Here is a 44265-nt window from a genome sequence, read left to right on the forward strand (position 1 = left end):
GCCGTCGCACCAGCCGACGGCCCCGGAGACCGGACAGGCAGCGCCGTGTCCGTACGCCGACGACCTCCCGTGCGTGTCGGAATTACGCCAGAGCCACGATCATGCCGACCAGCCCGACGACGACCAGCACGACAACAGCCATGATCAACAGGAGGGAGAGGGGCGCCCACGCCTTGGACGCCGCTGGCTCGTGCTGGGAGATTCCCTCCGTGGTGCTCCCCTCTGCCGGCGGCGTCGGGGTGGGAGTCACTTTTCGACTCCCGGGGGCAGTGCTCTGCTCTGACCAGATGTGGGGATGTGAGGTTGTCATGACGTACTCCGGTCGATCCGACACACAGGAGCGGTGGCCGGCCGTCCACCGCGTCGCGTCGAACGGCGTGCCGCCCGTATCGCAGAGCCCGCAAGCCGCGCCGTAGAGGTCCACCCCTCCTTGGAGTCCGGTGGCAGAAACGGCATGGGAAAGAACCCTGCGGACTAAGGGTTCCCTGCGCAGGTTGCCGCAATCGGCGAGACTCGGACAATTTGGACCAAAGGCCTACAGGGCGCCGTCGGTGCTCGGTGGGCGGCAACGTCAAGAGGCGGCCTGCGACCACCCGCGCAACCACATCGGGTCCGGGGCGAGACAGCCGCAGCGGGTCCGGAGCGACTCGCGACCGGGGAGCCCGGCCGGACACGCTGTGGCCGACCGGACCCCCGGCAGAGTGCGAGTCGGAGTCCCGGGCCCTTGACCGAGCGGCCGGCTCGTTTTGGGTGAAGCCGTCGGCCCGGGACACCGACACGCCATCCCTGCACTATCCGCCCTTCGCGGCCGCGGCCCCGCACGACACCCCGTACCAGCACCCTCACACCAGCCCGGAGACGGCTTCCGCATCAGGGGTGGGGTGCCATTCGACGAGCAGGATGGTCGCGTCGTCGCGTATCTGGTGTTCGTCGTGGTGGAGGAGATTCTGGATGATGCGGCGCAGTGCCTCGGGGGCGCTGTCGCCCTCGGTCATGGAGCGGATGACGGTGTCCGTGAGGCGCTGCTCGCCGAAGAGGTCGCCGTCAGGTGCGCGGGCTTCGGTGACGCCGTCGGTGTAGAGGAGGATCCGGTCCCCCGGCTGGAGGCGGACGCGATACTCCACGGGCGGGGTGTCGGTGTGGAACCCGAGCCCCAGAGGGAGCTGCGGGACGCCCTCCAGGACATGGGGCAGGACATGACCGTCGCGAATGAGCAGGGGCGGTGGATGGCCGCAGTTGATCCAGGTGAACCAGCCGCTGGTGGTGTCGAGGTGGGCCAGGACGGCGGTCATGAGGCGGCCCGGGATCCACTGGCCGAGAGTGCGGTCGACGGTGGTGGCGGCGTCCCGCAGGGTGCCACCGGTGCGGCGGATGAAGCGGCAGGCTGCGAGAGCGGCCGCGCTGGCCCCGCCTGAGGCCAGATCGTGGCCCATGGCATCCAGCAGCGTCAGATACAGGGTGTCGTCGACGAGATTGTGGTCGAAGGCGTCGCCGCCGATGTCGTAGGCGGGCTCCAGGACGGCGCTGGAGGTGACCTGACCGGTACCGATGGTGCGCGGCGGCAGGAACGCCCACAGAAGTTCCGCCTGGATGGTCATGGCGTTCGAGCGCTCCCGCATGATCACCAGGTCGCTGAAGACCGACTTGGACACGACCAGCAGGGTCGCCAGCCCCGCCAGCGCCTGGCTGTCCTCCAGGAGGCGGGGGGTGAGCGCGGTCGCGGCGACCTTCATGACGCCCACCCGCTCGACTCCGTCGATCATCGGCAGCCATGCCGTGCCACCGTCGCGCGACCGCTGGAGCTGCTGCGTACGGTAGGCGAGGCCGCCCAGGGAGTTGTCGATGTCCAGGGCTTCCTCGCCCGGGGCGGTGTCAGGATGCGGAGGGCGATCAGCTTGATCTGCTGCAGGTCGGGCACGTAAAGCCGTGCACTCGACAGCCCGAGGCGTCGGCCCGCCTCGTCGATCAGCAGCGGAACCTTTCTGGCGGAGGCGCGGTGGGACCGTGCCAGAAGGTCCGCCAGTACGACTTCACCCAGAGTCACAGCCCCTCCCGTACGTCGGTGCGGCGCGTCGCGCGCCCGATCGCGGGCCGCCCGCGGTCCTGACCCTCATCCTGGTCAACATCGCCGTGATCGGCAGCCTGACACGAGGCCCCTGCACGTGCGGGCCCGGCATGGCAGGCACCGCACCTGCACCGCGCACGCCGGTCACTCCCCTGCCGTGCACCCACCTCTCCGGCAGCGGAGATTCGGCAGGCACCCGGCAGACCGCGTGTCGGGAACCCGAGGATGTACGCCGGTACGGACACCCGCGACAGCCGGACGGCCCCTCGCACGCGAGCCGGCCACGACGCCCGCAGAGCGTCCTTACGACTCCGGAGTCGTCCATCCGCGCAGCGTGGCGTGGATCGTCGAGTCGAACGCGGACTCGGCCGTGGCCGTGTCGAGTGCCCCGGCCAGTTCGAGCGTCACGAGTCCGTGCAGGGTGGCCCAGATCGACAGGGCGATGGATGTGGCCCCGCCGGCGAGGACGGACGCCGTCAAGGCGCGGTCGATCGCCGCGAGCAGCGGGCCGATCGGGTCACGGGCACCGACTTCTCCCGACGGGTCGAAGGACTGCACACCGCCGAACAGCACCGCGTACAGGTGGCTGTGACCGCGGCCCCAACGACGGTAGGCGACGGCGAGCGCGCAGAGGTCGGCGAGGGGGTCCTCGGAGGTCTGCACCGCCGACAGGTCCTGGAACAGGCCGGCGACGGCTCTGTCGCGCACCGCGCCGATCAGGTGGTCCTTGCCGCCGAACAGGGAGTACACCGCCGTCGTCGACGTCTCGGCAGCGGCGGCCACGGCACGGACCGTCACCGACTCTCGCGGACGAGTGGCGAGCATCTCGGTCGCGCACTCCACCAGCCGCTCTTTGACGGCCTCGTCGTTCGTTCTCGGCCTACCCACGATCAGCAGCCTACCCTCTCTGATAACGTCGTTTTGAAACAGCGTTCTGAAACTGCTGGAGGTATGCCTTGTCCACACCCGCGATACGCCTCGTCCGCTGCACCGGACGCTTACTGTCGGCACTGGTTGCCGTCGCGACACTGGTCGTCGTCTTTCTCGCGCTGCTCACCCTCACGGACGGAGCGGGCTCGGGGCTGGTCGCGTGGCTGACGACCCTCGGGGCCGGAGCCGTCCTCGCGCTGTGGCGGGGCCGGCACCGCACCTGGCCGGCGCGGCTCGTGCCGTTCCTGCCGGTGATCGTCGCCGCGACGCTGACGGCGGCGGTGTGCGTCCCGACCGTGCCGACAGCCCGGCGGTATCCACCCGCCCTGCCCTTCGTGGTCACACAGCACTGGAGCCTGGCCACAGGCAGCCGGGTGGCGGTGTACCACTACCCGCCCGCGAACCCCGACACCCGGCACCCCATCCCGCTCGTGTACCTCAACGGCGGCCCGGTCCGCGCCATCTCTCTGCTCGACCACCGGTTCCTGCAACTCCTGGCACGCCGGGGCTACGACGTCTACGCCTACGAACAGGCGGGCGGCGGGCGGAGCGACCTGCTCCCCATGAGCCAGTACACGATCTCCAGGTCGGTCCGCGACCTCGCCGCCTTCATCGACCGCCTGCACCAGGGCAAGGTCGACATCCTCGGATTCTCCTCGGGCGGGGTCGTGGTCACCCGAGCCCTGGCCACCCCGCGCGTCGCCGCACGCCTGCACCGGGCGATCATCGCCGAGCCCGGCCCGATGGACGGCCCCACCGCACACATCACCGGGCACAGGGGCCGAGAATCCGCACGCGGCCTCGCGCCGGCCATGACCGGGCCGCGATCGACACACGTCCCCCGGTACGCCGTGGCCTTCGGCCTCATGCGGCTCGGACTCCTCACCCCCGACACGGGACTGATCGGACAGGCAGAGGGCGACAACGCCTTCACCGCCTCCGACCTCGGCAGCGACACCGCATCCGCCTACTGCGCCCGCGACGCGCACCGCATCCCCACCGAGGACACCGCACGGAACTTCTCCTTCAGCCCCGCCGCCGGCCTCCGCATCCAGCAGACGGTCAAGGACTCACCCTCCATCGCCGCGCAACTGAGGCGTTCCCGGACCCCCGCGATGCTGATGACCGCCGAGTGCTCCTCCCAGGTCCGCCAATGGGCGACCGAGGTACTCGCCCATGACCCCGCCATTCAGCGCACGCAGTACATGCCCGGAGTCGGACACCACATGTGGAACGGCCTCGACGACAACGACGACCGGGCCGTCGCCGTCATCACCGCTTTCCTCCAGGGCAAGCCGGCACCTTTGCCGAACTACCCGACCCGCGACGGCATCCCCGCCTTCCTGCGCAACCACGAATGACACCTGCGGCGCAGCAAACTCCTTCTGAACAGCGCACCTTCGGCGGTTCCGCAGAGAGTCCCCCTTCGACGTGGCCGTCGGGGCGATAGTGGGCTTGTTTCGCCAAAGTCGACATAAGGGACCGGGCTGACGCGGCCGGGTACGCCTGCCGGATCCGGTGTGGGACTTCTTCGCGGGCGGAAGCGGTACCGAGTCGATGTTGTCGGAGGGGGGCGCGGCCCTGGACCGCATCCGGCTCAGGCCGCGCTGTCTCGTGGACGTCTCCCGCTGCGACCCGCGCACCGAGCTGCTCGGCGTGGGCCTCGCGGCCCCCTTGGGCATCGCACCCATGGCGTACCACCAACTCGCCCACCCCGACGGCGAGGTGGCGACAGCACGGGCGGCGGGCGAGGCCGGGACCCTGGGCTCGTCGTCTCCAACCACGGAGGCAGGCAGCTGGACTTCTCCCGTGGCGCGCCCGATGTCCTGGCCGAGGTCGTGGACGCGGCCGCGGGGCGGTGCTCGGTCGTCCTCGACGGCGGGGTCCGGCACGGCGCCGACATCGCCAAGGCACTGTGCCTCGGCGCGGACGCGGTGATGGTCGGCCGCCCGGCGCTGTGGGGGCTCGCCCCCTCGGGCGCGGCAGGGGTCGCGGACGTACTGCGTCTGCTCATGGGCAAGTTCGAGGAGGTCATGGCGCTGATGGGGGCACCCACGGTGGCGCACTTCGAGCGGTCGGGGGTGTTCGTCCCCGGGTGTGCCCACGTACCCGGCTAGCGGGTGCGGCGGCCTGGGGCGTACGAGCGTGGGCGAGCGGGTGGGGGCGCCGTACGCGTCAGCCGGTCTGGCCGGTCGGCCGCAGGGTGATGTGGTTGATGTCCACGCCCGCGGGCTGGTTGACGGTGAAGACGATGATGTCGGCGATCTGCTCCGGGGTCATCGAGGGCGCTGCCTCGGGGGTGCCGCCCCGCTTGTCCCAGAACGGCGTGTCCACGACGCCGGGCGCGACGACGGTCACGCCGACGCCGTCCTTGCCGACGAGCAGCCGGGTGTTCTCGGCGAGCGCGTGGGCGGCCCACTTGGTGACGGAGTACAGATTGCCGGGGGTGTTCCGGACCCCCGCGACCGAACCGATGATCACGATCCGTCCCTTGGACGTCCGCAGGTGCGCCAGGGTCTCGCGAACCAGCAACGCCGGGCCGAGAACGTTGGTGAGCACCATGGCACGCATGTTCTCGGGCGTGTGGCTCTCAAGGTTGCCCGGCAGCGAGAAACCGGCGTTGGCGACGACGTTGTCCAGTCGGCCCCAGGTGCTGGTCACCTGGCGCACCGCGGCGGCGACGTCGTGCTCGTCACTGGCGTCACCGGTGATCGTCAGCAGCCGCTCGCCCGCCGAGGCGGAGTCGGCGAAGGCGGCCAGCTTGTCCGCGTCACGTCCGGTGACGGCCACCCGGTGGCCCTGCTTGAGCAGGGCGAGGGCGGTGGCGGCGCCGATTCCGGTCGAGCCACCGGTGATCAGCGTGACGGGTTCCACGGGACGGCCTCCTCGGCGACGGTAACGACTCGGGCGGCGCTCGCGCGGTGAGCGCGGACACCGCCCGTAGCTGTCGACGGCGAGGAAAGCGAAAGAACTTGATTCATAAGGTAGTTGAGCAGGAAACACGTTCACGGCCTCGCCGTCGGCAACGCTAGCACTCGGCCCGGAATCGAGTCACGAAGGCCTTCGAGGGCGATGACCTGGGCACGACCGAGGCCGACCGGTGTATCACTTCCCGCCCCCGCCGGGCGATCGCGCCCATCCCACGGTCGGTCGTTGCTCGATCGCCCTGCGCGGGCAGGCGGGCACGCCTTGCCCCACCCCGTGCGGACGTATTCCCTGCGTCGGGTTGGGCAGCGCCGTCCGTGGGCATTGCGTCATGCCCGTTCCCTCTTGGGAAAGACGTACTCGTCGAGGACCAGGCCTACGGCAGCGGCCGCCGGGATGGCGACAAGGGCGCCGATGATGCCCAGGAGCGCGCCGCCGATCAGCACGGCGAGGATGGTGACAAGCGGGTGGATGTCGACGGCGAACTGCATGGCCCTCGGCACGATGAGATAGTCCTCGGCGACCCGGAAGACGATGTAGAAGACGGCTGTCGCGATCGCTATGGGAAGGGACACGGACAGCGCGACAAGGCTGACGACGATGCCGGCGAGAGTGGAGCCGACGATCGGAATCAGGTCCATCAGGGCGGTGAAGATGCCCAGGGCGGCGGGATACGGGACACCGAGGGCCGCGCACCAGCCGAAGGTCGCCACTCCGGCGATGCCCGAGGTCACGAGGTTGCCGAGCATGAACTTGCCTGTCCGGTTCATGATCTCTTCGGTCACGCCCTCGACACGCTCGCGGCGGCTGGCCGCCACGAAGCGGAAGCAGAACTGCTTGACGGCCGGCAGGGCCGCCATGCAGTAGACGGTCACCGTGATCACGATCGCCCCCGAAGTGAGAGCGCTGAGGACGATATGGCCTGCGCCCAGGACTCCGCCGGCCAGGCCGGTCGCTCCGCTGTCCGAGTCGATCTCGTGCTTGGCCCTCTCGACCAGGTGATAACGGTCCTCCAGGCGCCCGATCGTCGACTGGTGGTCGTGCACCTGTTGCAGCCAGCCCGGTACGGCGTCGACCAGTGCAGAGATCTCTCTCGTCACCGGCGGGATGACCAGAGCCAGGAAACCGCCGAGCACCACGATGAACCCCGTCAGCACGATCGCGACGGCCCAGCCACGCCGCAGACCCCGGCGCGTGAACCATACGACGAGCGGTTCCAGGCTGATCGCGATGAACACGGCCAGCAGCAGCAAGGTCAGCACCGAACTCACCCGCAGGACCGTCTGGACCGCCAACCACGCCAAGCTCGCTCCCAGGCCCAGAGCGAAGCCCGCGGTCACCCACGACCGCCGACGCCGCCCGCGGGAATCCCGGCGCGACGACTGAGGGAACTGGGACCAGAACGCCGGTACACCACCCGCGGAGCCTGTCTCCGGGGGGTGCCCGCCCGTCCCCTCCACGGCGCCGTGTTCCTCACGAGCGGCCCCGGGCCCGGACTGCGCAGACATCGCGACGTCCCTCCTCGGCTGACTCGGACGGGCGTCGGTGTCACCGGGCATCGTCCGAGACGGGTTGGTGACAGTGCTCGCCGAGTACCCAGACACACCGCCGGAACCACCGTCGGCGGCTGAGTGCCCACGCCGCCCGGGCCGGGCCTGCGCTCGGTCGGCCGGGCGGGCGCCTCAGGTGTTCGGCCGCGCCGCGCTGATGCCGCCCAGAGCCGACGTCCCATCACGGGGGCGCCGCAGGACGCGGTTGCCCGCGCTTCGACGGGACGGGCCGCAGGCCGGGCTCCTGCGGACGGGGACTCCTATCGGCCGAGGGCCTTTTCCAGCTCCTCCTTGTTCATCTTCGAACGGCCGTGGACATTGCGCTGCTTGGCCTCGTTGTACAACTGCTCCTTCGTCGGGCCTTCGGAGCCGCTGTGCGAGCGCTGCCCGCCGCGCCGGGAGGAGGACATGTCCTCGATCGAGCTGCGGCTGGCCGTCTCCGACTCTCCGTGCCGGGCCCGTTCCTTGTTCACCGTGCGGGCGGCGATCTCCTCGGCACGCTGCTCGCTCTCACCGCGATCCAGTGCGCTGTCCTTGATGTGCTCGTACTGCCGCTCCCGCTTCGGGCTGGATCCACGGGGCATGGTCATACCTTTCTGTGCCGGACGAACATGGTGGCCGAGGTCTGCACGGCATGCCCGGGGCGAGCCCGTCCGCGCCATGCACGGCTTCTCGGAGATCGTGCACGACCTTGTTCCGGATCACCCGCCGGTCCTCCGAGCCGAAGCTCACGGAGGTGACGGCGCCGGATCCGCACGGACGTGCCGATCTGCAGCGTCCGGGTTCCCCGCTGCCGCCTTTTGACCCGTCCCCCGAATTCGGCCTTCGGCCTGCGAGCGCTGCCCGTCTCCCCCGCATCCGGCAGGACGAGGTGCGGCACCGCCGGCAGTCCGCCGACGGAGCCCACCAGGCGCAAGCGCGCGATCACCGTTCATGCCTGGACCACCGAGCTGCGCCTCACAGGCGCTCTTCCATGCCGACGGCCGCCTTCAGGTCCTCGTGCGCCTGCCCACGCCGGCCTTCCTGCTGCTCCAGCATCGCCCGGGCGATGGCGTCGAGCTTGCGCTGGACGGCGTGCTCGGCCCGCCGCTCGGCGTTCTTCAGCATCGCCAGCAGCAACAGCGTCACCGCCCCCATCGAGTCCCCGACCAACAGCTGCCACTCCGTCGGCAGCCCGGCCACGTGCACCGCGACGAACGCGACCACCAGGCACAGGCAGAGAACCGCGAACAGCGGCGAGCTGGTGAAGTTCGACGCCAGCTCGGCGAGTTCCTCGAACCGCCCACGTCGGCCACCGTCACGCTTGCGCGCCGGATGTTCGAACGTCATGACCTCACACCTCTCCGTCCAGGGCCGCACCGACGGCACACCTCCACTGTCCGGCAGAACCGCTGCCGAGTCCGTAGCCGGCTCTCGGCATGCCGGGCATTTCTGTCCGGAGAATCCGGAAGCACACCTCCACAACCTCGCCGCGCGCCGGGAAGCGGCCGCATGCGTGTCCCGGCCGTACCTGGGTTCGGGCGCAGCTCCTGCTGAGTGAGCGACTCCGACCGGCCTGACCGTCCAACGGCGCCTCCTCCATCCCCCTCCCCTCCCCTCCCCAACAGGCGTGTTTCTGTGCCGTGTTGTTCCGTGCGATGCTCGACCGCATGGAGCTGCCGAAGTCCTGGACGCGCTGGGCTCGGACGGGCGGGGAACGGGCGGGGCGGCACGTCCTCGATCCCGCACTCGACCGGGAGATCGCCGACCTGGTGGGCGAACTCGCGGCGGACGACGTCGAGGCCCGGACCAGGGCGGGTTGGTTCTACTGGGACCGGTACGAGGCAGCGCCTCAGGACGCCGGCGGCGCCGACCTCGAGGCCGCCGCCGCAGTGCTGCGGCCGCTGTTCCATGAGAACCCGCGGCGGCTCCCCGGCCCCGTACGCCGCTTCTTCGAGCAAGTGCCGGCAGCGGCGTCCGACACCCCCGGCACCACACACGACAACGCCATGGCACTCCTGACGATCGCGGAGCGCACACACAGCCGGCTCCTGCTCGACCGTTGCGTACGCATGCTGGAGGAGGCGGCCGAGCGAACCTCCCCCGACGACGCCGATCTGCCGATGCTGCTGTCCAACCTGGGCAAGGCCCTGTACGGCCGGTACGGCGAGCAGGACCTCCTGGGCGACCTCCTGCGCTCCGTCCAACTGGCCCGGCAGGCGCTCGATCTGACCCCTGTGGACGCGCCGCAGCTGTCGGCCAGATGGTCCGTCCTGGGTGTCGCACTGGCCGAGAGCTACCGGCGCAGCGGCGACAATGCCGTCCTGAAGGAGGCCGTCGGCGCGGGACGTACGGCGGTGGACCTGTCGCGTGGCCATCCCCAGCGGGTCACGATCCTGATGAATGCGACCTCGGCCCTGATCGCCTCGTACGAGGCGACCGGACGACCGGGCGAGCTGGACCGGGCGGTGCAGGTGGCGGAGGAGGCGGTGGAGCTCGATTCCGCTGCCGGCCGCGAGGACCCCCGGCGGCTGACCAACCTGGCCCTGGCGCTGCGCCACCGCTTCGAGCTCTCCGACGAGCCGGCGGACATCGACCGGGCGGTCGAACTGGCGCGGCGTGCCGCGGATTTCGGGCAGAGCCCGGACCGGCTCGGCAATCTCGGCAGCATCCTTTCGAGCCGGTACGCGCGCGGCGGGCGGCGGCAGGACCTCGCGGATGCGGTGGAAGCCGGGCGGGCCGCGGTGGCCCTGAGCGACCACGGGCATCCCGGCAGCAGTCTGCGGCTGGCGCAGCTCAGCCTCTCGCTGCGGCAGCTCGCGGAACTCGACGCCTGCACCGGCCTGCTCGACGAGGCCGTGCGCCACGCCGAGCAGGCCGTCGCCGTAGTGCCCGACGGACACCAGGAGCAGCCGTTGCGCCAGGTGGCCCTCGGTACCGCCCTGCAAGCACGGCACGCCCGGCTGGGTGGCCTCGCGGACCTCGAGCGGGCCGTCGTCCTGCTCCGCGACGCCTACGCACGGATGCCGGACACCGCCGTGCACCGGGCCACCTGCGCCACGAATCTCAGTGGGGCCCTGCTGAGGCGGTTCGAGGCCACCGGGCACCCCCTCGACCTCGATGACGCCGTCGCTCTCGGCCGAGCCGCCGTGGACGCCACCCCGGCCGGCAGTCCGGAGCGTTCCGGAAGGCTGTCCAACCTCGGGATCGCGCTCACGGAGCTCTTCGACCAGGCGGGCCGCCGCGAGGACCTGACGGCGGCAGCCACGGCGATCAGGGCCGCGGTGGCCGGGATCGGCGACGACCACCCGGAACGCGCGATCTATCTGGCCAATCTCGCGGGCGCGCTCAGCGGTGTGGCCCGGCGGAGCCGGCGGCGGGCGGACGTCGAGGAGGCGCTCGCCGTCGCGCGTTCCGCGGTCGCCGTAGCAGGTTCGGCCGATTCCACTGCCATGGCCAATCTCGGTGCCGTCCTGCTGACGCGCTACACCTTCACCGCCGGCCCGACCGACCTGGACGATGCCGTCGTCGCCGCGCGCCACGCGGTGCGGGCCGAGCCCGAGAGCTCTCCCTCTCACACGTTGTTCCTGGCCAACCTTGCCGGACTCCTGCTGCACCGCTGGACCGCGGCCCCGACCCCGTCGCGTGCGGCGGATCTCGAGGAGGCGCTCGACGCGGCCCGCCGTTCGCTGGCCGACAGCGACGAGGGCCTCCCCGATCGGACCCGGCGCCTGATCCATGTCGGCATCGCGCTGCACCGCTCGGGCAGGCGGCCCGGGGCGCCGCCGGACGACAACCGGCTCGGCGAGGCCCTCGACGTCCTGCAGCAGGCGGCCATGACGCCGACTGCGACGCCCCGCATCCGTATCCGGGCCGCCGCCGAGTGGGCCGATGCCGCGGTCACCGCGCAGCGGATGGACGTGGCGCACGAGGCGCTGTCCCTCGCGGTGGGACTGCTGGGCCGCCTGACCACGCGCCGCCTGGACCGCGCCGACCAGGAACACGAGCTGGCGGACCTGTACGGGCTGGCGGCGGACGCGGCCGCCTGCGCGTTGCAGGCCGCCGGCCCGGAAGCAGCCCTCGTCCTGCTGGAGCAGGGGCGCGGGGTGCTCCTGCAACAGCTGTTGGACACCCGGGTGGATCTCACGGATCTCCAGGCGCGGGAACCCGAACTGGCTGCGCGTTTCGAGCAGTTGTGCGCCGCGCTGGACGCCGGACCGGATGTGCCGGGGACGGTGGCGCCGACGCTCGGCCCGGACCGGCTGCCGGCCCGTCCCACGGGACGGCAGGCACTGGCGGCGGAACTGGAGGAGCTGATCGAACGGATCCGCACCGTCCCGGAGTTCGCGCGTTTCCTGCTCCCCCCGGACATCTCCCGACTCTCCGCAGCCGCCTCCGGCGGTCCGGTCGTGGTCGTCAACGTCAGCCGATACGGCTCCGACGCTCTGATCCTCACAGGCACGGGCGTCGAGCAGGTGGCGCTGCCGGCGGTCGACGTGGACACGGTGTACGAGCACACCGTGGAGTTCGTCAGAGCGCTGGAGGACATCAGGGACCCCGGCCGGGCCCGTGCCCGAGGTGAGTGCGAGGCGGTCCTCCACGACACGCTGGCCTGGCTGTGGAACACCGTCGCCGAACCCGTCCTCGATCACCTGGCCATCGGGCCGGCAGCATCCCCGCCCCGCCTGTGGTGGTGCCCGACCGGGGTGCTGTCGCTGCTTCCGCTGCACGCGGCAGGCCGCCACCGCGACGCCGGCGCGGCGGCCGCCCGGACAGTGCCGGCCCTGGTCGTCTCGTCGTACACCACGACCGTCAGAGCCCTGCTGCACACCAGGCAGCGGCGTCGGCGCACGGACCGGCCGCGCACCTCCCGCACGGCGCCGCGGGGGCTCGCCGTCGTCATGCCTCGCACTCCCGGCGAGCGGGACCTGCCCGGGGCGGTCGAGGAGGCGGCGCTCTTCAGTCGCGCGCTGGGCGGCCGCGTGACCACACTCGTGGGGCAGCAGGCCGTGCGCAGCGAGGTGCTGGGCGCGGTGCCGCAGCACGCGTGGGCGCACTTCGCCTGCCACGCCTACAGCGATCTGGACGATCCGGCACGGAGCAGGCTGCTGGTGCACGACCATCGCGGGACGCCCCTGACCGTGGCGGACCTGTACCGCATGCGGCTGGTGGACGCCGAACTGGCATTCCTGTCGGCATGTTCGACCGCGCGGGTCGCACCCGGACTCGCTGACGAGGCGGCCCACTTGCTGTCCGGCTTCCAGCTCGCGGGTTACGACCATGTGATCGGCACGCTGTGGCCGGTTCCCGACCGGTCCTCGCTGCGCGTCGCCGACCGTCTCTACCAGGCGCTCGGGGAAGGCGGGTTCGAGGCGGACGGCTGCGCTGCGGCGCTGCACGAAGCCGTGGCACGGTTGGCGCGGGGCTGGCCCGACCATCCGTCGATGTGGGCGGCGTACGTCCATACCGGCCCCTGACGCACGGGCCGCGCCGCCCGTGCGTCACAACGGGCGGCCGGACTCCGGGATCCGTGCGGCTGCCTCAGCTCACGGACGAGATGGCGGACTGGATCACCTTGGTCACGGCCGCGGGGTTCGACACCAGTGTCAGGTGTGAACCGCCTTTGTAGAGCGTCACCTTGGAGCCCGCCCGGTGTGCCATCTCCTGTTCCGAGGCAGGAGTGATGATCTGGTCGCCGCTGCTGATGAAGTACCAGGAGGGGATCGACTTCCACGCCGCGTACTTGGACGGGGTGTTGAAGGCCACCGTCGTCGCGGCACGCTGCGTGGCCCACAGGCCGACCGCCTGGTCACGAGGCAGATTGCTCGCGAACTTGGAGACGAACACGTTCTCCTTCAGGTACAGCGCGGATGCGTTGGGCGGTGCGTTCGGGTACGGCACGGCCTCGTACAGATCGGCCGGCGACCCCTTGGTCAGAACCGACGTCGGGCCGCTGAGCTGCGCCGTGGTCTCGCCGACCGCCGGTGCAGCGGCGTCGACGTAGACGAGCGCCTTCACATTGCCGACTCCCTGGGCGGCATTGGTGATCACCGAACCACCGTAGGAGTGGCCCACGAGAACGATGGGCCCCTTGATGGTCTGAAGGAATTTGTTGACCGTCTGCGCGTCGGTCGTCAGGTCCTGGAGCGGGTTGCCGATGGCACGCACCGAGTAGCCCGCGTGACGCAGCAGGCTCACCTCGCCGGCCCAGCTCGATGTGTCCGCCCATGCCCCGTGCACGAGGACGACCGTGGGTTTCGCCTGTCCGGCGGCCGCTCGATCGACGTGCGCGACACCGCTCGACGGGGCCGCGCCGACCATGGTGGTCGCGGCGATCGAGACCGCCGCCAGAGCCATCGGGAGATCCCGTCGCCGTGGAAAGCGGGCCATCGCAGGCCTCCTTGTTCCAGGATCACCGCAAGGGCGCTCCTGACGGATGAGGACGGCCAGGCAGGGCGGCTCGCGCGGGAAAGCCCGCCGCGGCCACCGACACGTCCCTGGCCACCAATCGACGGTAGCCTCACACCGCCCCGTCAGCATCCGGGAGGCGCACGGCCAGGCACGCAGCGCTGGATCACGTCGCTGCGCCCCATGGCTGTGAGCCGATCACCTGCCTGGCTGCGGCATCCCGGACGTGCACCGCACCGTCGGTGCTGTTCAGCTGCGGGCGAATTCGAGGAGGTCCTTGTTGAAGATCTCGGCGAACTTGGGGACCATCGCGAGCCCGTGCGGGGCGCCGGGGTAGACCTTGTAGATGCAGTCCTTGACGAGCTTGGAGGACTTGTCGCCCGCGGCGATCTTGGGGACGATCTGGTCGTCGTCGCCGTGCACGATCAGGGTGGGCACGTCGATCTTCTTGAGGTCCTCGGTGGTGTCCGTCTCGGAGAACGCCTTGACGCAGTCGTAGGCGCCCTTGATCCCGACGGTCATGCTCCAGAGCCAGAACTCGTCGCGGGTGCCCTGGGTGACGGTCGAGCCGTCGCGGTTGGCGCCGTAGAAGGGCGCGCTCAGCTCCTGGTAGAACTGGGAGCGGTCGTTCGCCACGCCCTCACGGATCTGGTCGAAGACCTCGATCGGCAGGCCCTCGGGGTTGGCGTCCGTCTTGAGCATCAGCGGGGGGATCGCGCCGACCAGGACGGCCTTGGCGACGCGACCGGTGCCGTGCCGTCCCATGTAGCGGGTGACCTCGCCGCCGCCGGTCGAGTGACCGACCAGGATGACGTCGTGGAGGTCCTCGGCCTCGATGACCGCGGCCAGGTCGTCGGCGTAGGTGTCGAGGTCGTTGCCGCCCCAGGGCTGGTCGGAGCGGCCGCCGCCGCGCCGGTCGTGGGCGATGGCGCGGAACCCGTTGTCGGCCATCAGCTTCATCTGCGCGTCCCAGGCGTCGGCCGTGAGCGGCCAGCCGTGGGAGAACACGACGGGCTGCCCCGACCCCCAGTCCTTGTAGAAGATCCGGGTGCCGTCCTTGGCGGTGGCGAAGGGCATGACTGTGTTCCTTTCGAAACTGGTCCAGAGCTCCACGGGTCTCGCGGGTTCATCGCCCGAGACGGATTGCTCAGCGCCGCGAGACGGCTTCGGACCTGCGGACAGGAAGTCGACGGAACGGTCAGCGACGAAGGGTGACCGGGTGAACACGTTGTCGCCCACACTCTAGTCGCGGGGGCACCTCTTCAGCGCGTCGAGGAATGCCGGCCGACAAGCGAAGCGATCGGAACGGTCCCTGGAGGTCGCGGCCGCCGGGGACGGCCGCGGATGTTCCCGCCGGGCCCACGGCATGAGGCAATTTGCCGGGTCTGAGCGCCGATCGTAGGGTCGGAGAGTCGGAGAATCGACCCGGTCACGCTTCACGAAGGGCTCGCTTTGGCCACTGTCAGTGACGCCTTCTACGGAATTCTCCGCCACCACGGGGTGAAGGCGGTGTTCGGGAATCCGGGGTCGAACGAACTCTCCTTCCTCACCGGGCTTCCGGACGACATCCCTTACTACTTGGTGCTGCAGGAAGGCGCCGCGATCGCCATCGCCGACGGCTTCGCCCAGGCGTCGGACAGCATCGGATTCCTCAACCTGCACGCCGCCTCCGGTACGGGCAACGCCATGGGCTGCCTGACCAACACGGCGGACTGCCATACGCCGTTGGTCGTCATGGCCGGCCAGCAGGCACGGCGTTACGTCCCGGTCGGCGCCATGCTGACCAACGTCGACCCGGTCAAGCTCGCCGAGCCGCTGGTGAAGTGGTCGGGAGAGCCGCTGCGTCCGCAGGACGGGCCCGCCCTGGTGTCCAAGGGCCTGATGCTCGCCGGCTCCGCACCCCGCGGGGTGGTCTACCTCTCCGTCCCGCTGGACGACTGGACGGAGCCCGCCGAGGAGAGCGCGCTGACGATGCTGCTCGAACGCAGCGTGGACGGCGCCCCGGTGGTCCCGCCCAAGGCACTCGACGCCCTGGTCCAGGCCCTGGACCGCGCATCAGCGCCCGCCCTGGTGCTCGGGCCGGGCGCGGACACCGATGAGGGGTTCCAGGCCGCGATCACGCTGGCCGAACGCGCCCGCCTGCCCGTCTGGATCGCGCCGAGCCCGCCCCGCTCGCCCTTCCCGACACGGCACCGCTGTTACCAGGGCCAACTCCCGTCCGCCGCGGGCGCCGTCGCGGACGTACTGGCACCGTACGACGTGGTGATCTGCATCGGGGCGCCCGTGTTCCGTTACCACGCGCCGAGCACGGACGACTTCCTGCGCCCGGGTGTCAGCGTGTACGCGGTCACCGACGACCCGGACGAGGCGGCACGCGCGCCCTTCGGGCACATCTCGGTCGGCGACCCGACCGACGCCCTGGCGCGGATCGCCGCGGCGGCGGCCCCGAGCAGCCGCCCCTGGCCCGCGGAGCGCACGATCGCCCGGGCAGACACCAGCGGACCGCACTTCACCACCGAGGCCATCCTCGACGCGGTCGAGGCGGGCAAGACCGACGACACCGTCATCGCCCTGGAGTGGACATCGTCGGACCTGGTACGCGACCGGCTGACCATCACCCGCGCCAAGTCGCTGTTCTACTGCGCCGCGGGCGGTCTCGGCTGGGGCCTGCCGGCTGCGATCGGACTGCGGCTGGGCAACCCGGACCGTCCCGTCGTCGCGCTGATCGGGGACGGCGCGATGCAGTACACGCCCGCTGCCCTGTGGACCGCGGCACGCCATCACGTGGCCGTGACGTTCGTCGTGTGCGTCAACACCAAGTACCGTGCGCTTCAGGAGTTCTCGGAGATCCTGCACGTCCCCGAGGGCGACTACCTCGACATCTCCGGCCTCAACGTGCTGGACATCGCCCGCGGTTACGGCGTGGAGACGCACCGGGCCGAATCCCTGGACGACCTCACCGAGTACATCCGCAAGGGCGCATCGGCCACCAGCCCCCGCCTGGTGGAGATCCGCCAGCGCTGACGGACACCAGACCCGGCCCCACGCGCAGCCCGCCCCCTCCTCGCATCGGAGTCAGCATGGCCACCACGCCCCCACTGCCCCCCTTCACCCATGAGAGTGCCGTGGAGAAGGTTCGCGGCGCCGAGAACGGCTGGAACTCCCGCGACCCGCAGAGGGTGTCGCTCGTCTACACGCCGGACAGCGTGTGGCGCAACCGTGCCGAGTTCCTCCAGGGCCGCGAGGAGATCGTCGCGTTCCTCACCCGCAAGTGGCAGCGCGAGCTGGACTATCGCCTGATCAAGGAGCTGTGGGCGTTCGAGGGCAACCGCATCGCCGTACGGTTCGCCTACGAGTGCCACGACGACTCCGGGAACTGGTACAGGTCCTACGGGAACGAGAACTGGGAGTTCGACGAGGACGGCCTGATGCGGCGACGCATCGCCAGCATCAACGACCTGCGCATCGACGAGTCCGAACGCAAGTTCCACTGGCCACTGGGCCCACGCCCCGACGACCACCCGGGCCTGTCCGACCTCGGCCTCTGAGCATTCCGTCACGCCGACACCGTCCGCCGACTTCCGGCGGGCCCCTACGATGGACCGGGTGGTCCATTCCCAGGAGGTGCGGGGCGTGCGTGGTGAGCTGACGGCCAAGGGGAAGGCGACGCGGGGCCGGATCGTCGAGGGGGCGGCGGCGGTCCTGCGGGAGAAGGGCGTCGCGTCGGCCACCCTGGACGACATCATGGTGCGCACCCGCAGCAGCAAGAGCCAGCTCTTCCACTATTTCCCGGCGGGCAAGGACGAACTCCTCGTCGCGGTGGCCCGGTTCGAGGCGGACCAGGTCCTGGAGGACCAGCAGCCCTACCTGGGCCGCCTCGATTCGTGGCAGGCCTGGAGCGAGTGGCGGGACGTGGTCGTCAAGCGCTACGAGGACCAGGGCGACCAGTGTCCGCTCGGGTCGCTGTTCCTCCAGATCGGCCGCTCGACCCCCGGGACGCGGGCGATCGTGGTCGAGCTGATGCGACGCTGGCAGGAGAGCCTCGCCGCGGGCATCAGAGCGCTCCAGACGGCCGGCAGCCTGCCCGCCGACCTCGATGTCGACCGGCGGGCCGCGTCACTGCTGGCCGCGATCCAGGGAGGCGTGTCGATCCTGTTGTCGACAGGGTCGTCCACCCACCTGCGCGCCGCTCTCGATCAGGGGATCGACGACCTGAAGCAGGCAGCCCGCACCACACCGTGACCTGCACGCCCTGCGCCTCCCGGAGTTCTTCGCGCGACTGCCGCGCCGGGAGGCGCACCGGGGGTCAGGCGGCGACGACCGCGACCGTGGTGCGGCCGCCGTCGACGTCGAGCACGATGCCGTGCACGAAGGCGGACTCGTCGGACGCCAGGTACACGGCGGCGTTCGCGATCTCCTCGGGGCTGCCCATCCGATGGGCCGGGGTGCCCTTCATCATGACCTCGGCGGGGTGCTCCACTCCGGGGGCCGCCGTCAGCACCACCCCCGGGGAGATGGCGTTGACGCGGACGCCCTGAGGCCCGAACTCCGCGGCCCATGCCCGGGTCAGCGTCTCCATGGCTCCCTTCGTGGAGCTGTAGAGCGCTCCGACCGGGATGCCGAGACGCGCGATCCAGGAACCCAGGTTGATGATCGACCCGCGGCCGGCCTCCACCATGGCGGGGGCGACGGCCGCCGTCAGGAAGAACGGGGCCTTGACGTTCACCGCGTAGACCTGGTCGAAGGTCTTCTCGTCGGTCGTCGTCGTGGAGTCGGCGGGATAGATGCCGGCGTTGTTCACCAGGATGTCGATCCGGCCCCCGAGGACGCCGGTCGCCGCCTCGGCCAGAGCCTGCGAGGCCGCGGAGCCGCCGTCCAGGTCGGCCTGCACGAAGTCGGCCCGTCCGCCGCGCGCCCGAATCCCGTCGACGACCTCCCTGCCCCGTTCGGCGCTCCGGCCGGAGACGGCCACGTGCGCCCCCTGGGCGGCGAAGGCTTCGGCGATCGCCCGCCCGATGTTGCTGGTCGCTCCGGTCACCAGGGCGGTCCTGCCCTCAAGACGCATTGACATGATCCACTCCGTTGCATTCGTTCTTCACCGTGGACCCGGGCGGCCGGAAGGCGGCAGCACCTCCGGCCGGACGGGACCCTGACACACAGGGCATGTGCGTCAACGTACGAGCGAAAAAATGGACCGGCAAGTCCAGAACATGGGGCGGGCCGGCCCGGGGATCTCAGGCGCCGGTCGTTCCGCCAGGCTCCTGGTCCCGCGCGGCCTCGGCGAACACCTGCGAGGCGACCTGATACCCCTCGAAGGCGCGCGCGGCTCCCGCGTACGCGGCGATCTGGATGAACACCTCGGCGATCTCCTCGGGCGTGGCGCCGCTGTTCAGCGCGATGCGGAGCTGTCCGCGCAGGGGTTCCAGGGTGCCGAGGACAGCGGCGATCGTGACCGAGACCAGGGCGCGCGTGCGGGTGTCGAGCACCTCGCTCCGGGGCCAGGCGGCGCCGAAGGTCTGCACGGTGGCGAGCCGCTTGAAGTCCGCGCCGTTGGCGGGCTCACCGGCAGCGGGTTCGAGGAACGCCTCCAGCGGAATGCCGAGCAGTCGTTGCGCGTGGCCGAGCGCCTCGGCGTAGCGGTCTTCTTCCTGGGCGGCGGTGGCCATGGCTGCTTCCTTCCAAGGGGACATCGGTCGTCGACGGGGACCGGTCGTTCACTGATGAGCGACGGAGCGCCCATCCCCCCGTCCGGGTCCCGCGACAGGAGAACAACTCGAATGTAGCTGTTATTTCAAAAAGTGCCACACCAGTGTGGCACTTACATGATGTACCGCATCTCTCATGTGGCTCTCAATGAAACAAGTGCCACAGTCGGATAGGATTCCGCTCTCATGAGAGCCGATGCCGCCCGCAACCTGAGCACCCTCCTGCGTACCGGGGCCCATCTCCTCGCGGAGGACCCGAGTACGTCCATGGCGGCCATCGCCGCGGCAGCAGGGGTGGACCGGACCACCGTCCATCGCCGCTTCGCGAGCCGAGAGGCACTGCTGCGCGCGGTCTTCCACGCCAAGCTCGACGCGTCCGAACGCGTCCTGGACGAGGCCCGCCTCACCGAAGCCCCGGTTCCCGTGGCCCTGCACCGGTACCTGGAGGGGATCATTCCCGTCAGCCGGGAGTGGCCGGTCGACACGCGGCGGATGATGCAGCAGGACCCCGAGGCGCGCGAGCGCCGCGACGCGCTGAGCGAGCGGCTGAACACGTTCCTGCGGCGCGCCGCCGCCGAGGGCCATCTGCGCGCCGACGTCGACGCGGACTGGACCCGCGCGGCCCTCGGCCGGCTCGTCGACACCGTCGCCCACGACTTCCCCTCCATGGACGCCCCGCGGGCGGCGGACCTGGTCGCGGACACCTTCCTGCACGGGCTCGGCGCTCGATGACGTGAACGGCGTCAAAGACGCGTCATGAACCGGTCCTTCGATGTCAGGCGTACGCCAACAGGGCAGTCCGCCGGCCTCTCCCGGCGCTTCGATGAAACCCGAATGTCCGGGACGGCGTGGACCGAGGAGTGAAGGACGATGGGCGACAGCGGGCGGCGGCGCGTGGTGGTCGGGGTGAGCGGTTCGCTCGGGAGCCTGACAGCCCTGCACCGGGCGGTGGGCGAGGCCCGCCGGACCGGTGGGGAGTTGCTGGCCGTGCTGGCCTGGGAACCGCCGGGCGGCGAGGTCGCACACGGGCGGTCCATGTTTTCGCCCCCGCTGGCCGACCTGCGGCGGGATGCGGCCGAACGACTGCTCGCCGCTCTCGGCACGGCCTTCGGCGAGACGGGACCCGCCGTACCGTTCCAGGGCCTGGTCGTACGGGGCACGCCAGGGCGTGCGCTGGTCGAGACCGCCGACCGGGCCGACGACCTCTTGGTGATAGGCGCGGGGTCCCGGGGCGCGATGCGCGTCCTGTTCCCGTCGGCCGCCCGATACTGCCTCGCCCACGCCACCTGCCCGGTGCTGGCGGTACCGCCCTCCCCCCTGCAGAGCGAACTCGTCTCCCTGCGCCGCCGCATCAGCCTGCGACTGTCGCTCGATGCCCGGGAAGCGGCGGACGACAGATCCTGACCGGCCGGGGCGCGTCGGCGACCGGGGGCGCCGACCAGGTGTCCCCCGCAGCCGCGCCGACCGGTGTCCCCGCAGCCGTGAGCAGCGCCTTCCCCGCAGCGTCAGCAGCGCGTTATAGGTACCGGCCCGCGCGTCAAGCATCCGTCAGCGAGGGGGCCCGGCCCTGGTGGGGCGGGCATAGCTTCGTCGCAGCGCCCGGCCGATCCGGCCGGGCGGCGCACGTCGCCTTCTTCGAGGAGCAGCACCATGTCTGCAGTCGAGTATGCCGAGGACCCCGAACCTTCCGAACGGTTCCCGACCGGACCTCTCTTCGTCCCTGTCCGGTCGGGGCCAGCGGGCTGTACGGCCCGGTTCTTCCGCACTCCCCTGGGCGGCCGTACCGCCGTCGGCTTCACCTCGGCGGCGAAGCTCATCGCCACACTGGGCGCCGAGCAGGCCTCCATCAGGCTCTCCGAACCCGCGCTGCGCGCGCTCGCCGCGCCCCTGGGCGTCACGGTCCTCGCCGTCGACCCGCAGTTCTCCGCCCCCGCGGCCGGCCGCACCACGGCCACCGTCCGTGAGCGGCAGAACTCCTGGCGCCGCCGGCATCCCGAGAGCGCCGGCGCCCTGCGGGTGACCGACACCTCCGTCGCCGCGTCCCCGAACCCCCGCTGAACGGTGCCTCGCCGAGGCCGCCGACCGCCTCGGCACCCCCGTGTACGTCCTCGACGAGCAGGAGGGGCCCGCCTTGTACGGAGTGCGCTACGCACCCCGGCTGATCGGCCGTACCTCCAGCGCCGCGCCCGCCTCGTCACGGTCGTTGGCCGGCACTGCGAGGCCGGTGACGTCCTCGCGGACGAGGTGGCGCTCCCCGGGCTCTAGTCCTCCGCCTCCCTGCGCCTCCCTGCGGCTCCCGCCGTTTCCAGGCCTCCGTCGGGGCGCCCGCCCCGGCGGAGGCCGCCCGGCGCGCACACCCGAAAGCTCACGCACATCCCCACTCCAGCCACTCATTCAAGAGGACGAGGTCTCGATGACCGTCGAAAACAGCATCGGCCTGATCGTGGCCGTCGCCCTGCTCGCCTACCTGATCGTCGCCCTGATCAAGCCGGAGAAGTTCTGATGACCGCCCCCGTCCGGACCCTGCCCGCGCCCGTGCCGGACTCCCCTCCCCCCGTGACCCGGCGGCCGCCGCGCCGGGTCGGCGCCGGGATGCTCGACCCGGCGCAGCTGTGGCGCGCGCTCCCGCAGGCGTTCACGAAACTGAATCCGGTGACCCTGTTCCGTAACCCGGTCATGTTCGTGACCGAGGTCGGTGCCGCGCTGACCACGGGCATCGCGGTGTGCCACCCCAGCCTCTTCGGCTGGCTGATCACCGGTTGGCTGTGGCTCACCGTGGTCTTCGCCAACCTCGCCGAGGCCGTGGCGGAGAGCCGCGGCAAGGCGCAGGCCGACTCACTGCGCAGAACACGGCAGCAGACCACCGCGTGGCGGCTCGCCCAGTGGGCGCCCGGCGTCGCGGACGACGCGTACGTCGACGAACCCGTCGCCGCCGGCGAGCTCCGGCGTGGCGACATCGTGTCCGTGACGGCCGGGGAACTCATCCCCGGTGACGGCGACGTCATCGAAGGCGCCGCGAGTGTGGACGAGTCGGCGATCACCGGTGAGTCGGCGCCGGTCATCCGCGAGTCGGGCGGCGACCGCAGCGCGGTCACCGGTGGCACCCGGGTGCTCTCCGACCGGCTCATCGTGCGCATCACGCAGGAGCCCGGGGAGAGCTTCCTGGACCGGATGATCGCCCTGGTGGAGGGGGCCAACCGGCAGAAGACCCCCAACGAGCTGGCCCTCAACCTGCTTCTGGTCATGCTGACCTTCGTCTTCCTGGTCGCGGTCGTCACCCTCCAGCCGATGGCGGTCTTCTCCAAGGACGTGATGGCCGCCGCGCACGACACCGCGGCGCTCGACGCGAACGGCGTGACGGCCATCGTGCTGGTCTCGCTCCTGGTCTGCCTGATCCCGACGACGATCGGCGCGCTGCTCTCGGCGATCGGCATCGCGGGCATGGACCGGCTGGTGCAGAGGAACGTTCTTGCCATGTCCGGACGGGCCGTCGAGGCCGCCGGCGACGTCAACACCCTGCTGCTCGACAAGACGGGCACGATCACCTTCGGCAACCGGAGGGCGAGCGCGTTCCTGCCGGTCGGGGCCGTCTCGGTGGATCGGCTGGCCCGGGCGGCGCTGCTGTCGAGTCTGGCCGACGAAACACCTGAGGGCCGTTCCGTCGTCGAATTCGCCTACGACAAGCACGAGTTGACCGAGCGGGTCGCCGACGGCGCCGAGTGGGTGCCGTTCACCGCCGCCACCCGCATGTCCGGCGTCGACCTGCCCCGCGGTCAGCGACTGCGCAAGGGCGCTGCGGCATCCGTGGCGGCCTGGGTGTACGAGCAGGGCGGCAAGGTCGCGCCCGCACTGGAGGCGATCGTCCGGCAGGTCTCCGCGTCCGGCGGTACGCCGCTGGTCGTGGCGGAGTCCACTAGCGACGGCGGAGCCGAGGTCCTCGGCGTCATCCACCTCAAGGACGTGGTCAAGCCCGGCCTGCGCGAGCGCTTCGACGAGCTGCGCCGGATGGGCATCCGCACCGTGATGGTCACCGGCGACAACCCGGTGACCGCCGGGGCGATCGCCCAGGAGGCCGGTGTCGACGACTTCCTGGCCGAGGCCACCCCCGAGGACAAGCTGGAGCTGATCAAGCGGGAGCAGGCCGGCGGTCACCTCATCGCGATGACCGGCGACGGGACGAACGACGCCCCGGCCCTCGCCCAGGCGGACGTCGGCGTCGCGATGAACACGGGTACGTCGGCCGCCAAGGAGGCCGGCAACATGGTCGACCTCGACTCCGACCCGACGAAGATCATCGAAATCGTCGAGATCGGCAAACAACTCCTCATCACCCGCGGGGCGTTGACGACCTTCTCGATCGCCAACGACATCGCCAAGTACTTCGCGATCCTGCCCGCCGTGTTCGCCGCCGTGTATCCGGGGCTCGACCGCCTCAACGTCATGGACCTGCACTCGCCGCTGTCCGCGATCCTCTCCGCCGTCGTCTTCAACGCGGTGGTCATCGTGGCACTGATCCCGCTCGCCCTGCGCGGTGTGCGCTACCGGCCGTCCTCCGCCTCCGCCCTGCTGACCCGCAACCTGTGGATCTACGGGCTCGGCGGCGTCGTCGCGCCCTTCCTCGCCATCAAGTTCATCGACTTCGCACTCGTGCAGTTCATCCCGGGAATCTGACCATGACACGCATCCCGCACTGGCTCGCCCAGCGCCTCGCGGCACTACGGGTGGTCCTCGTGCTGACCCTGGTGACCGGCCTCGTCTATCCGCTGGCCATGACGGCCTTCGCCCAGATCCCCGGGCTCGACGGAACATCCCGGGTGACCGGCGCCGACGGCAGTGCCGCCGGCTCCGCCCTGATCGGCCAGTCCTTCACCGACGCCAAGGGCAACCCGCTCAAGCGGTACTTCCAGTCCCGGCCCTCCAACGCCGGCACGGGCTACGACGCCACCGCGTCCGGAGCCGGGAACCAGGGCCCCGAGTCGGTTGTCGACATGAAGGACAAGCCGAGTCTGCTCACCCAGGTGTGCGGACGCAGCAAGGCCGTCGGCGAGCTCGAAGGCGTCGACGGCTCCCGCCCGTTCTGCACCCCGGACGGCGTGGGCGCGGTTCTCGGCGTCTTCTACGACGGCGGCACGAGCGGCAGGGTGGACCGGGTCGTCAGCCTCAACCAGGAGTGCCCGGCGAGACCGTTCCTCGCCACGTACAAGGGAGTTCGTGTCACCTGTGCCGAGCCCGGCGCCGACTACAGCCGCGCCGTGACCGTCCCCGTACGCGGTGACGCGCCCGCAGACCCGGTCGTGCCCGCCGATGCCGTGACCGCGAGCGGCAGCGGACTCGACCCCGACATCAGCCTGGCGTACGCGAGGCTCCAGGCACCCCGGGTCGCGCGTGAGCGCGGCACGAGCACAGCCGACGTACGCGAACTCATCGCGCGGTACACCACCGGCCGCACGCTCGGCGTTCTCGGCGAGCCCGGTGTCGACGTCGTCGAGCTGAACATCGCACTCGACCGCGCCTATCCTCAGCAGGGAGCCTGATCATGGCGGCCTGGATCCAGGCATCACTCGTCCTCGCCGTGGTGGTGGGACTCCATGTCCCGCTCGGTGACTACATGGCCCGAGCCCTCGACGGCGGGACGCACCGGCGTGGGGAGAAGACCCTCTACCGCGTGTGCGGGATAGACCCGGACAAGGAACAGACCTGGCGGCACTACCTCACCGCCCTGCTCGCCTTCTCCGTCATGAGCATCGCGGCACTGTTCGCCGTCTTCACCCTCCAGGGAGAACTGCCGTGGTCGACGGGCCACCAGGGCATGCCGTGGCGGCTCGCACTGCACACCGCCGTCTCCTTCACCACCAACACGAGCTGGCAGAACTACGCCGGTGAGTCGGCCACCGGGCACCTCGCGGTCATGGCGGGTCTGGGCGTCCAGGCGTTCGCCTCGGCGGCGGTCGGCATCTGCGTGGCCCTGGCCCTCGTACGGGGTCTGGTCAGGCGCAGCACCGACGACCTCGGCAACTTCTGGGTCGACCTCCTGCGTACGACCGTCCGCGTACTGCTGCCGATGGCGGTCGTCGGCGGTCTGATCCTGATGGCGGGCGGGGTGATCCAGAGCCTCGGCGCCGGCCACACCGTCACCACGGTCGCGGGCGCCCGGCAGACGATCCTCGACGGACCGGCCGGATCCTGGGAGCCGGTCAAGCTGCTCTCGGGTGACGGCGGCGGCGTCTTCAACGCCAACAGCGCCCATCCCTTCGAGAACCCGAGCGCCTGGACCAACGCCTTCGAGATCGTGCTGATGCTGCTGATCCCGACGGCCTGCATCCGCATGTTCGGCAGGCTGATCGGCAGCCTGAAGCAGAGCTGGACCCTCCTGACGGTCGTCGGCATCCTCTTCGGCCTGCTCCTGGCGGCCGCGACGCTGGCCCAGTCCGCGCACACCGGTACGGTCACCCAGGCGGTCGGGGGCCAGTACGAGGGCACGGAGACCCGATTCGGCATCCCCGGCTCGACGCTGTTCGGCGTGGCGGCCACGGGCTCGGCCGACGGCGCGGCCAACGCCTCGTACGACAGCTTCTCCAGCCTCGGCGGCGGGGTGCTGCTCTCCGCCATGATGCTCGGCGAGATCGCGCCCGGCGGCACCGGCAGCGGACTGTACGGCCTGATCGTGGTGGTCCTGGTGGCCGTCTTCATCGGGGGTCTGATGGTCGGCCGCACGCCCGAGTACCTGCGCAAGCGGATCGGGTACGGGGAGATGCGCTGGGTCGTGGTGTACGCCCTCATCCCGCCCACCGTCATCCTGGCGTGCACGGGCATCGCGCTCGCCGCGGGCGACGGGCAGACCTCGATGGGCAACCCGGGGGCGCACGGCCTGACGGAGCTGATCTACGCCTACACCAGCAACACCAACAGCAACGGCAGCGCGATGGCGGGCTTCAACGGAGCCACCGATTTCCACAACCTCCTGATGGTGGTCGCGATGCTGGCCGGGCGTTATCTCCCGATGGTCGCCGTGCTGGCCCTGGCCGGGCGGCTGGCCAAGCAGCAGCCGGGCGTCGTCACGGTCGGCACACTGCGCGCCCAGGGCGTCAACTTCGTCGTGCTGGCCACGGCCGCGGCCATCATCCTGGCGCTGCTCAACTTCCTGCCGGCCCTGTCCCTCGGCACCATCGCCGACGGACTCCTCTAACCCCGTACCGGCTGAGCCCTCCCAGGCCGCTCACAGGCTCAGCCGGTACGGCACCACACACCCGACGATGCGGGTGAAGGTCCTCGGACCCCGTGCTGCGGGCGTCGGTTCCTCTGGTGCCGCATCAGGCAACGTACGTCCTGTTGGCGGGGCGAAAATCGGTGGGCCGACTCAGCCGACTCCGCCACGATTGGCGGATGGGCGCATTGGACGCAGTCGCAGCCAGGGTTGCCGGTGGGGACACTGTCGAGTTCCGGCCGAGCGGCTCTTCGATGGTCCCGTTGATACGCAGCCGGCAGCTGGTGGCCGTGGCTCCGGTCGACCCGTCGAAGCTGGCGGTCGGGGACGTCGTCCTTGCTCGTGTCGCGGGCACCGTGTACCTGCATCTGGTGTCGTCTCTCGATCCGGCGAGGAAGCGCGTGCAGATCAGCAACAATCGGGGCCACGTCAACGGCTGGACCAGCCACGACCGCGTCTTCGGAATCTGTGTGGCGGTCGCCGGGGTCTCCCGGGCCGGCGCCGCGGACAAGGTTCTGACAGCCGAGCCCAACGACCGGCCCTGAACAGCAAGAAGCTGGGAGATCCGCGCCGACATCCACGAAGTCTTCCGCACCCTGGGATGCACGCTCATCTGCCGGCGACACCTGTCACAGGCGGCCCGGGCCCTCGGCCTCCCGCAGCAGCCATTCCCTGACCGAAGGAGCTCGGTCAAGGAGCCGCCTGACCTGCATCCCCTCTTCGCGTGAGGTCACCCTCGGCAGCGGGGTGAAGTCGTGGGGAAGCACATCCAGCAGGCTCAGCACGCGGTCTCCCGCACGCACAGTGATCAACAGCTCGCAGCGCAGCTGGCGTGGAACCTCGGGTCGGTGGGACAGGCTGTGCCACAGGGTCGGCCACAGGTAGTGGGTGCCGTCGGACGCTGCATTCGCCCGCACCCACGCCGGGTCCAACCTCTGGCTCATGCCGAGGTCACCCGCCTGCTCCTCCAGCCTGAACAGCGAGGCCGAATCGATGACCTTCACCTCGCGAGGCAGCGGCTGTTCGGAGTCCATCGCCCCATGCTGACCGACAGCACCCCACGCCGGGCAGCCGACCCCGAAGAGTCATTCCGTCGGGAGCTCTACGAAGTGACGGTCGCCGGAAGGTCCGGGCGGACCGGGTCGGAGCCCGTTGCGATGGGCAGTCTGAGGACCATGGTCAGGCCGCCGCCGGGGGTGTCCTCGGCGTCGAGGGTGCCGCCCATCGCCTCGGCGAAGCCCCGCGCCACCGCGAGGCCCAGGCCGACCCCGGTGCCGTGCGGAGCGTCGCCGTGTCGCTGGAACGGCTCGAAGACCCGGTCCTTGGCCTCGTCGGGAACGCCCGGTCCGCGGTCCACCACCCGGACCTCCACCCGGTCGGCGATGGCACTGGCGGCCACCAGGACCCGTTCGCCCGAGGGACTGTACTTGACCGCGTTCTCGACGAGGTTGGCGACGGCACGCTCCAGCAGCCCGGCGTCGACGGCCACCATCGGCAGGCTCTCCGGGATGTCCAGGACCGTGCTGTCCTCGGGGACACCGCCGAGCGCCATCGGGACCACCTCGTCGAGGTCGATCTCGCGGATCAGCGGGCTGACGGTCCCGGTGTGCAGCCGGGACATGTCGAGCAGGTTGCCCACCAGGTGGTCGAGCCGGTCCGCGCCCTCCTCGATGCCTTCCAGCAGCTCCGCCTGGTCCTCCTCCGACCAGGCCACGTCGTCCGAACGCAGCGAGGAGACCGCCGCCTTGATCCCGGCGAGCGGGGTGCGCAGGTCGTGGCTGACGGCCGCCAGCAGGGCGGTACGGATGCGGTTGCCCTCGGCGAGGGTGCGGGACTGGTCGGCCTGGTGCTGGAGGCGACCGCGTTCCAGCACCACGGCGGCCTGCGCGGCGAACGCCGACAGCAGCCGCCGGTCCTCGGCCGGCAGCACCCGCCCGGACAGCGCCAGTGCCATGCGGTCGCCGATCGGTATGTCCACGTCCGCGTCCTCGGGTCGTGCGACCGCGGCACGCGAGCCCACGCTGCCCGCGCAGGTCCACGGATCGACTTCGCCGGTCCTCTCCAGCAGGGCCACCGACTCCATCGCGAAGGTCTCCCGCACCCGCTCCAGGAGCGCTTCCAGACTGGTCTCCCCGCGCAGCACGCTGCCCGCGAGGAAGGAGAGGATCTCCGATTCGGCGCGCAGCCGGGCCGCCTGGTGGGTCCGCCGGGCCGCGAGGTCGACCACCGAGGCGACCGACACGGCGACACCGAGGAAGATCGCGATGGCGACGATGTTCTTGGGATCGGCGATCGTCAGCGTGTGGACGGGTGGTGTGAAGAACCAGTTCAGCAGCAGCGAGCCCACCACCGCGGAGGCCAGCGCGGGCAGCAGCCCGCCCAGCAGGGCCGCGGCCACCGTCAGCGCCAGGAACAGCAGCATGTCGTTGGCCAGGCCGACTTCAGGGGCGACGGTGGTGAGGAGCAGCGTGAGCAGAGCCGGGCCGGCCACACCGGTCAGCCAGCCCCAGACGACCCGCAGCCGGCCGAGCCGCGCGCTCCGGGCGGCCGGCAGGCCTCGCCCCTTGCCCGCCTCGTCGTGCGTGATGAGGTGGACGTCGAGGTCGGGTCCCGACTCGCGGGCGACCGTGGCGCCTACGCCGGGTCCGAAGACGTACTGCCATCCCTGACGGCGGGACACGCCCAGGACGATCTGCGTGGCGTTCACACCCCGCGCGAAGTCGAGGAGCGCCGCCGGAATGTCGTCGCCCATGACGTGGTGGAAAGTGCCGCCGAGGTCCTCCACCAAGGAGCGCTGGACTGCCAGTTCCTTGGGTGAGGCGTTGGTGAGGCCGTCGCTGCGGGAGACGTAGACGGCTAGCACCTCGCCGCCGGCTCCCTTCTCCGCGAGCCGTACCGCACGGCGGATCAGCGTGCGGCCCTCGGGTCCGCCGGTGAGCCCGACGACGATGCGTTCCCGCGATCCCCAGATCCTGGAGACCTCGTGCTCGCTGCGGTACTCGTTCAGATACTCGTCGACGCGGTCGGCGACCCAGAGCAGGGCCAGCTCGCGCAGGGCGGTGAGGTTTCCGGGGCGGAAGTAGTTGGACAGGGCCGCGTCGACCTTGTCGGGCTTGTAGATGTTGCCGTGCGCCATGCGGCGGCGCAGTGCCGTCGGTGACATGTCGACCAGTTCGATCTGGTCGGCCCGCCGGACGACTTCGTCCGGCACGGTCTCCTGCTGCCGTACGCCGGTGATCGACTCGACGACATCGCCCAGGGACTCCAGGTGCTGGATGTTGACGGTCGAGATCACGTCGATCCCGGCGGCCAGCAGTTCCTCCACGTCCTGGAAGCGCTTGGCGTTGCGTGAGCCGGGGATGTTCGTGTGCGGCAGCTCGTCGACCAGGGCCACCTGAGGGCGGCGGGCCAGCACCGCGTCCACGTCCATCTCGGTGAAGACGCCACCGCGGTATTCCAGCTCCCTGCGCGGGATCTGCTCCAGGCCGTGCAGCATCACCTCGGTACGCGGCCGGTGGTGGTGCTCCACGAACGCGACCACGCAGTCGGTCCCCCGCTCGACCCGGCGGTGGGCTTCCGACAGCATCGAGTACGTCTTGCCCACGCCCGGTGCTGCGCCGAGATAGATCCGAAGTCTGCCGCGTGCCATCGTGTCGTCTCTTCGTCTCTTCGTGTCTTCGTGATTGAGGGTGGGGTTCGGGGGCCGGGTCGGCCGGGAAGAGGAGTCAGTTCTCGAAGCGGTAGCCCATGCCCGGCTCGGTGATCAGGTATCGGGGGTGGGCGGGATCGGCTTCGAGTTTGCGGCGCAGCTGGGCCATGTAGACCCGCAGGTAGTTCGTCTTGTTGCTGCGTGAGTCCCCCCACACCACCTGCAGCAGGTGCTTCTGCGTGATGAGCCGCCCTGGGTTGGTGATCAGGATCTCGAGCAGATGCCATTCGGTCGGAGTCAGGCGTACGTCGCGTCCGCCCCGTGTCGCCTTCTTGGCGAGCAGGTCGATCGTGAACCCGTCCGTCGTGACGAGTGTCGTGTCGGGGACGAGCGGAACATCCGCGGTGCGGCGGACGGCGGCGCGCAGCCGGGCCAGCAGTTCGTCCATGCTGAAGGGCTTGGTGATGTAGTCGTCGGCACCGGCGTCGAGTGCCGCCACCTTCTCCTCGGAGGACCGACGCGCGGACAGCACCAGGATCGGTACGCGGCTCCAACCGCGCAGGGCCCGGATGACGTCCGTGCCGTCCATGTCGGGCAGCCCCAGGTCCAGTACGACGACGTCGGGCTGTCGGGCTGCGGCCAGGCGCAGGGCGGTGGTGCCGTCGGGCGCCGGGTCGACGCCGTAGCGGCGCGCCTGCAGGCTGATGACGAGGGCCCGTACGAGCTGTGGGTCGTCCTCCACCACGAGCACTCGGGTCATCGGAGTACGCCTTTCCTGAGGTGCGAAGGACTGGAGCTTCACCGGCTGCGCGGACGCGGGAGCCGACGGACGGGGCTGTGCCGCCCCGGTCCGCCGACTCCCGCGGAACACGGGTAAGGCCATCAGCTCTTCGCCACGAGTTCCTTGAGCTCGATGTTGAGCTGGAGCACGTTGACACGGGGTTCGCCGATGAAGCCGAGGGTGCGGCCCTGGGTGTGCTCGTCGACCAGCTTCTGCACCTGCGCGACGGACAGGCCGTTCCTCTCGGCGATGCGGTGCACCTGGATGTCGGCGTACGCCGGGGAGATGTCCGGGTCGAGGCCGGAGCCGGAGGAGGTGATCGCGTCGGCGGGCACGTTCGAAGGCTTCACCGTGTAGCCGTCGACCGAATTGTCCTTGACGACTGCGGCCTTGGCGTCCTTGACCCACTGGATCAGGTCGGCGTTGTCACCGGAACGGTTGGTGGCACCGGAGAGGATCAGCTTGTACTGCGTGTTGACCGAGTTCGTGCCCAGACCGTTGGCGGGGCGGCCCTGGAACCACTTGAGGTCGGGCTCCGGGGTCTCCTGCCCCTTCTTCAGGGGCAGGTTGTAGGCCTGGCCGATGAGGGAGGAGCCGACGACCTTGCCGTCCGCCTTGATCTCCGAGCCGTTCGCCTTGTCGCTGAACAGACCCTGGGCGACGCCGGTGACGGCGAGCGGGTAGACGACGCCCGTCACGACGGTGAGCACGAGCAGCGCGCGCAGGGATGCCCAGAGCAACCGGGCTGTGTTCTTAACCGAGTTGTTCATAGCCGATCAGCCGATTCCGGGGATGAGGGAGATGAGCAGGTCGATGATCTTGATGCCGATGAACGGGGCGATCAGGCCGCCGAGGCCGTAGATCCCCAGGTTGCGCCGGAGCATCTTGTCGGCGCTGACCGGCCGGTAGCGCACGCCCTTCAGCGAGAGCGGGACCAGCGCGATGATGATCAGCGCGTTGAAGATGACCGCGGACAGGATCGCGGAGTCGGGCGAGGACAGGTGCATGATGTTGAGCTTGTCCAGGCCCGGGTAGACCGCCGCGAACAGCGCCGGGATGATCGCGAAGTACTTCGCGACGTCGTTGGCGATGGAGAACGTGGTCAGCGCGCCGCGCGTGATCAGCAGCTGCTTGCCGATCTCGACGATCTCGATCAGCTTGGTCGGGTTGGAGTCGAGGTCGACCATGTTGCCGGCCTCCTTGGCGGCCGACGTACCGGTGTTCATCGCCACCCCGACGTCGGCCTGCGCGAGCGCGGGCGCGTCGTTGGTGCCGTCGCCGGTCATCGCGACGAGCTTGCCGCCCGCCTGCTCCCGCTTGATGAGGGCCATCTTGTCCTCGGGAGTGGCCTCCGCGAGGAAGTCGTCGACGCCCGCCTCCTCGGCGATCGCCTTCGCCGTCAGCGGGTTGTCACCCGTGATCATGACGGTCCTGATGCCCATGCGGCGCAGCTCCTCGAACCGCTCCCGCATACCCTCCTTGACGACGTCCTTGAGGTGGATGACACCCAGGACCCGGGCACCGTCGGCGTCCTCGGCCGCGACCAGCAGCGGCGTACCGCCGGCGCCCGCGATCCGGTCGGCCAGCTCGGTGGCGTCCTCGGCCACCTCGCCGCCGCGTTCGGCGACCCAGGCGATGACCGAACCGGCCGCGCCCTTGCGGATCTTCCGGCCGTCGACGTCAACGCCGGACATGCGGGTCTGGGCGGTGAAGGCGATCCATTCGGCGCCCGCCAGTTCGCCCTGGTGGCGTTCGCGCAGCCCGTACTTCTCCTTGGCCAGGACGACGATCGAGCGGCCCTCGGGCGTCTCGTCCGCGAGGGAGGAGAGCTGGGCGGCGTCGGCGACCTCGGCCTCGGTGGTGCCGGCCACCGGCAGGAACTCGGCGGCCTGCCGGTTGCCGAGCGTGATGGTGCCGGTCTTGTCCAGCAGCAGCGTGGAGACGTCGCCGGCCGCTTCGACCGCACGGCCGGACATGGCCAGGACGTTGCGCTGGACCAGCCGGTCCATGCCGGCGATACCGATCGCGGAGAGCAGGGCGCCGATGGTGGTCGGGATCAGACAGACCAGCAGGGCCACCAGGACGACCATCGTCAGATGCGTGCCTGCGTAGTCCGCGAACGGCGGCAGCGTGGCGCACGCCAGCAGGAAGACGATCGTCAGCGAGGCCAGCAGGATGTTCAGCGCGATCTCGTTCGGGGTCTTCTGCCGGGCCGCGCCCTCGACGAGCGCGATCATCCGGTCGATGAACGTCTCGCCGGGCTTCGTCGTGATCCTGACGACGATCCGGTCGGACAGCACCTTCGTGCCGCCCGTGACCGCGCTGCGGTCGCCGCCGGACTCGCGGATGACCGGCGCGGACTCGCCGGTGATGGCCGACTCGTCCACCGAGGCGACACCCTCGACGACGTCACCGTCGCCGGGGATGATGTCGCCCGCCTCGCAGACCACCAGGTCACCGATCTTCAGCTCGGTACCGGGCACCCGCTCCTCGGTACGGCCGTCCACGGAGAGCCGGCGCGCGACCGAGTCGGTCTTGGCCTTGCGCAGGGTGTCGGCCTGCGCCTTGCCGCGGCCCTCGGCCACGGCCTCCGCCAGGTTGGCGAAGACGACGGTCAGCCACAGCCAGGCGCTGATCGCCCAGCCGAACCAGTCCCCCGGGTGCTGGAAGGAGAACACGGTGGTCAGGACGGAGCCGATCCACACCACGAACATCACGGGCGACTTGACCATCACCCGCGGATCGAGCTTGCGGAAGGCGTCCGGCAGCGACTTCAGCAGTTGCTTCGGGTCGAAGAGACCCGCGCCGACCTTTCCTTCGTCCTTGTGACCGGTCGGCACATCGCTGTGCGGCGCCCGAGTGGGAGTAGTCGTGGACACGGCGTCCTCTTGGTTGTCTGTGCGGGTGGTCATGACGCCAGCCCCTCGGCGAGCGGGCCCAGAGCGAGGGCCGGGAAGTAGGTCAGACCGGTGATGATCAGGATCGCGCCCACCAGCAGACCGGTGAACAGCGGCTTCTCGGTGCGCAGCGTGCCCGCCGTGGCGGGCACCGGCCGCTGCTCGGCGAGCGAGCCGGCCAGCGCGAGGACGAACACGATCGGCAGGAACCGGCCGAGCAGCATCGCGAGACCGATGGTGGTGTTGAACCACTGCGTGTCGGCGTTCAGACCGGCGAAGGCGGAGCCGTTGTTGTTGGCGCCCGAGGTGTAGGCGTAGAGGATCTCGGAGAATCCGTGCGCGCCGCTGTTGGTCATCGAGTTGCCCGGGGTGGGCAGGGCCATCGCGGCCGCGGTGAAGACCAGCACGAGCGCCGGGGTGATGAGGATGTAGATGGCGGCGAGCTTCATCTCGCGGGTGCCGATCTTCTTGCCCAGGTACTCGGGGGTGCGGCCGACCATCAGACCGGCGATGAACACCGCGATGACCGCCATGATCAGCATGCCGTAGAGGCCGGAGCCGGTGCCGCCGGGCGCGATCTCGCCCAGCTGCATGCCCAGCATGGTGATACCGCCGCCGAGACCGGTGAACGACGAGTGGAAGGAGTCCACCGCGCCCGTCGAGGTCAGTGTCGTCGCCACCGCGAAGATCGACGAGCCGCCGACGCCGAAGCGGGTCTCCTTGCCCTCCATCGCCCCGCCCGCGAGGTCGAAGGCCGGACCGTGGTGGTGGAACTCGGTCGCCATCATCAGCGCGGTGAAGCCGATCCAGATGGTGGCCATCGTCGCGAGGATCGCGTAACCCTGCTTCACCGAGCCGACCATCACACCGAAGGTGCGGGTCAGCGCGAACGGGATCACCAGGATCAGGAAGATCTCGAACAGGTTGGTGAACGGGGTCGGGTTCTCGAAGGGGTGGGCGCTGTTGGCGTTGAAGTAACCGCCGCCGTTGGTGCCCAGCTCCTTGATGGCCTCCTGCGAGGCGACCGCGCCGCCGTTCCACTGCTGGGAACCGCCGAAGAACTGCCCGACCTCGTGGATGCCGGAGAAGTTCTGGATCGCCCCGCAGGCGACCAGGATCACCGCGGAGACGGCGGCGATCGGCACCAGGATGCGGATCGTGCCGCGTACCAGGTCGGACCAGAAGTTGCCCAGCTCACCCGTGCGGGACCGGGCGAAGCCCCGGACGAGGGCCACGGCGACGGCGATGCCGACGGCCGCCGAGACGAAGTTCTGCACGGCCAGACCGGCGGTCTGCACGACGTGGCCCATGGCCTGCTCGCCGTAGTACGACTGCCAGTTGGTGTTCGACACGAACGACGCGGCCGTGTTGAAGGCCTGGTCCGGGTCGATGGACCGGAATCCGAGCGAGCCGGGCAGATGGCCCTGGATTCGCTGCAGCAGATAGAGGAAGAAGACGCTGACCGCGGAGAAGGCGAGGACCCCGCGAAGGTAGGCGGGCCAGCGCATCTCCGTGTTCGGATCGGCGCCGATGCCCTTGTAGATCCACTTCTCGACGCGCAGGTGCTTGTCGGAGGAGTAGACCCGGGCCATGTAGTCGCCGAGGGGACGGTAGGCGAGTGCCAGTGCCGCTATGAGGGCGAGCATCTGGAGGACGCCGGCGAGGACGGGGCTCATATCGGTGCTCAGAACCTCTCCGGGAAGACAAGGGCGAGGACGAGATAGCCCAGCAGGGCGACGGCCACGACCAGGCCGACGATGTTCTCGGTGGTCACAGCTTCGTCACCCCCTTGGCGACGAGGGCCACCAGCGCGAACACCGCGATCGTGGTGACTACGAAGGCCACGTCGGCCATCGTGAACTCCTAGGAGAGGTTCGGATCGAACTGACGGTTAGAGGTAAGCGGCTCTCCGGGCGGATTCGGCCACCGTTGACGGCCCCCTTACGGCGACGGGAGCCGCTTTGACGGAACCCTGACGGCCGCGTACTCCGTCCGCGCAGACCGGCACCCGTCCGCACGAGGGCCGCGACGGCCTCGGGGCGGCGAGGCTCCGCCGTGCTCACCCGTCAGAGGCAAGGCTCCGCCGCGCTCACCCATCAGAGTCGCGTCAAGGTACGAGCGCCCTGGCCTGCGGGTCTCTACCGTCAGCCCTATGAAACGCCGCTACGACACGCGACACGACGTGCTCCCCACGCAACCGGTTTCTCCCGCGGTCGTGCTGCACGACCGTCGCTGGGCCAAGGATCTGCGCAGTGCCGTTCAGTGCGCGGCCATGATCCTCGTACTCCTCCTGCTGGTCGACTGGGGGACCGACGGCCTCACCGTCGCGCGCACGGCGCTGTGGGCCGGTCTCGGCGTCCTGTTGTTCCTTGTCCTGTTCCCGCCCAGGGTCACCGCGGGTGAGGGCTGGCTGGCCTCGCGCGGACCGCTGCGCAGGCGGCGCGTGCGCACCGACCTCCTGGTGTCGGTGCGTTGCCTGCACGGAGTCTCGCAGCGGCTCGTCCTGCGTGACGTGCTCGGCGGCCGGGTCGAGATCGACCCCCAGGTCCTGGTGAGCAACCCCGACCTGTGGCACCGCCTCGACGAGGACGCGCACAGGGCGGCGACCAGGGGATCGCTGACCTGCGGGCAGACCGCCCTGCGCCGGCTCTCCGAGCGGATCGACCGGGAGAACGCCCGCACCGTGTTCAAGCTCTCGGGCCTGGACTGAGTTCAAGGTCTCGGGCCTGGACTGAGTTCAAGGTCTCGGACCTGGACTGACGCCCTGAGGACTGAACTGGTCGAACGTCAGCTAAGCAGGATCGGCATACCAAGAGCCCGGAGAAGAATGTCGGCGGCGGGCGGACGGTAGGGGTACCCCAAGAGCGAGGAACGCGCCACCCAGCAGTTCCGTGAGGTGATCGAGCGCGGCATCGCGCTGGGCATCTTCCTGACGCCGTACCCGGACGACGCCCGCCGCGCGGTCATCGCCATGTGCAACGCCATCGCCGACTGGTATCAGCCCGGTGGCCCGATCGATGCCGACGAGCTGGTCGAACGCCATGTGTCACTCGCCCTCACCATCGTCGAGTACCGGCCCAGGGCGGCGCGGCGCCCCGGGCGTGCCTGAACTTCCCGGCGCGCCGGTACCTCCCGGCCGCACGGCCGTCACGGTCCGTCAGGGCGCTCCGGCCGGCCCCCGTGCGTACGGCTCCTGGGGCACTGCCCCGGACTCCTCCCCGCCGGGCAGCCCGACCGGGCGCCGGCCCCGCGGCTGCTGCGGCTCGGGGCGGGCGGGCACGGGCGGCACCGGGCGGTCCACGGGCACTCCGACGGTCAGGGACATCGGCTCACCATGGTGCAGCACTTCCAGTGGCTCGCCTTCCAGCAGGAGGTAGCGCGCGTCGGCCGGGCCGATGTCCACTTTCAGCCGGCGCCCGCGCACGGTCACGGTGAATGCCACCCGGGACAGCGCCTCGGGCAGGCGTGGCGCGAAGCCCAGCCGGCCCGGCTCCCCATCGTCCCGGACCTGCCGGCGCATGCCCCCCAAGCCCACGACCAGCGCGATCCACGTGCCGGCGAGCGAGGCGATGTGCAGTCCGTCGCGGGTGTTGTGCTCCAGGTCCTCCAGGTCCATCAGCGCCGCCTCGCCGAGGTACGCGTAGGCCAGCCGCAGATGCCCGGTCTCGGCGGCCAGCGCCGCCTGGCAGCAGGCCGAGAGGGAGGAGTCCCGGACGGTGAGTGCCTCGTAGTAGGCGAAGTTGCGTGCCTTCTCCTCGCCGGTGAACGCGTTCGGGCACTCCATCATCGCCAGCACCACGTCGGCCTGTTTGACCACCTGTTTGCGGTACAGGTCGAAGTAGGGGTAGCGCAGCAGCAGCGGGTAGTCCTCGGGCGGGGTCGCGTCGAAGTCCCAGCGCTGGAGGCGGGTGAACCCGGCCGACTGCTCGTGCACGCCCAGGGTCTCGTCGTACGGCACCGCCATACGGCTCGCGGCGTCCCGCCAGGCGGCCGTCTCCTCGTCGTCGACACCGAATTCCTCGGCCCGGTCCGGATAGCGCGTGGCCGCGTCCGCCGCGGCCAGCAGGTTCTGCCGGGCCATCAGGTTGGTGTAGAGATTGTCGCGGGCGATGGCGCTGTACTCGTCGGGTCCGGTGACCCCGTCGATGTGGAAGACGCCTTCCGCGTCGTGGTGACCCAGCGAGCGCCACAGCCGTGCGGTCTCCACCAGGAGGTCCAGCCCCTCCTGGCGCTCGAACTCCTCGTCGCCGGTGACCAGGACGTATTGGACCGCGGCCATGGCGATGTCGGCGTTCACGTGAAAGGCCGCCGTCCCGGCCGGCCAGTAGGCGGAGCACTCGGCTCCGTCGATGGTCCGCCAGGGGAAGGCCGCCCCCGCCAGTCCCAGCTGACGCGCACGGTCGCGGGCCGCCGGCAGGGTCCGGTGCCGCCACCTCAGTACCGAGGCGACGGTCTGTGGCGCGGTGAGGGTGAGTACCGGCAGCACGAAGGACTCGGTGTCCCAGAAGGAGTGCCCGTCGTACCCGGTCCCGGTCAGGCCTTTCGCCGGGATCGCCCGTTCCTGCGCGCGGGCGGCGGCCTGGAGTACGTGGAACAGGGCGAACCGCACGGCTTGCTGGATCTGCGCGTCTCCCTCCACCTCGACGTCCGCGGCGGCCCAGAACCGGTCCAGGTAGGCCCGCTGTGCGGCGACCAGCCCGTCCCAGCCGGCGCTGACGGCGGCCGCCACCGCGGCGTCGACCTGGTCGTGCACCGCTTGCAGCGAGCGCTGCCCGGACCACCCGTAGGCGACGAACTTGATGAGCCGCAGCCGCTGTCCGGGCTCCAGGTCCGCGGTCACCGTCAGGCGGCTGACATCCGGCTCGCTCTGCGCCATCCACCGGGTGCCCTCCGGTCCCTCGACGAGATGGTCGGCGGCCGCTCCCACCCGCAGTGCGCTGCGCTCGGTGCAGTGCACGAGGCGCAGCCGGGTCTCCTGGGCGAAGTGTTCCTCCCCCGTCAGCGGGGACTCGGTGGCCGCGGCGACCCGGGGATCGCCCTCGGTGTGGGGAAGCTGTTCGTTGGCGACGAGTTCCGACTGCACGGCAACCGTCACCGGGCCGTCGTCCGGCTCGACCTCGTACAGCACTGCGGCCACCGCCCGTTGGGTGAAGGAGACCAGTCGCTGCGAGGTGATGCGGACGGTCCGGCCACCGGGCGTGGTCCACCGCGCGGTCCGGCTGAGCAGTCCGGAGCGGAAGTCCAGGACCCGTTCGTGCGCGAGCAGCCGGCCGTAGCGCAGATCGTAGGGGTGGTCGTCGACCAGCAGCCGGATGACCTTGCCGTCGGTGATGTTGATCATTGTCTGGCCCGACTCGGGATCTCCGTAGCCCGCTTCCCCGTACGGCAGCGGATGCCGCTCGTACACGCCGTTGAGGTAGGCGCCGGGCAGTCCGTGCGGCTCGCCCTCGTCGAGGTTCCCGCGCCAGCCGATGTGCCCGTTGGACAGGGCGAACACCGATTCGCTCTGGGCGAGCACTTCCAGGTTCAGCTCGGTCTCGCGCAGGCACCACGGCTCGACCGTGAAGCTGGGATGGGTGATCACCGCGACTCCAGGAGTTCGGCCAGATCCCGGACCACCACGTCCGCCCCGTGCGCCCTCAGTTGCTCCGCCTGGCCCACCCGGTCCACCCCCACGACCACGCCGAACCCTCCGGCCCGTCCCGCCGCCACACCCGCCAGGGCGTCCTCGAACACGGCGGCGGCGTCCGGCTCCACTCCCAGCACCCGGGCCGCCTCCAGGTAGGTGTCCGGAGCGGGTTTCCCGCGCAGGTCGCGATCGCGCGCCACCACCCCGTCGATCCGTTCGTCGAAGAGGTCCTCGATGCCGGCCGCCATGAGGACCTCCCGGCAGTTCGCGCTGGACGACACCACCGCGCGCAGCAGACCGGCGTCCCGCGCCGCGTGGACGAAGCCGACCGAACCCGCGTAGGGCTCCACTCCCTCCTCACGCATCCGGTGCAGCAGCAGGTCGTTCTTGCGCGTGGCCAGCCCGTTCACGGTCTCCGCGTCCGGCGGGTCGTCCGGCGATCCCTCGGGCAGGCGCACGCCGCGTGCGGCGAGGAAGGTGCGCACCCCGTCCTCGCGGGGGCGCCCGTCCACGTACGCGTCGTAGTCCGTGACCCCGTCGAAGGGAACGAAGTCGGTCCCCTCGCGTGCCGCGCGCTCGCGGAGATAGCCGTCGAACATCTCTTTCCAGGCCGCCGCGTGCGTCCCCGCGGTCTGGGTGAGGACACCGTCGAGGTCGAACAGACAGGCACGTACGTGATCAGGAAGCCCCAGCATGCCGTCGAGGCTAGGAGCGCGCCGGGGACCTGTGGCGGGGAAACACCACTCGGCGTCCCGAAAGGAACCCGCTCGGTCCAGGCCCGGACAGCATCCGGAGCAATACCCCTCGGCAGCTTCACCCGCGCAATCGCGTCTGCGCTGCGGGGCGAAACCGGGGATGTCGGCGAGCGCGGCCTGGGCTGATGCCGGAACAGAGGGAACCCGTCCATGAGCCGCCGACCTGACCGCTTTTGGCCTCTTTGCGACGTATGGGGGTTGACGTAAAGGTGACTTGACGTCTCGTGGACAGGGCAAAGTGCTGACCTCGGCCCCCGACGGCACCACGCTTTCCTCCCATGACAGACATGAACAACAGGTGGCGCCACCGGCTCCGCCCTACCCGGCCTCGGCAAACGGCGGTGGCCGCCGCCGTCGTGGCGCTCGTGGCCGGTCTGACCGCCGTCCCCGGCGTCGCGCAGAACCTCGGCCCGGACACCGGGCGGACACAAACCGCCGCGCAGAGCGGAGCGGCCCGGTCGGCGATCGTCTCCCGGCATCAGCTCACCCTGATCACCGGCGACCGCGTCACGGTGGAGACGGACACCTCGGGCAAGCAGAGTGTGTCGGTCGAGCCCGCCGAGGGCCGCGAACGAGTGGCGTTCATCAAGCGTCAGACCGGTCGCGACTGGACGGTCATACCCGCCGACACGCTCCCGCTGCTCGCCACGGGCCGCCTCGACAAGGCGCTGTTCAATGTCTCCGCCCTGGTCCGGGACAAGTACGCGCAGCGGTCGAGCCTGCCGCTGATCGTCGAGTACGCCGGGGACGCGGGCACCGCGCGGCGCCGGCTGACCGCCGCCGGTGCCGACACCGTCCGCCCCATCGGCGGGACCCCCTTCGCGACCCTCGGCGAACACCGCGCGGACGCCGCCGGGTTCTGGAAGGGCATCGCCCCCGGCCGGGTGAACGCCACCTCCTTCGGAGCGGGGGTGCGCAGGGTCTGGCTGGACGGCCACGCCAGGATCCAGCTCGACAGCACCGTGCCGCGCATCGGCGCACCGCACGCCTGGGAGAAGGGCTACACCGGCACCGGCGTCAAGGTCGCGGTGCTCGACACCGGTTACGACCCGAACCACCCGGACCTCAAGGGCCTGGTCACCGAGTCCGCGAACTTCACCACCGAGCCGAACACCGACGACCTCAACGGCCACGGCACCCATGTGACCTCCACGGTCGCCGGCTCCGGCGCCGCTTCCGGCGGCACGTACAAGGGTGTGGCACCCGGGGTGCAGATCCTGTCCGGCAAGGTGTGCACCGCGACCGGCAACTGCGACAACTCGAACGTCGTCGAGGGACTGGCCTGGGCCGCCCAGCACGGCGCCAAGGTGATCAGCCTCAGCCTGGGCGACACGGACACGCCGGAGACCGACGCCCTCGAGGCCATGGTCGACACCGTGAGCCGTGACTACGGCACGCTGGTCGTGGCCGCGGCCGGCAACAGCGGTCCCGGCAAGGTCTCCTCGCCCGCCTCCGACGACCGGGCGCTGGCCGTCGGCGCGGCCGAGGAGGACGACGACGTCGCCGGCTTCAGCTCGGTCGGCCCGCGGACGGGGGACTCCGGCCTCAAGCCGGACCTCATCGCTCCCGGCGTCAACGTCGTCGCCGCGAAGGCGGGCGGCACCACCGCCGACGACGGTTATGTCGCCATGAGCGGCACGTCCATGGCCACGCCCCAGGTGGCCGGAGCGGCCGCCATCCTGTTCCAGCAGCACCCCGACTGGACGGCGGAGCAGGTCAAGCGCCAGCTGATGCAGTCGGCGACCGGTGCCAAGGAGCACGGCGCCTACGTCCAGGGCGCCGGACGCGTCGACATCGCCCGGGCGGTCGACCAGGACGTCACCGCCGACACCACCGCACTGGACTTCGGGCTGATCCGCTGGACGGACGGCAAGCGTCCCCCGGTGACCAAGACCATCACCTACCGCAACCCGGGTGCCACGCCGGTCACCCTTCAGCTGAAGGACAACCCGAGCAGCGGGAAGAAGGACGTGCCAGCTCCGGCCGGCGTGTTCCGGCTCGGCGCCGACACGGTCACCGTGCCCGCGCACGGAACGGCGGACGTCACCCTCACCGCGACCCCGGAGGCCACCACCACGTACGCCGCGTACAGCGGTGTGGTGAGCGCGAGCACCGCGGACGGCCGGGTGTCGGTCCGCGTCCCGTTCGGCATGGACGTCGAGCAGCCGTCCTACGACCTGCGCATCGACATGAAGAACCGCACGGGCGCCGCCCCCGACAACGCCTACCTCCTGGTCGAGTCGGCCGACGGCAAGGCGTACGAGGTCGAGGCGCTCGGCAGGAGCAGCACGGTGGTGCGGCTGCCCAAGGACACCTACTCGGTGAGCGCCTTCTACTTCGACGCCACCTTCACCGAGGGCATCATCGTCGGCGTGCCGAAGGTCGTGATGAGCGCCGACCGGCAGGTGACCATCGACGCCCGCAAGGCGAAGCCCGTCACGGTGTCGGCACCGAGCCGCTCCGCGCGCATCATGTCGGCCGAGATCGGCACGATCAGCATGGCCGACGAGCTGCTCTCGGTCACCATGTACAACGCGGTCGGCACCGACCACATCGACGGCGTGTACGCGGTGCCGACGGCCTCGTACAAGGACTCGAAGTTCACGTACCTCGTCACCAGCGTCTGGGGCGACCCGGCCGGCCCGGACGGCAACCCCGCCTCGGTCTACTACCTCACGCGACCGGTGCACGGCGCGATCCCGGCGGACCCCGCCTACCACCCCCGCAAGTCGGAGCTGGCCAGGGTGAACACCACGTTCGCCGCCACCACGCCGGGCACCACGGCCATGCGCCTCGTCTGGATGTACGTCGACAACGTCCGCTTCAGCAACCGGGCGATGGAGGGAGTTCCGGTACCGACGCGGCGCGTCGACTACTTCTCGGCGGCCGACGGCCTGCGCTGGCAGACGGCCTTCGACCAGAACAACATCTTCGACCCGAACTCGCACGGACAGAGTTACCTGGGCGACCTGCACGGCTACCGGGCCGGCTCCCAGGTCGAGGAGCGCTGGAACGGCGGGATCCAGGCCGTGGGCCTCTCGGACCAGATGGCCGCCTTCCGCGAGGGCGACACGATCTACCGGCCCTTCCAGTCGGCGGCGAACGGCAACCTCGACCTGGTGGCCGACACCACGTCCGGTTTGCCCGAGGTGAAGCTGTGGCGCAACGGCGAACTGGTCTCCCAGGACTGGAGCATGAGCGACGTCCCGGCCGACGCCACCCCCGCCGACTACCGCCTGACGGCCCGGACCGACCGTGACACGGCGCCCAGCTCCGTCTCCACGAGCGTGCGGGCCGAGTGGCGGTTCCGGTCGCAGACCACGGCGACCCGGCAGTTCCTGCCGCTGTACGCGGTCCGCATGGCGCCGAAGCTGGACGAGTGGAACCGGGCCGAGGCCGGGCGCAAGCTCGACATCCCGGTCCTGATCCAGCGGACGGCCGGCGCTCCGGTGTCACCCATCCGCGTCTTCACCACCGAGGTCTCCTTCGACGAGGGCAAGACCTGGCAGTCGGTGCGGGTCGAGGGCTCCGGCATGGAGCGCACCGTGACCGTGGAACACCCGCGCCGCGCCGCGGGCGGCTCGGTCAGCCTGCGCGTCCACGTCGAGGACGCGGCGGGCAACTCCTTCAAGGAGACCGTGATCAAGGGCTACCTGCTGAAGTAGTCGAAGTAGTCGCCTCCGCGAGTGAACACGGAATCACACGGGCAGGGCCCGCCGGACCGGTCCGGCCGGCCCGGACCCAGCGCGTGGGGGTGTCCGTCATTGAGATATCAGGACACAGTCAGA

General features: G+C 70.5%; 36 protein-coding genes and 3 pseudogenes. 19 read left to right on the plus strand and 20 right to left on the minus strand.

Going from position 1 to position 44265, the window contains the following annotated elements:
- Window positions 1-82: 82 nt before the first annotated feature.
- The 3 genes from ABT085_RS08995 to ABT085_RS09005 all read right to left on the minus strand — a co-directional run bounded on the left by ABT085_RS08995 (window position 83) and on the right by ABT085_RS09005 (window position 2953).
- Window positions 83-250 carry a DUF6480 family protein gene (locus ABT085_RS08995; RefSeq protein WP_351603775.1) on the minus strand — a complete coding sequence of 56 codons (168 nt, stop codon included), beginning with the start codon at window positions 248-250 and terminating at the stop codon, window positions 83-85.
- Between the two features lie 592 nt (window positions 251-842).
- Window positions 843-1763, minus strand: a complete 921-nt coding sequence (locus ABT085_RS09000) for a PP2C family protein-serine/threonine phosphatase (protein WP_351603777.1) — start codon at window positions 1761-1763, stop codon at window positions 843-845.
- A gap of 605 nt (window positions 1764-2368) precedes the next feature.
- Entirely contained in the window at window positions 2369-2953 is a 585-nt protein-coding gene (locus ABT085_RS09005) for a TetR/AcrR family transcriptional regulator (RefSeq protein WP_351603779.1), read from the minus strand.
- A gap of 68 nt (window positions 2954-3021) precedes the next feature.
- On the opposite strand from ABT085_RS09005, the gene ABT085_RS09010 reads away from it, so the two are divergent.
- The 3 genes and pseudogenes from ABT085_RS09010 (at window position 3022) to ABT085_RS09020 (ending at window position 5112) form a co-directional block, all read left to right on the plus strand.
- A complete protein-coding gene (locus tag ABT085_RS09010; RefSeq protein WP_351603781.1) occupies window positions 3022-4356 on the plus strand; it encodes an alpha/beta hydrolase in 1335 nt (444 codons plus the stop codon).
- A gap of 196 nt (window positions 4357-4552) precedes the next feature.
- Window positions 4553-4698 (plus strand): annotated as a pseudogene (locus ABT085_RS46675) (alpha-hydroxy-acid oxidizing protein); the annotation flags it as partial.
- A gap of 93 nt (window positions 4699-4791) precedes the next feature.
- On the plus strand, window positions 4792-5112 hold the full coding sequence (locus tag ABT085_RS09020; protein WP_351603843.1) for an alpha-hydroxy-acid oxidizing protein: 321 nt from the start codon (window positions 4792-4794) through the stop codon (window positions 5110-5112).
- A gap of 58 nt (window positions 5113-5170) precedes the next feature.
- Here ABT085_RS09020 and ABT085_RS09025 read toward each other — a convergent pair whose 3' ends face one another.
- From ABT085_RS09025 to ABT085_RS09040, 4 genes are all read right to left on the minus strand, one after another.
- A complete protein-coding gene (locus ABT085_RS09025) occupies window positions 5171-5869 on the minus strand; it encodes an SDR family oxidoreductase (protein WP_351603783.1) in 699 nt (232 codons plus the stop codon).
- 380 nt (window positions 5870-6249) lie between these two features.
- Window positions 6250-7224: an AI-2E family transporter gene (locus ABT085_RS09030; RefSeq protein ID WP_351603785.1), complete on the minus strand. Its 975-nt coding sequence runs from the start codon at window positions 7222-7224 to the stop codon at window positions 6250-6252.
- 506 nt (window positions 7225-7730) lie between these two features.
- Window positions 7731-8054, minus strand: a complete 324-nt coding sequence (locus ABT085_RS09035; RefSeq protein WP_351603787.1) for a plasmid stabilization protein — start codon at window positions 8052-8054, stop codon at window positions 7731-7733.
- A gap of 373 nt (window positions 8055-8427) precedes the next feature.
- Window positions 8428-8799: a low affinity iron permease family protein gene (locus ABT085_RS09040; protein WP_351603789.1), complete on the minus strand. Its 372-nt coding sequence runs from the start codon at window positions 8797-8799 to the stop codon at window positions 8428-8430.
- 320 nt (window positions 8800-9119) lie between these two features.
- Between ABT085_RS09040 and ABT085_RS09045 the strand changes: the two genes are divergently transcribed.
- Window positions 9120-12926 (plus strand): CHAT domain-containing tetratricopeptide repeat protein, encoded by a 3807-nt coding sequence (locus ABT085_RS09045; protein WP_351603790.1) that lies wholly within the window; start codon window positions 9120-9122, stop codon window positions 12924-12926.
- A gap of 64 nt (window positions 12927-12990) precedes the next feature.
- Here the strand turns inward: ABT085_RS09045 and ABT085_RS09050 are convergent, their stop codons facing one another.
- Together ABT085_RS09050 and ABT085_RS09055 are read right to left on the minus strand one after the other, a co-directional pair.
- Entirely contained in the window at window positions 12991-13839 is an 849-nt protein-coding gene (locus ABT085_RS09050) for an alpha/beta hydrolase (protein WP_351603792.1), read from the minus strand.
- Between the two features lie 267 nt (window positions 13840-14106).
- Window positions 14107-14934 carry an alpha/beta fold hydrolase gene (locus ABT085_RS09055; RefSeq protein WP_351603794.1) on the minus strand — a complete coding sequence of 276 codons (828 nt, stop codon included), beginning with the start codon at window positions 14932-14934 and terminating at the stop codon, window positions 14107-14109.
- A 375-nt stretch (window positions 14935-15309) separates the two neighbouring features.
- Between ABT085_RS09055 and mdlC the strand changes: the two genes are divergently transcribed.
- From mdlC to ABT085_RS09070, 3 genes are all read left to right on the plus strand, one after another.
- Window positions 15310-16881: a benzoylformate decarboxylase gene (gene mdlC, locus ABT085_RS09060; protein ID WP_351603796.1), complete on the plus strand. Its 1572-nt coding sequence runs from the start codon at window positions 15310-15312 to the stop codon at window positions 16879-16881.
- Between the two features lie 56 nt (window positions 16882-16937).
- Complete coding sequence (locus ABT085_RS09065; RefSeq protein ID WP_351603798.1) at window positions 16938-17405, plus strand: nuclear transport factor 2 family protein; 468 nt, start codon at window positions 16938-16940, stop codon at window positions 17403-17405.
- A gap of 85 nt (window positions 17406-17490) precedes the next feature.
- Window positions 17491-18099, plus strand: a complete 609-nt coding sequence (locus ABT085_RS09070) for a TetR/AcrR family transcriptional regulator (protein WP_351603845.1) — start codon at window positions 17491-17493, stop codon at window positions 18097-18099.
- 64 nt (window positions 18100-18163) lie between these two features.
- Here the strand turns inward: ABT085_RS09070 and ABT085_RS09075 are convergent, their stop codons facing one another.
- Together ABT085_RS09075 and ABT085_RS09080 are read right to left on the minus strand one after the other, a co-directional pair.
- On the minus strand, window positions 18164-18928 hold the full coding sequence (locus ABT085_RS09075; protein WP_351603800.1) for an SDR family NAD(P)-dependent oxidoreductase: 765 nt from the start codon (window positions 18926-18928) through the stop codon (window positions 18164-18166).
- Window positions 18929-19091: 163 nt separating this feature from the next.
- Complete coding sequence (locus ABT085_RS09080; RefSeq protein ID WP_351603802.1) at window positions 19092-19523, minus strand: carboxymuconolactone decarboxylase family protein; 432 nt, start codon at window positions 19521-19523, stop codon at window positions 19092-19094.
- Between the two features lie 225 nt (window positions 19524-19748).
- Here ABT085_RS09080 and ABT085_RS09085 point away from each other — a divergent pair, with 225 nt between their 5' ends.
- From ABT085_RS09085 to ABT085_RS09125, 9 genes and pseudogenes are all read left to right on the plus strand, one after another.
- Window positions 19749-20294, plus strand: a complete 546-nt coding sequence (locus tag ABT085_RS09085) for a TetR/AcrR family transcriptional regulator (RefSeq protein WP_351603804.1) — start codon at window positions 19749-19751, stop codon at window positions 20292-20294.
- 138 nt (window positions 20295-20432) lie between these two features.
- Window positions 20433-20966 carry a universal stress protein gene (locus ABT085_RS09090; RefSeq protein ID WP_351603806.1) on the plus strand — a complete coding sequence of 178 codons (534 nt, stop codon included), beginning with the start codon at window positions 20433-20435 and terminating at the stop codon, window positions 20964-20966.
- A gap of 246 nt (window positions 20967-21212) precedes the next feature.
- A complete protein-coding gene (locus ABT085_RS09095; RefSeq protein WP_351603808.1) occupies window positions 21213-21620 on the plus strand; it encodes an SAV_915 family protein in 408 nt (135 codons plus the stop codon).
- Window positions 21621-21684: 64 nt separating this feature from the next.
- Window positions 21685-21821: pseudogene (locus tag ABT085_RS09100) on the plus strand (diaminopimelate decarboxylase); the annotation flags it as partial.
- A 154-nt stretch (window positions 21822-21975) separates the two neighbouring features.
- Window positions 21976-22065, plus strand: coding sequence for a K(+)-transporting ATPase subunit F (gene kdpF / locus ABT085_RS09105; protein ID WP_351603810.1), 90 nt, complete (start codon window positions 21976-21978; stop codon window positions 22063-22065).
- Entirely contained in the window at window positions 22065-24233 is a 2169-nt protein-coding gene (gene kdpB / locus ABT085_RS09110) for a potassium-transporting ATPase subunit KdpB (RefSeq protein WP_502982700.1), read from the plus strand. The genes kdpF (ABT085_RS09105) and kdpB (ABT085_RS09110) overlap by 1 nt, the downstream gene beginning before the upstream one ends.
- Window positions 24234-24235: 2 nt before the next feature.
- Window positions 24236-25096, plus strand: coding sequence for a potassium-transporting ATPase subunit C (locus ABT085_RS09115; protein WP_351603812.1), 861 nt, complete (start codon window positions 24236-24238; stop codon window positions 25094-25096).
- A gap of 2 nt (window positions 25097-25098) precedes the next feature.
- Complete coding sequence (gene kdpA, locus ABT085_RS09120) at window positions 25099-26748, plus strand: potassium-transporting ATPase subunit KdpA (RefSeq protein WP_351603814.1); 1650 nt, start codon at window positions 25099-25101, stop codon at window positions 26746-26748.
- Window positions 26749-27020: 272 nt separating this feature from the next.
- Complete coding sequence (locus ABT085_RS09125; RefSeq protein WP_351603816.1) at window positions 27021-27311, plus strand: S26 family signal peptidase; 291 nt, start codon at window positions 27021-27023, stop codon at window positions 27309-27311.
- An 84-nt stretch (window positions 27312-27395) separates the two neighbouring features.
- On the opposite strand, the gene ABT085_RS09130 is transcribed toward ABT085_RS09125, so the two are convergent.
- The 7 genes from ABT085_RS09130 to kdpF (ABT085_RS09160) form a co-directional block, all read right to left on the minus strand.
- Window positions 27396-27800 carry a hypothetical protein gene (locus tag ABT085_RS09130; RefSeq protein ID WP_351603818.1) on the minus strand — a complete coding sequence of 135 codons (405 nt, stop codon included), beginning with the start codon at window positions 27798-27800 and terminating at the stop codon, window positions 27396-27398.
- A gap of 68 nt (window positions 27801-27868) precedes the next feature.
- Window positions 27869-30415, minus strand: a complete 2547-nt coding sequence (locus tag ABT085_RS09135; RefSeq protein WP_351603824.1) for a DUF4118 domain-containing protein — start codon at window positions 30413-30415, stop codon at window positions 27869-27871.
- A 76-nt stretch (window positions 30416-30491) separates the two neighbouring features.
- A complete protein-coding gene (locus tag ABT085_RS09140) occupies window positions 30492-31175 on the minus strand; it encodes a response regulator (RefSeq protein WP_351603826.1) in 684 nt (227 codons plus the stop codon).
- Window positions 31176-31297: 122 nt separating this feature from the next.
- Complete coding sequence (locus ABT085_RS09145; protein WP_351603828.1) at window positions 31298-31966, minus strand: potassium-transporting ATPase subunit C; 669 nt, start codon at window positions 31964-31966, stop codon at window positions 31298-31300.
- A gap of 6 nt (window positions 31967-31972) precedes the next feature.
- Complete coding sequence (kdpB, locus tag ABT085_RS09150; RefSeq protein WP_351603830.1) at window positions 31973-34108, minus strand: potassium-transporting ATPase subunit KdpB; 2136 nt, start codon at window positions 34106-34108, stop codon at window positions 31973-31975.
- Complete coding sequence (kdpA, locus tag ABT085_RS09155; RefSeq protein ID WP_351603832.1) at window positions 34105-35769, minus strand: potassium-transporting ATPase subunit KdpA; 1665 nt, start codon at window positions 35767-35769, stop codon at window positions 34105-34107. Before kdpA (ABT085_RS09155) ends, kdpB (ABT085_RS09150) begins: the two co-directional genes overlap by 4 nt.
- An 8-nt stretch (window positions 35770-35777) precedes the next feature.
- The gene (gene kdpF, locus ABT085_RS09160) at window positions 35778-35867 is read right to left on the minus strand and encodes a K(+)-transporting ATPase subunit F (RefSeq protein WP_066983792.1); all 90 of its coding nucleotides are present in this window, start codon (window positions 35865-35867) and stop codon (window positions 35778-35780) included.
- A 378-nt stretch (window positions 35868-36245) separates the two neighbouring features.
- Between kdpF (ABT085_RS09160) and ABT085_RS09165 the strand changes: the two genes are divergently transcribed.
- Both ABT085_RS09165 and ABT085_RS09170 read left to right on the plus strand, forming a co-directional pair.
- Window positions 36246-36803 (plus strand): hypothetical protein, encoded by a 558-nt coding sequence (locus tag ABT085_RS09165; protein ID WP_351603834.1) that lies wholly within the window; start codon window positions 36246-36248, stop codon window positions 36801-36803.
- 168 nt (window positions 36804-36971) lie between these two features.
- Window positions 36972-37202, plus strand: a pseudogene (locus tag ABT085_RS09170) (TetR-type transcription factor C-terminal domain-containing protein); the annotation flags it as partial.
- 48 nt (window positions 37203-37250) lie between these two features.
- On the opposite strand, the gene ABT085_RS09175 reads toward ABT085_RS09170, so the two are convergent.
- Window positions 37251-39677: a glycoside hydrolase family 65 protein gene (locus ABT085_RS09175; RefSeq protein ID WP_351603836.1), complete on the minus strand. Its 2427-nt coding sequence runs from the start codon at window positions 39675-39677 to the stop codon at window positions 37251-37253.
- Window positions 39674-40417: a beta-phosphoglucomutase family hydrolase gene (locus tag ABT085_RS09180; protein WP_351603839.1), complete on the minus strand. Its 744-nt coding sequence runs from the start codon at window positions 40415-40417 to the stop codon at window positions 39674-39676. Before ABT085_RS09180 ends, ABT085_RS09175 begins: the two co-directional genes overlap by 4 nt.
- A gap of 338 nt (window positions 40418-40755) precedes the next feature.
- Between ABT085_RS09180 and ABT085_RS09185 the strand changes: the two genes are divergently transcribed.
- Entirely contained in the window at window positions 40756-44142 is a 3387-nt protein-coding gene (locus ABT085_RS09185; RefSeq protein ID WP_351603841.1) for a S8 family peptidase, read from the plus strand.
- Window positions 44143-44265 lie beyond the last annotated feature (123 nt).

Origin of the sequence: Streptomyces sp. NPDC002265 (assembly GCF_040296125.1) — a bacterium.
In the GTDB taxonomy this organism is placed as follows: Bacteria; Actinomycetota; Actinomycetes; order Streptomycetales; family Streptomycetaceae; genus Streptomyces.

Excerpts from the sequence above, each read along its gene's own strand:
- ABT085_RS09055 (WP_351603794.1), bottom strand. The coding sequence starts at position 14,934 with ATGCCCTTCGCCACCGCCAAGGACGGCACCCGGATCTTCTACAAGGAC.
- ABT085_RS09095 (WP_351603808.1), top strand. The coding sequence starts at position 21,213 with ATGTCTGCAGTCGAGTATGCCGAGGACCCCGAACCTTCCGAACGGTTC.
- ABT085_RS09075 (WP_351603800.1), bottom strand. The coding sequence starts at position 18,928 with ATGTCAATGCGTCTTGAGGGCAGGACCGCCCTGGTGACCGGAGCGACC.
- kdpB (WP_351603830.1), bottom strand. The coding sequence starts at position 34,108 with ATGACCACCCGCACAGACAACCAAGAGGACGCCGTGTCCACGACTACT.
- ABT085_RS09090 (WP_351603806.1), top strand. The coding sequence starts at position 20,433 with ATGGGCGACAGCGGGCGGCGGCGCGTGGTGGTCGGGGTGAGCGGTTCG.
- ABT085_RS09000 (WP_351603777.1), bottom strand. The coding sequence starts at position 1,763 with ATGATCGACGGAGTCGAGCGGGTGGGCGTCATGAAGGTCGCCGCGACC.
- kdpF (WP_351603810.1), top strand. The coding sequence starts at position 21,976 with ATGACCGTCGAAAACAGCATCGGCCTGATCGTGGCCGTCGCCCTGCTC.
- ABT085_RS09165 (WP_351603834.1), top strand. The coding sequence starts at position 36,246 with ATGAAACGCCGCTACGACACGCGACACGACGTGCTCCCCACGCAACCG.
- ABT085_RS09085 (WP_351603804.1), top strand. The coding sequence starts at position 19,749 with ATGAGAGCCGATGCCGCCCGCAACCTGAGCACCCTCCTGCGTACCGGG.
- ABT085_RS09050 (WP_351603792.1), bottom strand. The coding sequence starts at position 13,839 with ATGGCCCGCTTTCCACGGCGACGGGATCTCCCGATGGCTCTGGCGGCG.
- ABT085_RS09135 (WP_351603824.1), bottom strand. The coding sequence starts at position 30,415 with ATGGCACGCGGCAGACTTCGGATCTATCTCGGCGCAGCACCGGGCGTG.
- ABT085_RS09040 (WP_351603789.1), bottom strand. The coding sequence starts at position 8,799 with ATGACGTTCGAACATCCGGCGCGCAAGCGTGACGGTGGCCGACGTGGG.
- ABT085_RS09185 (WP_351603841.1), top strand. The coding sequence starts at position 40,756 with ATGACAGACATGAACAACAGGTGGCGCCACCGGCTCCGCCCTACCCGG.
- ABT085_RS09180 (WP_351603839.1), bottom strand. The coding sequence starts at position 40,417 with ATGCTGGGGCTTCCTGATCACGTACGTGCCTGTCTGTTCGACCTCGAC.
- kdpB (WP_502982700.1), top strand. The coding sequence starts at position 22,065 with ATGACCGCCCCCGTCCGGACCCTGCCCGCGCCCGTGCCGGACTCCCCT.
- kdpA (WP_351603814.1), top strand. The coding sequence starts at position 25,099 with ATGGCGGCCTGGATCCAGGCATCACTCGTCCTCGCCGTGGTGGTGGGA.
- ABT085_RS09140 (WP_351603826.1), bottom strand. The coding sequence starts at position 31,175 with ATGACCCGAGTGCTCGTGGTGGAGGACGACCCACAGCTCGTACGGGCC.
- ABT085_RS09045 (WP_351603790.1), top strand. The coding sequence starts at position 9,120 with ATGGAGCTGCCGAAGTCCTGGACGCGCTGGGCTCGGACGGGCGGGGAA.
- ABT085_RS09130 (WP_351603818.1), bottom strand. The coding sequence starts at position 27,800 with ATGGACTCCGAACAGCCGCTGCCTCGCGAGGTGAAGGTCATCGATTCG.
- ABT085_RS09065 (WP_351603798.1), top strand. The coding sequence starts at position 16,938 with ATGGCCACCACGCCCCCACTGCCCCCCTTCACCCATGAGAGTGCCGTG.
- ABT085_RS09035 (WP_351603787.1), bottom strand. The coding sequence starts at position 8,054 with ATGCCCCGTGGATCCAGCCCGAAGCGGGAGCGGCAGTACGAGCACATC.
- ABT085_RS09080 (WP_351603802.1), bottom strand. The coding sequence starts at position 19,523 with ATGGCCACCGCCGCCCAGGAAGAAGACCGCTACGCCGAGGCGCTCGGC.
- ABT085_RS09125 (WP_351603816.1), top strand. The coding sequence starts at position 27,021 with ATGGTCCCGTTGATACGCAGCCGGCAGCTGGTGGCCGTGGCTCCGGTC.
- ABT085_RS09115 (WP_351603812.1), top strand. The coding sequence starts at position 24,236 with ATGACACGCATCCCGCACTGGCTCGCCCAGCGCCTCGCGGCACTACGG.
- kdpA (WP_351603832.1), bottom strand. The coding sequence starts at position 35,769 with ATGAGCCCCGTCCTCGCCGGCGTCCTCCAGATGCTCGCCCTCATAGCG.
- ABT085_RS09145 (WP_351603828.1), bottom strand. The coding sequence starts at position 31,966 with ATGAACAACTCGGTTAAGAACACAGCCCGGTTGCTCTGGGCATCCCTG.